Consider the following 57,427-nt stretch of genomic DNA (forward strand, 5'->3'; position numbering starts at 1 on the left):
TCGAGCACTCTCTCAACGCGCCGCTGTTCGTACGCACGAGCCGCCATGTCGAACTCACTGCAGTCGGGGAACTGCTGCTCGACGGCAGCAAGCGGCTACTCAGTGAAGCGGAACGATTGGCCTGGCAGATTCAAGATGCGGGCCGCCACGGATCTCACCGTCCCCTTGTGGTCGGCTTCCAGGCCAACGCCGCCGCAGAGCTGACCCCCAAGATTCTCAACGCCTTTCACGACCTCCATCCCGACATCGAGGTCGACATGCGTTCCCACGACTTCACCGATCCCTCTGTGGGACTGGCCGACGGTTCAGTGGACGTCGCGTTTCTACGCCCGCCCGTGCTCGTGCAGGATTGGCTGGGCATCGAGACGCTGTTCATCGAGCCACGCGTCCTCGTCGTTTCGGCGACGTCACCGTTGGCCGACGTCGCCGAGATCAGCGTCGAGCAGGTATTGGACCAACCTTTCATCGCACGCAAGTCGCCCGACGCGTGGCGCACTTTCTGGCTCGCCGCCGACAGTCGTCATGGGACGCCTGTTCAGCTCGGCGCCGAGGTTTCCACCGTCGACGAATGTTTCGAGGCCATTCTCGCCGAGCGCGGGATGGCTTTTTCCCAGGCCTCCACCCAGCGTTTTTATGACCGCCCGGGCTTGGCGTTCATCCCCGTCACAGATATCCCTCCGACGATCCTGACGATCGCCTGGCGCACCGACGTCGACTCCCCCGTCGTGGGTGATTTCGTGGAAACGGCGAAAGCTGTCGCATCGCTGAGCCCGATTCCCAACTCCTGGATCCCCAACCAGCCTTCGGAAGTCCAGGTGCCGCCGGCCAAAACCGATACGTGGCCGGAAGTTTCACGTTTGCGACGGGTGCAGTAACAACACCCGCGCTCCGACGTGTCGGCTCAATCCCGGGTGGCCGCCCCCGAATCGACATCCACGTCGACGTCCTCGGTCCCGTTGGCGGTACGGATGTCGAACGAGTAGCGCTGCCTGTCGTCGTCGAACTCCAACGACCACGACGCCACCGAGCCGGGCACCAGATCGGTCGCCCGCGCCGCGGCATCCATGGGTGTCAGCCGCCGGGGGTCAACGGCCACGGGGTTGTCGGACTCCCGGTCCCGGTCGTCGCGGATCACCTGCGCGGACTGGGCGTCGATCCTCAGCTCCCGCTGCTCGGTGCCCACCTGGGTGTCGATCTTGTACACCCAGGTGTTGTCCGAGCGCTCGTATTCCAGCTCGATCTTGGTGACGGTGCCGCCGGGCACCGTCTGGTCGGCCACGGCCAGCGCTCGGTCGAGATCCACCGGGAACGTGGTGGTCGCCAGATCCGCGTCGGGACCCGGGCCGGCGACAGCGGCGGTCGACGGCGCACTCCGCGTGGTCTCCGAGGTCACGGGGGCAGCCGGGGAGGACGTCGGCGGTTCGGTGGACCCACCATCGCCGTTCGATGAACACCCCGCCACCAGCAGGGCTGCGATCACAGCGGTGGATGCACCGACCGTCACACCTGAGCACCTCATGGCTTGTCGTAGACGCTGGCGTCCACCGGTTCGCCGGTCACCATGGTGACCGCCTGGAAGATGAACTCGTCGGGTGTCATGTCGGATTCGGCGGCCACCTGTTCGAGGGTGTCGTTGATCAGAGGGAATCCGGCGGCCAGGTCGAACGTCCAGCCGGCCCCGGTGCGGGCGAATTCCCAGTCCACGCCGCTGGGCACCGAGTCGACGATCATCTCGGCGTATCCGCGATCCCCCTCGACGCGCACCTCGCCGAGGCTGTTGGTCTCCACCGAGGACGCGTCGATCATCCCGTTGTCCACGCCGTAGGCCAGTAGGCCCGGGCCATCCATGGCGCCCAGTTCCTCGGGCGTCATCGTCACCCGCAACCGCGCCACCATCAACCGGTCCATCATCCCGGCCGCGGCGATCTCTTCTGGCCCACCGGTCTGCGCCAGGCGCACCACCTCGTCGTAGTGCGAGATGGTCGACGGACTGACGATCGCGGGCACCGCCGCGCCGTTGCCGGCCAGCACCTCGGCGCGGTAACGCTCGAAGACGTCCTCGATTGCTGCAACGTCGGCACCGGCATCGGCGGCGGGTTCGGCGGCCGACGGGCCTGTCTCGGCGGCCGAGGTGGGCGCGCCGGCCACCTCACCCCCGCAGCCGGCCACCAGGGTGGCCATCACGAACAGTCCCGCCGCCAGCTGTGCCCGCACAAAAACCTCCAGGTCGACCGTTGCTCTCGCAAACACTACCGGTGTAAACGAACGAAAGTGCAGGCCACCCCACCCGGCGCAAGGACTCCGTAAAGACAACACCCGCTGGTGTCAAGAAACCGTCAAGGCCCGTCAAGACGCCCGACGACGGGCGTTCACTCCTGTGTGAGCCCGCCCGATGCGGGCCACGAAACGGAGTCGGATGTCATGTCTGTAGTTGTCTACGTCGTGCTGACCGTCGCGGTCTTCGCGATGCTCGGCGGCGCAGTGAGGTTGCTCGAGCGATGAACCTTGCCAACAGCGTCGGCGTGGTGTTGGCCGTCGCCATCGCGTTGTTCCTGATCGCCACCCTGCTGTTTCCGGAGAAGTTCTGATGAGCTCCACAACAGCGGGAGTGCTGTTTCTTCTCGCCCTGATCGTCGCGCTGGCGGCCGTGCACGTGCCACTGGGCGACTACATGTACCGCGTCTACACCACCACCAAGGACTGGCGTATCGAGCGCGGGATCTACCGAGCAATCGGCGCCGACCCGAAAGCCGGGCAGACCTGGGGCGCGTATGCCCGCAGCGTGCTCGCCTTCTCCGCGGTGTCCCTGCTGTTCCTGTTTGTCTTCCAACTGCTGCAGGGGCGCCTGCCCTTGCACCTGAACGACCCAGCCACGGAAGTGACGCCGGCGCTGGCCTGGAACACCGCGGTCAGCTTTGTCACCAACACCAACTGGCAGGCCTACTCCGGTGAGTCGACCTACGGCCATCTGGTGCAGATGGCCGGGTTGGCGGTGCAGAACTTCGTGTCCGCAGCCGTGGGTATGGCCGTGGCAATTGCCCTGGTGCGTGGATTCGCGCGCACAAAATCCACTGACCTCGGCAACTTCTGGGTGGACCTCGTCCGTGGCACCTTGAGGATTCTGCTGCCGATCTCGTTTGTCGCGGCCATCATCCTGGTCGCCGGCGGGGCAATTCAGAATTTCAACACCCACACCCAGATCGTCGACACCGTGACCGGAGGATCGCAGACCATCCCCGGTGGACCGGTTGCCAGCCAAGAGGCGATCAAGAATCTGGGCACCAACGGTGGTGGGTTCTTCAACGTCAACGCCGCACACCCGTTCGAGAACCCAACTGCCTGGACGAATTACGTCATCATCTTCCTGCTACTGGTCATTGCCTTTTCGCTGCCGCGCACCTTCGGCAAGATGGTCGGCAGTCCCAAGCAGGGACTGGCGATCGTCGCCGTTCAGGGCACCCTGGCTCTGATCAGCTGGACGCTGACCCTGTTTTTCCAGCTACAGGCACACGGCACTGTGCCGACGGCGGTGGGGTCGGCAATGGAGGGCGTGGAAACCCGTTTCGGCGTGGCCGATTCAGCTGTGTTCGCCGCCAGCACCACCTTGACGTCGACCGGTTCGGTCAACTCGTTCCATGACTCCTATACCAGCCTGGGTGGGTTGATGCTCCTGTTCAACATGCAGCTCGGCGAGGTCGCACCGGGCGGTGTCGGCGCCGGCCTCTACGGCATGTTGGTCCTGGCGGTCATCACGGTGTTTGTCGCCGGGCTGATGGTGGGCCGCACCCCGGAGTATCTGGGCAAGAAGATCACCCCGCGGGAGATCAAGCTGGCGGCAAGCTATTTCCTGGTGACACCGCTGCTGGTGCTGACGGGCACCGCGATCGCGATGGCGATGCCCGGCCAACGCGCCGGCATGCTGAACACCGGACCGCACGGTCTTTCGGAATTGCTGTACGCCTTCACCTCTGCGTCGAACAACAACGGCTCGGCGTTTGCAGGCATCAGCGTGAACACCGAGTGGTACAACACGGCGCTGGGGCTAGCCATGATGTTCGGTCGGTTTCTGCCCATCATTCTGGTGCTCGCATTGGCCGGATCACTGGCCCGACAAGGACATACCCCCGCGTCGGTGGGCACCCTGCCCACTCACCGGCCACAGTTCGTCGGGTTGGTGTCCGGCGTGACGCTGATCCTGGTTGCTCTGACCTTCCTGCCCATGCTCGCCCTGGGCCCGCTCGCTGAAGGAATACACGTATGACCGTCACCGCGGTGACGGCGGCGACTGCCGCCGCCAAACACAAGACCAGCCAGGGATCCGTCAAGGGCGGACTGCTGGACCCGAAGATGCTTCTCCGGTCACTCCCGGACGCCGTCCGCAAACTGGACCCGCGCACCTTGTGGCGCAATCCGGTGATGTTCATCGTCGAGATCGGCGCGGCGTGGTCGACCGTCCTGGCGATCATCGAGCCGTCGTGGTTCTCCTGGCTGGTCGTATTCTGGCTCTGGCTGACCGTCATCTTCGCCAACCTCGCCGAAGCCGTGGCCGAGGGCCGCGGCAAAGCGCAGGCCGACAGCTTGCGGAAAGCGAAGTCCGACACCGTTGCCCGCAAGCTCAACCCCGACGGCACCGAGGAGAGCGTGCCCGCCCCGATGCTCAAGCAGGGCGACTACGTGGTGGTCGAAGCCGGCCAGGTGATTCCCGGCGACGGCGACGTCGTGGAAGGCATTGCGTCGGTGGATGAGTCGGCCATCACCGGCGAATCCGCACCCGTCATCCGGGAATCCGGCGGCGACCGGTCGGCCGTCACGGGCGGAACCACCGTCCTGTCCGATCGGATCGTCGTCAAGGTCACCCAGAAACCGGGCGAGAGCTTCGTCGACCGGATGATCGCTCTGGTCGAAGGCGCCAACCGCCAGAAGACGCCGAACGAGATCGCGCTGAACATCCTGCTCAGCGCCTTGACGATCATCTTCGTCTTCGCCGTCGCCACCCTGCAGCCGCTGGCCATCTACTCCAAGGCCAACAACCCCGGCGTCCCGGACAGCCTGGCGCTGGATGGCAACGGGGTCACCGGAATCGTGATGGTGGCGCTGCTGGTCTGCCTGATCCCCACCACCATCGGGGCGCTGTTGAGCGCCATCGGCATCGCAGGTATGGACCGCCTGGTGCAACGCAACGTCCTCGCGATGTCCGGCCGCGCGGTCGAAGCCGCCGGTGACGTCAACACTCTGCTGCTGGACAAGACCGGGACGATCACCCTGGGCAACCGCCAGGCCAGCGATTTCCTGCCGGTCGACGGTGTCACCGCCGAGGCGCTCGCGGATGCGGCGCAGCTGTCCAGCCTGGCCGACGAAACTCCTGAGGGCCGCTCCATCGTGGTGTACGCCAAGGAAGCTCACGGTCTGCGGGCGCGGCACCCGGGCGAGCTCGACGGCGCTCAGTGGATCGAGTTCACCGCCACCACCCGGATGTCCGGAGTGGATCTCGACGACGGCCAGTCCCTGCGAAAGGGTGCCGCCGGATCTGTGGCCGAGTGGGTCCGGAGCCTCGGGGGCACGGTGTCGACGCAGTTGACCGGCATCGTCAATGACGTCTCCAACTCCGGTGGCACGCCGCTGGTGGTGGGGCGAGCACACCACGGCACCGCTGAGGTGCTCGGGGTCATCCACCTCAAAGACGTGGTGAAGCACGGCATGCGAGAACGCTTCGACGAGATGCGCCGCATGGGCATCCGGACGGTGATGATCACCGGCGACAACCCCATGACCGCCAAGGCCATCGCCGACGAAGCCGGGGTGGACGACTTCCTCGCCGAGGCGACGCCCGAGGACAAGCTGGCCCTGATCAAGAAGGAACAGGACGGCGGCAGGCTGGTCGCGATGACCGGCGACGGCACCAACGACGCTCCCGCGCTGGCGCAGGCTGATGTGGGGGTGGCGATGAACACCGGGACGTCGGCAGCCAAAGAGGCCGGCAACATGGTGGATCTGGATTCCGACCCCACCAAGCTGATCGAGATCGTCGAGATCGGCAAGCAGCTGCTGATCACCCGTGGGGCACTCACCACGTTCTCCATCGCCAATGACATCGCGAAGTATTTCGCCATCATCCCGGCGCTGTTCGTGACGCTGTTCCCCGGCTTGGATCTGCTCAACGTCATGCGGCTGCACAGCCCACAGTCCGCGATCCTGTCCGCGGTGATCTTCAACGCGATCGTCATCGTGTTCCTGATCCCACTGGCCCTCAAGGGTGTCCGATACACCCCTGCCAGTGCATCAAAACTGTTGAGCCGCAACCTCTTGGTGTACGGCCTCGGGGGAATTGTGGCGCCGTTCATCGGCATCAAGATCATCGACCTGGTAATTCAACTCTTCCCTGGGATGTCCTGACATGAAGTTCTCTGCTCTGGTCCGCCAACACTGGGCTGCGCTGCGGATGCTGCTGCTGCTCACCGTCATCACCGGCCTGGTCTATCCGCTCCTGGTGTGGGCGGTGGCGCAGATACCCGGCCTGCAGGCCAGAGCCGACGGCTCGATCGTCGAGGTCGACGGAAAACCAGTGGGTTCCAGCCTGATCGGGCAACTGTTCACCGACGCCGACGGCAATCCCCTGCCGCAGTACTTCCAGTCGCGGCCTTCGGCGGCCGGCGACGGGTATGACCCGATGTCCACCAGCGCCTCCAACCTGGGACCGGAAGACATCGTCGACACCGCCGACCGCACCAGCCTGCTGACCCAGGTGTGTACCCGCAGCCTGGAAGTCGGGGCCGCCGACGGCGTGGACGGCACCCGACCCTTCTGCACCGTCGACGGGGTGGGCGCGGTGTTGTCGGTCTTGAGCCCGACAGACGTGGTGAGCGTCAATCAGGCCTGCCCGGCGGTGCCGTTTGTGACCAGCTACAGCGGCGCCCCCGTCCGATGCAACGACGGCAGCGACCTCTCAGCGGGTCGACTCGTCGCGGTCGAAGGCTCCGCCCGCGCGGTCGTCCCCGCCGATGCCGTCACCGCCAGCGGCAGTGGGCTGGATCCCGACATCTCCCCCGCCTATGCACAGTTGCAGGTGGAGCGGGTGGCCCGGGCCCGCGGCATCAGCGCCGAGCAGGTGCGCCAGATCGTCGACGAGCACACTGAGGGGCGTGCGCTGGGATTCATGGGTGAGCCTGCGGTGAACGTCCTGGAAGTCAACCTGGCTCTCGACCAGTTGGGGGGATGATGGTCAGGTGAGCACGACCAAACGGGGTGAGCTGCGCATCTACCTCGGCGCGGCCCCCGGCGTCGGCAAGACCTTCGCCATGCTCGGTGAAGCACACCGACGGCTGGAGCGGGGTACCGACCTGGTGGCAGCGGTGGTCGAGACCCACGGCCGCCGTAAGACCGCCGAACTCCTGGACGGTATCGAGATCGTGCCGCCGCGGTACATCGACTACCGCGGCGGCACCTTCCCCGAACTCGACGTGCCCGCCGTGATCGCGCGCGCACCCGAGGTGGTGCTGGTCGACGAATTGGCACACACCAACACCCCCGGCAGCAAGAATCCCAAACGCTGGCAGGACATCGGGGAGATCCTGGATGCCGGTATCACCGTCATCTCGACGGTGAACGTGCAACATCTCGAAAGTCTGAACGATGTGGTGGCACAGATCACCGGCATCGAGCAGAAAGAGACCGTGCCGGATGCGGTGGTGCGCAGCGCTGATCAGATCGAGCTGGTGGACATCACTCCGGAAGCGCTGCGCCGCAGACTTTCTCACGGCAACGTCTATCAGCCCGATCGCATCGACGCCGCCCTGAGCAATTACTTCCGCCGGGGCAATCTGACCGCGCTGCGCGAACTCGCGCTGCTGTGGCTGGCCGACCAGGTGGACGCCGCTCTGGCCAAGTACCGCGCCGATCACCAGATCAGCGCCACCTGGGAGGCGCGCGAACGCGTCGTGGTCGCGGTGACCGGCGGCCCAGAATCCGAAACGCTGGTGCGGCGCGCGTCGCGCATCGCGTCGAAGTCCAGCGCCGAGCTGATGGTGGTGCACGTGGTACGCGGTGACGGCCTGTCCGGGGTATCGGCACCGCAGATGGGCAAGATCCGCGAGCTGGCCACCAGCGTGAGCGCCACCTTGCACACCGTCGTCGGCGACGACGTGCCCAGTGCCCTGTTGGATTTCGCGCGGGAACGCAATGCCACCCAGTTGGTGCTGGGAACGTCGCGGCGATCGCGGTGGGCGCGGATCTTCGACGAGGGCATCGGGGCCAGGACGGTGCAGCAGTCCGGCAAGATCGACGTCCACATGGTCACCCACGAAGAAACCAAGCCCGGCTGGAATCTCGCGTCACTCTCCCCCCGCAGTCGGTATCTGACGTCGTGGCTCGCCGCGGCGGTGGTGCCGACCTTGATCTGCGCCATCACAGTCCTGCTGCTCGATCCCCTGCTGGGGGTCGCCGGCGAGAGTGCCCTGTTCTTCATCGGAGTGCTGGTGGTTGCGTTGCTCGGCGGCGTGGCGCCGGCGGCGCTGTCGGCGGTGCTGTCGGGATTCCTGCTCAACTATTTCCTGGTGGATCCGCGGTACACCTTCACCATCGCGGCCCCGGACAGCGCCGTCACCGTTGTTGTGTTGCTGGCGGTGGCCGTCGCGGTTGCCGCACTGGTCGACAGCGCCGCCAAGCGCGCGCGCGAAGCTCGGTGGGCGTCTCGCGAAGCCGAGCTGCTGGCCTTGTTCGCCGGGTCGGTGTTGCGCGGCGCCGACCTGACCGCGCTACTGGAGCGCGTCCGTGAGACCTACCTGCAGAAGTCGGTGTCGTTGCTGCGGGAAGGCAGCGGTGTGGTGGCCTGCGTCGGTGAGAACCCCTGCGCAGACGTGGAATCCGCGGACACCGCGATCGAGGTGGGCGATGACGAGTTCTGGTTGTTGATGACCGGACGCCGGCTGCCCGCGCGGGACCGACGGGTACTGGGGGCCGTGGCGACCCAAGCGGCCGGTCTGGTACGGCAACGCGAACTCACCGAGGAGGCCAGCCGTGCCGAGGCGATCGCCAAGGCCGACGATCTGCGCCGCTCGCTGCTGTCTGCTGTCAGCCACGACCTGCGCACCCCGCTGGCTGCCGCCAAGGCCGCGGTGTCCAGTCTGCGCAGCGACGACGTGGCCTTCTCCCCCGAGGACACCGCCGAACTGCTTGCCACCGTGGAGGAGTCGATCGACGGACTCACCACCCTGGTCGGCAATCTGCTGGACTCCTCGCGGCTGGCCGCCGGAGTGGTGAAACCGAGTGTGAACCGGGTGTATGTGGAAGAGGCCGTACAGCGGGCGCTGTTGGCGATCAGCCGCGGCAGCACCGCGGCCGGACGGGCCGCCCTGGATCGGGTCAAGGTCGAGGTCGGCGACGCCGTGGTGTCGGCCGACCCCGGACTGCTGGAACGCGTGCTGGTGAATCTCATCGACAATGCGCTGCGCTACTCCGCGGGTGGGTGGGTGCGGGTCAATGCCGGACAGGTGGGCGAGCGCGTACTGATCAACGTCGTCGACGAGGGACCGGGGGTGGCGCGCGGTACCGAAGAGTCGATGTTCGCACCGTTCCAGCGACTCGGGGACTCCGACAACACCACCGGCGTCGGACTCGGCTTGTCCGTCGCCCGCGGTTTCGCTCAGGCCATGGGCGGCTCCATCTCGGTGACCGACACCCCCGGCGGCGGATTGACAGTGGTTGTTGAACTGCCTGCAGGAGGACCGCGATGAGCAAGACACGCGTGCTGGTGATCGACGACGAGCCGCAGATCCTGCGCGCGCTGCGCATCAATCTGTCGGTCCGGGGCTATGAGGTGTACACCGCCGCCACCGGAGCCGACGCGCTGCGTATCGCCGCAGAACATCGGCCGGACGTGGTGATCCTGGACCTGGGCCTGCCGGACATGTCGGGCATCGACGTGCTGGGCGGGCTGCGGGGATGGCTGACGGCGCCGGTGATCGTGCTCTCGGCGCGCACGGATTCCTCGGACAAAGTGGAAGCCCTGGACGCCGGCGCGGACGACTACGTGACCAAACCGTTCGGCATGGACGAATTCCTGGCGCGTCTGCGGGCCGCCGTGCGCCGCGGTGCCGCCACGTCGGAGGGTGATCAACCCGTCATCGAAACATCCTCATTCACAGTCGATCTCGCAGCCAAGAAGGTGACCCGCAACGGCAACGAAGTCCACCTGACCCCCACCGAGTGGGGCATGCTGGAGATGCTGGTGCGCAATCGGGGCAAGCTGGTGGGCCGCGAGGAACTGCTCAAGGAGGTGTGGGGACCGGCGTACGCCAAGGAGACCCACTACCTGCGGGTGTACCTGGCACAGCTGCGGCGCAAGCTGGAAGCGGATCCGCCCAACCCCAAGCACCTGCTCACCGAATCGGGTATGGGGTACCGCTTCCAGGAGTAGGCCGACGTCAGTCGGGGCGGTCCACGTAGAGCAGACGGTCCCCTACCCGCAGCTCGGTGGCCGCCGCTCCCGACCGCAGCAAGCGGCCCTGGCGGACAACGGCCACCACAGCGTCCTCGAGCTGCCCCGGCACTCGCCCTGCCTCGTCCTGGGTGACCGCACGTTCCGAAATGGACAGCCCTGTGTGGGGGGTGAGCAGGTCTTTCGTGACGTCGACCAGACCGTCGTTGCGGGTTGCCATCCCGAGCAGGCGTCCGGCGGTCTCTGATGAGACCACCGTCGAGTCCGCCCCGGATCGGCGCAGGAGATGCTCGGTTTCCGATTCCCGCGCCGCAGCGATGATGGTGGCGTCGGGCGCAAGCTGGCGGGCAGTCAGGGTCACCAGAACGGCGGCGGCATCGTTGTCGGGCGCCACGACGATCGAGCGGGCCCGGGGCGTCCCGGCGAGCCGGAGGATGTCTGAGTGCGAGGCATCTCCACGCACCGTTGTCAGCCCTGCGCTGCGCGCCCGTTCCAGGGCCGCCTCGCTGGGGTCCACGACCACGATGTCGGCGGGCGGAACTCCATTTCCGATCATCGCGGCGACGGCGGCGCGCCCCTTGGTGCCGTAGCCGATCACCACGGTGTGCATGCGTACTGCGCTGCGCCACCGCTGGATTCGCAACACCTGCCTGGACTGGGCCGTCAACGCCTCGACGGTGGTGCCGATGAGGATGATCAAGAAGATCACCCGCAACGGAGTCACGACAACGACGTTGACCAGCCGAGCGGTAGGGGTGACGGGTGCGATGTCGCCGTAGCCGGTGGTCGACAGCGACACAGTCGCGTAGTAGATGCAGTCGAGAAACGACACTCTGCCATCGCGTGAATCCGTGTACCCGTCGCGATCCAGCCAGACCACCAGAACCACCGCCGCCAAGGCCGTGAGGGCGTAGAAAACGCGGCGAGCGATCCGTCGACCCGGGCTGACGAAAGGCTGCGGGATCCGCAGCACTTCGCCGAGCGCGGAGTCCGGACGCCTGGTCAGGTTCTCGTCGAACACGGCCTCATTACGGCGTGCGCGTCTACCGGAGATGATGCACCGGGCCGGTGAGCATGCCTGTTCCTCCCTGTCGCAGCGTCGATCGACGCCGACCAGGCTTCCCGGCACACCAGGAAGCGAAGTTATCACCGGCCGCCGGGGCATCTGGGCATATGCGACGAGCTTTACGGTTTCTTTACGGCCCTTCGGATCGGGCGGCAAAACCTTTGCACTGCAGGGACTTCGGCCACTGACTGCCTCTCACCAGGGCAAACAGCTTGGAAACGACCGCCACCTTCGGGTAAGGTAGCCGATCAGGAGAGCCGGGAAGCCTGGTCGGCCGCATGCGCAGCGAACGCGCACGTGCCGTCGACGACCAGGAAGAGTTTTCAATGTCTGCCCTCATGCGTCCGGTGAAGCGTGTCTTCACCCGGGGATCCTGGGCTGAAACGTCCCGGATCACCGATATTCTGCGCCGCGAAACCATCGGTGGCGCTTTACTTCTCGTGGCGGCGTTGGCCGCACTGGTCTGGGCGAATTCGCCGTGGTCAGACAGCTACCACGCGTTACGCGGATTCTCCGTCGGCACCGACGCCCTGGGCCTGCATCTGAACCTGTCCCTGGGTGCGTGGGCCGCGGACGGTCTTCTGGCGGTGTTCTTTTTCGTCGTCGGCCTGGAACTCAAGCGCGAGTTCGTGGCGGGCGACCTACGCGACCCCGCCCGGGCGGCTCTGCCGGTAGCCGCGGCGGTGGGCGGCATGATCGTGCCTGCGGGGATCTACCTACTGGTGATCAACGCGGCCGACGCGGACGCGACCAACGGTTGGGCCATCCCCACCGCCACCGACATCGCCTTCGCCGTCGCGGTGCTCGCGGTGATCGCCACCCACCTTCCGGCTGCGCTGCGGACGTTTCTGCTGACCGTTGCGGTGGTCGACGACCTGCTGGCGATCACCGTGATCGCGGTGTTCTACACCGATCAGATCCAATGGTGGGCGCTGGCCGGGGCGGCAGTACCGCTTGCCCTTTTCACCCTCTGTGTGCAACGTCGCCTCACCCACTGGTGGTTGCTGCTGCCGCTGGCAGCGGCGACGTGGGTGCTGATGCACGAGTCGGGAGTGCACGCCACGGTGGCCGGCGTACTTTTGGGCTTCGCGGTGCCGGTGCTGCGTGGCACCGACGAGCGGCAATGCCTGTCGGATCGGTTCGAACATCTGGTGCGCCCCATCTCGGCGGGTTTCGCCGTCCCGGTCTTCGCGTTCTTCGCCGCGGGGGTCACCGTCGGCGGGTTTGCGGGGTTCACCTCCGCCATCTCCGATCCCGTCACGGTGGGAATCATCGCCGGACTCGTCATCGGCAAGGGCATCGGCATCTTCGGCAGCGCACGGCTGCTCACCGCGTTCACGCGGGCCCGACTCGACGACGATTTGGCCTGGATCGACGTGTTCGGGGTCGCCCTGTTGGGTGGTATCGGGTTCACCGTGTCGCTGCTGATCGGTGAACTGGCATTCGACGCCGGAACGGACCTGGAGGGACAGGTCAAGATCGGTGTTCTGGTCGGCTCGGTCCTGGCCGCCACCATTGCGGCGGTCATTCTCAGGGCGCGCAACCGCCACTACAGACGGGTCCGCGCCGTCGAGACGGTGGACGCCGACGACGACGGTGTGCCCGACGTGTACGAGGAGTCCTCGCGCCGGTTGAGATAGCGGATGGTCAGCAGGACCAGCGCCGGCACCGAGAGCAACATCAGCAGTTCGAACAGGTCTTTCATGACTCTGTGTCTACCGGCCCGGTACCAGGTTCGGCCGCTGTCTTGACGAGCTCTTGACGCCGCTGGGGCGGATCTTGACGCCACCTGCCGGCTTGGCCGTTCTACCGCCCGGAACCGAAAGGACCCGGTGCGATTAACCCCACATCAGCCGGGGTATGCGGTCCCTGCGAATGCGTCAATTCAGGTGAAGGGGGCGGCGATGACCACTCAGCAGCCGCGCGTGCGCCGTCGTCCCCAAATCGGCCTGCTGGCCGTACAGGGCGCTGCCATCCTGGTGGGGTCGGTGCTGTTGATCACCGGAGTGCTCGGTTTCGTGCCAGGGATCACCAGCAACCTGGACCAGATGCAGCTCGCGGGCCCGCAGTCCGAAGCGTTGCTGTTCGGGGTCTTCGAAACCTCCATCCTGCACAACCTCGTGCACGTCATCGTGGGTCTGCTAGGGCTCGCGATGGCGTCCACGTTCTGGCGCTCGCGGGCCTATCTGCTGACCGGTGGCGCGGTGTTCCTGGGCTTCTGGGTGTACGGGCTGCTGATCGACCACAACTCGCAGATCAACGTGCTGCCCCTGAACAGCGCCGACACCTGGCTGTACCTCGGCCTGGGCGCGGTGATGGTGGTTCTCGGGCTGACGCTGGCCGGCTGCAAGGTGCCCACGGGTGCGCGCGGTGAGGTGCTGGTCGACCCCGACGATCAGCACTGACCCTGCAGCCACGACTTCACATAACCGGCACTGTGGTAGGCGTACAACCACGCCCAGCCGGCGACGCTCAGACGCGCGGGTGTCCCGATCATGATCAACTCGCCGTCGAAACACTTGCCGATGATGTAGCGCGCCCGGGATACATGCGGTGTCGAGGTGACGACGATGACGCTCCGCCAACCGTTTTCGGCCTCGAGCCGGCGTAACTGGCGACCCTCCCCCAGCGTCGTGCGGGGCTCGGGGGCAAAACACACCACCGCAAACCCCGGCTGCTGCCGTGCGCAGAGCGCGTCGAGCACCGGGTCCCGTGGGCGGTACGGGTTGGACAGCACGAGGGTGGGCGCCAGACCGTCGGCAGCCAGCTCGAGCCCGGTGAGATAGCGCTGCGCCGAGGCCGTCCCACCCAGCACCAGGATGGCGTCGGCGGGACGCGGCTGGTCGGTCTGCGGGCGGACATACACGGGATATCCGGCGGCCACAGCAGTCAGAACCACGACGAGGAGTACGGCGAGCGTGCGCAGAACCGCCTTCCTGGCGGCGTTTCGGGCCGGGGACACGCACGCTCGCGGTTCAGGTGAGGATTGACGCAGCGATGCCGTCGAGGATGTCGTGCTCGCTGACCGTCAGCGCGGCGATCCCAGCCCGTTCACCGAGCACGGCAGCCAGTTCCTGCACCACGATCGCGCCGCCGCCGATCACGTCCACCCGCCCCTCGTGCATCGGTCCCAGAGCAGCGCGCTGCTGGCGCGTCATGGTGATCAGCTGCTCGCACACCGGCAGCAGCCGGTCGAATGGCACCGTGGACAGGTGGATGGCCGCGGGGTCGTAGATGGTCAGATTCTGCGCCAGCGCGGCGATGGTGGTGAAGGTGCCGGCCACCCCCACCCAGGTGTGGGCCTGCCGCACCGGCACCACCTGGAGCGCCTCGGCGAGCTTGTCGCGCACCACTTCACGGGCGGCGGCCACCTCGGCGTCGGTGGGTGGGTCCGACGGCAGGCAGCGTTCGGTCAATCGCACACAACCGATGTCAGTGGAGTAGCCGGCCCGCACGCCGTCCCCGTCGCCCAGCACCACCTCCGTGGAGCCGCCGCCCAGATCCACCACCACAAAAGGCGCTGCGGCCGAATCCAATTCGGCGACCGCCCCGGTGAACGACAGGCGCGCCTCCTCATCGCCGGTGATCACCTCCGCGTGCGCCCCCGGCACCACCGAGCCCAGGATCTCCGCCGTCATGGAGAAGAACTCGTCGCGGTTGCGCACGTCCCGGGCCGCCGAGGTGGCCACCATCCGCACCGCAGATACGTCGTGGGTGCGCATCACCTCGGCGTACTCAGCCAGCGCCGCGCGGGTACGGGCCAGTGCGTCCGGGGCGAATTCGCCTGTCGCGTCCACGCCTTGGCCCAGCCGGACGATGCGCATGTCGCGGTGCAGATCGTGGTGCCCGTCGGTGATCAGCAGCCGGATGGAGTTGGTGCCGCAGTCGACGGCGGCCACTCGGTTCACAGCCAGTACTCCTTGTCCAGAATCCCCGCCATCGCGGGCTCGACCGCCAGGATGGCCAGCGCCTCGTCACCAAACGGGTTGACGCCCTTACCCTTGGCCAGGGAATGCGCGATCACGACGTGCAGGCATTTCACCCGGTCCGGCATGCCGCCGCCGGAGAAGGTGGTGCCCAGCGGTTCGATGGCATCACGCTCGGCCAAGAACTGTTCGTGCGCACGGCGGTACGCGGTGGCCAACTCCGGGTCCGATTCCAGACGGTCGGTCATGTCTTTCATCAACCCCGAGGACTCCAGCCGGCTGGCCGCAGCCGTCAGCACCGGGTGCGTCAGGTAGTACAGCGTCGGAAACGGTGTTCCGTCAGGCAGTTTCGGGGCGGTCTTCACCACCGCTGGTTCCCCATTGGGACAGCGGTAGGCGATCTCCAGGACGCCCCGCGGCTCCCGTCCCAGTTGGGCCGCCACGACCTCCAGATCAGCTGCATCAACCACCGGCAGGCCCCGGCGGTGGTGGCGGCGGTGGAACGGGTACCGGCACCGGAGCGGGCGCCACGGGCGGACCGTGCGGATCGTCGGCGATGGTTTTCCACAGCGCGCTGTACCAGGGTGCACCAGAGGGCTCCGAGGTTCCCGGAATCGCCTCGGGCACTTCCGGATTGACCGCCCCGGGCGGCAACTGCACCTGGTAGGGGATGTCACCGGGCATCACGAAGCCCAGCCGCTCCCTGGCCTGGGCGGCGATATAGGCCGGGTCGGCCAACTTCACCTTCTGCTGCTCGAGATCGGCGATCTGCTCACGCAGGGCGGCCTCCGATGCCTTCAACTGGTTCATCTCGGTGCGTTGGGCGAAGTAGGTGCGCACCGGCCCGGCGATGGTCAGGGTCAACACGCACACCACCGCCGCCAGGATGGCCGCCCGCCGCGCGGTGAACCCCATCCGCTGTTCGGATTGCCGCTCCGCCGAGATGATGATGGACTGGCGGACCGGCTCGGCCAGCGCCGCCTGTTCGTCCTTGTCGCCGTCGGCGGAACGCGACTGCTCCCGCCGGACCAGTGACGACGACTTGGCCACCGGCTTCTTGGGCCGGCCCGTCTTGGCCTCCCCGGAGCGCCCCGGACCGGAGGCCGGGGACCTCCGTTTCCCGTCGGGGCGCTTCGCTTCGGCCATGGTGGTTAGAGCCTACCGAGCCCGTGCGGGCCCGCCGGTTATTTGCCTTCCACCGACAGTCGCGGGAACGCCAGGTCACCGGCGTAGCGGGCGGCGTCACCGAGGGCCTCTTCGATGCGCAGCAGCTGGTTGTACTTGGCGACGCGCTCGCTGCGGGCCGGAGCGCCGGTCTTGATCTGCCCGCTGCCCACCGCAACGGCCAGGTCGGCGATGGTGGTGTCCTCGGTCTCACCGGAGCGGTGGCTCATCATCGTGCGGTAGCCGTTGTTGTGGGCCAGCGACACCGCGTCGAGGGTCTCGGTGAGGGTGCCGATCTGGTTCACCTTGACCAGCAGCGCGTTGGCGGCGCCGCGCTCGATGCCGTCTTCGAGGCGCTCGGGGTTGGTGACGAACAGGTCGTCGCCCACCAGCTGCACGCGGTCACCGATCGCGGTGGTCAGCGACACCCACCCGTCCCAGTCGTCCTCCGACAGCGGATCCTCGATGGACACCAACGGGTAGGCGTCCAGCAGGCTCGCGTAGAAGTCGGCCATCTGCTCGGCGGTGCGGGTTTCCTTCTCGAACGCGTAACCCGTTCCGTCGGTGTAGAACTCGGTGGCGGCCACGTCGAGTGCCAGCGCCACATCGGTGCCCAGCTTCAGGCCGGTGCTCTCGATGGCGGTGCCGATCAGATCCAGCGCGGCCCTGGTGCCCGCCAGGTCGGGGGCAAAGCCGCCCTCGTCACCCAGGCCGGTGGCCAGACCCTGCTTCTTCAGGACGGACTTCAGCGCGTGGTACACCTCCGCACCCCAGCGCAGCGCCTCTTTGAAGCTCGGGGCGCCGATGGGGGCGATCATGAACTCCTGGACGTCGACGCCGGTGTCGGCGTGGGCGCCACCGTTGATGATGTTCATCATCGGCACCGGCAGGATGTGAGCGTTGGGTCCGCCGAGGTAGCGGAACAGCGGCAGCGCTGCACTGTCGGCGGCTGCCTTGGCCACGGCCAGCGACACGCCCAGGATGGCGTTGGCGCCCAGGCGCGACTTGTCCGGGGTGCCGTCGAGATCCAGCAGGGCCTGGTCGACCAGGCGCTGATCGTCGGCGGACAGGCCGATGACGGCCGGGGCGATCTCGTCGAGAACACCTTCGACGGCCTTCTGCACGCCCTTGCCCAGGTAACGGTCGCCGCCGTCGCGCAGCTCGACGGCCTCGTGCTCACCGGTGGACGCACCCGAGGGCACGGCGGCGCGGGCGAAGGTGCCGTCGGTCAGGGCGATCTCGACCTCGACGGTGGGGTTGCCGCGCGAATCGAGGATCTCTCGGGCGCCGACCTGCTCGATGATGGGCACGGGACGTCTCCTTGTGTCGTTCTGGCGAATCGATGCGCACTCAGCCTAGAGGTTGGGCGTTGCCGCCGCCCAGATGGCCTTTGCGCGGGGTTTGTGGAGTTTCAGCGGCGTGGCGCGCCGCTGAAACTCCACACGTCACAGGGCGCGACCACTCGCGTACGCCCCCCTGGTCCGCGACCACGCAGCGGGTCGGGTTTTACAGAGCGCGACCACTCGCGTAGGCCGTTGCCCAATCCCGCACCGTCCGCGCGTACTGCTCGGAGTTGTTGTAGGCCTTCAACGCGGCCATCCAGCCGCGCGGGGTGGCCAGATCTCCACCCCGGAAGCACAGGTAGCCGGCCGCCGACAACGCGGCGTCGTCCATGTTGTCCGGGCTGATCACGCCGTCGTTGTTGGCGTCCACGCCGTAGAGCTTCCAGGTGTCCGGGATGAACTGCATGGGCCCCATGGCCCGGTCGAGGTGCGGATCGCCGTCGAGCAGCCCGCCGTCGGTGTCGGGAATGTGCATGTTGCCTGCGGTGCCGTCGAGGCGGACGCCGCGGATCGGGGGCGTGATCTCGCCGTCGGTGGCGATCAGGGCGTTGCGGTAGGTGCCATGGTGACTCTCGACCATGCCGATGCCGGCCAGCGTGGTCCAGGACAGGTGGCAGTCCGGGTTCTCCACCTCGGCCACCCGCGCGGCGTAAGCGTAGGCCTCCAGGGCGGTCACCGGGATGTTCAGGGCCGGGGCCCGCTCCAGCGCCCATTCGTGCAGTTGATCGGCGCCGCGGCCGGTGCCGTAGGTGTCCACGGCGGGTACCGGATCCCCTGGCGGCGGGGGAACGCCCTCCGGGATCGGCGTGCCGATCTGCCACGAGCAGCTGGACGCCAGGAGTAGCGCGGCCGCACCCATTGCCGCGGCAGCTTGTAGCCAGCGCATCGCCACACGACTCCCTCAACCCACTGTGGTTGTGACCATGGTCCCATGCGTTTCCGGTGAATGGGCCTTGCGTTGGGGTGCGGGCAAAGGTGTAACGTCCGTCAAGGCTCGCGGTTAGGTGAGCCACACCTGACTCGCCGACTGGGCCGGTCCGGGTGTGTTGTGCGGGTACGAGGAACTGTGACAATGACTGCGCTGGCCGAATCATCCCTGTCGGTACTCGCTGCAGCTCCGAGTGTGTCTTCACAGCTACTTGGCAGCTTACTCATAGGTTTGCGGGAGGGCCTGGAAGCGGCCATCGTGGTGAGCATCCTGCTGGCCTTCCTGGTCAAGAGCGAGCGCCGCGACGCCCTCAAATGGGTGTGGCTCGGTGTCGCCGCAGCAATCTTGATGACCGTTGGCGTGTTCCTCGGAATCCAGTTCGGAGAGAACACCATCAGCGGCCTGGCCGCCGAGGCCGTCGCCGGAGCCGCCTCGCTGATCGCGGTCGTGATCGTCACCACCATGGTGCTCTGGATGAAGAAGGCCGCCGCCGGGCTCTCCGGTGAGCTGCGGGGTGAGATGTCGCGCGCGCTGGAGACCGGCGGCTGGGCCGTCGCCCTCCTGGCGTTCCTGGCTGTCGGCCGCGAAGGTGTGGAAACCGCACTGTTCATGGTGGGCTACGCCGAAGCCGAGACCCTGTGGCCACTGACCGGGCTGATCATCGGCGTGGTGATCGCCGCGGTGCTCGCCTACGGCATCTACGCCGGGGCCGTGCGGATCAACCTCGCCAAGTTCTTCAAGTACACCGGCGTGCTGCTCATCGTCGTCGCCGCCGGCATCCTGTCCTACGGCATCGGAGCCCTGCAGACGGTGGGCTGGCTGCCCGGCCTGTCGACCAGGGCGTTCGACATCAGCGGCTGGATGGACTGGTCGGCCTGGTACGGCGAAGTCATCCAGGGCGTCTTCAACGTGACACCCACCCCGACGGTGCTGCAACTGGCGTGCTGGCTGGCCTACCTGCTGATCGTGCTGGCGCTCTTCCTGCGCCCCGACCGTCGTCTCAGTACCTCCCCCACCACTGGCTCCCCTACCCCCGAGAGGTCCAACACGTGAACCGTTTCCCTTTCCTCGCCGTCACGGCGGCGGTGCTCGCTGGTGTGTCGTTGACCAGCTGCACGCCGAAGGAGAACACGCCCGCCGCTGACGAGTCGACGTCGGGCAGCGCGTCGTCGGCGGCGGCGCCCGCGGAGATCACCGTGGAGGCCACCGACACCGAGTGCACGTTGTCCGGCACCGAGAACACCACCGGTGCCAACACCTTCGTCATCACCAACAACGGTTCCAAGGTCACCGAGTTCTACGTCTACGGCGAGGGCGACCGGGTGATGGGCGAGGTGGAGAACGTCTCGCCCGGTCTGCAGCGCAAGCTGATCGTGCAGCTCACCCAGCCGGGCACCTACCAGACGGCCTGCAAGCCCGGCATGATCGGCGACGGCATCCGCGGCGACTACACCGTCACCGGCGACGAGGTGCAGGTCGACACCGAGGGCAAGTTCAAGGAGGCCTCGGACAACTACAAGCGTTATGTGGTGTCGCAGACCGAGGCCCTGGTCCCCGCGGTGGAATCGTTCGCCAACGCCATCAAGGCCGGCGACGTGGAAGGCGCCAAAGCTCAGTTCGGGCCCACCCGCGTGTACTACGAGCGCATCGAACCGGTCGCCGAGTCCTTCCCCGACGACCTCGATCCCCGCATCGACCTGCGTGAGGCCGACCTCGAAGAGGGCCAGAAGTGGACCGGCTTCCACGCCCTGGAAAAGCAGCTGTGGGATACCGGCCTGCAGCCCGACGCGAACGCGCTGGCCGATCAGCTGGTGGCCGACGTCAAGGAACTGGCCGACGGCGTGAAGGCACCCGACTACAGCATCGACTCCACCCAGATCGCCGGTGGCGCACAGGGTCTGCTCGACGAGATCGCCATCAGCAAGATCACCGGCGAAGAGGACATCTTCAGCCACACCGACCTGTGGGACTTCAACGCCAACCTGCAGGGCTCGCAGACCGCGGTGGCCTCGGTGCGCCCGATCCTCGACGAGCGCAACCCGGATCTGGGCAAGCGGGTGGATCAGCGGTTCCAGGAGACCGAAGCCCTGCTGCTGCAGTACCGCGACGGCGACGGCTTCGTCTCCTACGAGACCGTGACCGAGCCGCAACGCCAGGAGCTCTCGCGTTCCATCGACGCGCTGAGCAAGGAAGTCAGCCAGGTGCAAGGTGTCATCGCTCCCCAATAGTCCTGAGCCCAAGGGCTTCTCCCGACGCCGGCTGATCGGTGCCGCCGGCGTAGGGGCCGCCGTGGTGGGCGCGGCCGGCGCGGGAGCACTGGCCGGACGGTCCACCGTGTCCCCCGCCGACGCCGCAGCCACCGACCATCTGCAGGTGGCGGTTCCCTTCTACGGCGAGCACCAGGCCGGGATCGTGACCGCCCAGCAGGACCGCATGACCTTCGGCGTTTTCGACGTCACCACCGACTCGCGCGACGACCTGGTGGCGATGCTGCAGGAATGGACAGTGATGGCGGCCCGGATGTGCGCCGGGGAAGAAACCGTCGACGACGGCGCCGTGGGCATGAATCCCTATGCGCCGCCGGCTGACACGGGCGAGGCGCTGGGACTGCCCGCCTCCCAGCTCACCTTGACCATCGGTTTCGGGCCGTCACTGTTCAGCAAGGACGGCGTCGACCGGTTCGGCATCGCTGATCAGAAGCCCGAGCAGCTGGCCAACCTGCCGAAGTTCCCGAACGAGACCCTGGACCCGGCGCGCTCCTACGGCGACATCTGCGTGCAGGCCTGCGCCAACGACCCGCAGGTCGCGTTCCACGCGATCCGCAACCTGGCCCGGGTAGGCTTCGGGACCGTGGCGATGCGCTACGCCCAATTGGGTTTCGGGCGCACGTCGTCCACCACCAAGGACCAGGAAACTCCGCGAAACCTGTTCGGGTTCAAAGACGGCACCGCCAACATCAAGGCCGAGGAAACCCACAAGATCAACGACTTCGTCTGGGTGGCCGACGGGGACGGCCCCGATTGGTTGACCGGCGGCAGCTATCTGGTGACGCGGCGCATTCGGATGCGGATCGAGAACTGGGACCGCACCACCTTGCTGGAGCAGGAACGGGTGATCGGCCGCCAGAAGGGCACCGGCGCCCCCAACGGCCTGACCCAGGAGTTCGAGGAACTCAACCTCGACCTGACCGACGACAAGGACACCCCGCTGATCGATGCCGCCGCCCACGTGAGACTGGTGTCGCCGCAGAACCTGGGCGGCATCGAGATCCTGCGCCGCGGTTACAACTTCACCGACGGCACCGACGGGCTGGGACACATGGACGCCGGCCTGTTCTTCATCGCCTTCGTGCGCGATCCGGTGAAGCAGTTCATCCCGATGCAGACCGAGATGTCGCGCCGGGATGCCATGAACGAGTACATCACCCACACCGGCACCGCGCTGTTCGCCTGCCCGCCGGGAGTGGCGGAGGACGACCCGACGGCGTTCTGGGGTTCGTCGCTGTTCACCTGACCGGCCGAGCGCGCGCGTTTGTACGGTTGCACCCGGCGTGTCATGTACAGACACGCACGCTCGGCGTCAATGGTCGGGGGTGTCTGCCTCCACCGGGATCAGTTCGTTCTCGGCCACGTCGTCGGCCACCTCGGCGGGCCAGGCAGCGCGCCACTCGTCGTCGCTGATCGGTCCCATCTGCGGGTCTACCGCGGACACCCCGCGCGCCGCGGCCACTGCCTTCTCGGCGCTTCGCAGGTCATCCATGAACGCGAGAACCGCTGTGCGCAGGGCATTCTCGGCGTCGACGTCCGGGGTCAGGGTCACTGCCAGCATTCCCGAGGGCAGCAGTTCGGCAGGCACGCCGGCTTGCTGGGCACGTGAGATCACCTTCTGCGCCAGCGCCAATGCGGGCTGACCGGTGGGCAGATCGGCGACCACCGAGTCCCGTGAGCTCTTCTCCCGCGCCTTGCGTTCCTCCCACTGGGCCAGCTGCTCCTCGAGTGTCACCGTCTCACCGGCCAGCACGGCGGGAACCCGGTGATGCAGTTTGCGTACCAGGGCATCCGCCACATCGTCGATGGAGAAGGGCTCGGCGGCGTCCTCAGCGATACGGGCGTGAAACAGCACCTGCAGCAACACATCTCCGAGCTCGTCGCGCAGATCGTCGGTGTTGCCGCTGTGCACGGCGTCGAACAGCTCGTAGGTCTCCTCGAGCAGATAGCGCCGCAGCGAGTCGTGGGTCTGCTCGCTCTCCCACGGCCCTTTGGTGCGCAGGGTGTCCATCACCGACACCGCGTCCAGCAGTCGTTCGCCGGGCGCCGGCGGCGGCGCCGCGATCACCCGCTCGCCTGCCCGGATCCGTTCGCGCACCGCAGGATGGTGCGCATCGGAGGACAGCAGCACCTCGGCCGGGTCGCCGGCGGACACCGGTCGTGCGTTGTGCAGCGACCAGAGCACCTTGACCGGCATCTCCTCGGTGTACTGCACCCCGCCGGCCAACAGTTCGACAGCCTCGACGGGGATCAGCGTCGGGCGCCGGGGATCGACGAGTATCACTGTCACGGGGCCACCTCCGCCCCGAGTTTCGTGATGTCGACCTCACCCTTCGGTTTCCCGTCCAGCGCGAGGATCAGGTCGGCCACCATCTGCGCCAGTTCGAGATCCCGGATGCGCGGGGCGGCGATACCACTGCCCGCCCGCGGGATCGGCACCTGGATGGTGGAGGTAGTGGCCCGGTAGTTGGCACCGGGATACATGCGCTTGAGGCGCAGCTGTCCGGAATCCATCAGCGTCAACGGGGAAATCCGCAGCGTGGACGGCTGCCCCGCCGAGCCGGTGGCCGACACCTCGGTGATGCCGTAGCTGCGGCACAGCAGCCGCAGCCGCGCCACCGCGACCAGCCGCAGCGCCTCCTCGGGCAGCGGGCCGTAGCGGTCGGTGAGCTCCTCGACCACCGAGGCCACGTCGGCGTCGCTGGTGGCCGCGGCCAGCCGCCGGTAGCCCTCCAGGCGCAGCCGGTCACTGTCGATGTACTCCGGCGGCAGGTTGGCGTCGATCGGCAGGTCGATCCTGACCTCTTTGGGTTCCTCTGTGCCCGAGACGGTTTCACCGTCGGCGGCCGCGCGGTAGGCCTCCACCGCCTCGCCCACCAGCCGCACGTAGAGATCGAACCCGACACCGGCGACGTGACCGGACTGCTCGGCACCCAGCACGTTGCCCGCACCGCGGATCTCCAGGTCCTTCATCGCCACGGCCATGCCGGCACCCAGTTCGTTGTTCTGGGCGATGGTGGCCAGGCGGTCGTAGGCCGTCTCGGTCAGCGGCTTGTCCGGCGAGTACAGGAAGTAGGCGTAGCCACGCTCGCGGGAGCGTCCCACCCGACCGCGCAACTGATGCAGCTGCGACAGTCCGAAGGTGTCGGCGCGCTCCACGATCAGGGTGTTGGCGTTGCTGATGTCCAGGCCGGTCTCCACGATGGTGGTGCAGACCAGGATGTCGTACTCGCGGTTCCAGAAGCCCTCGACGGTCTTCTCCAGCTGCTCTTCCGGCATCTGGCCGTGGGCCACAACAACTCTGGCTTCGGGTACCAGGGCGCGCACCTTGGCCGCCGCGGAGTCGATGGAGCTGACCCGGTTGTGGATGTAGAACACCTGCCCGTCGCGCAGCAGCTCCCGGCGCAGCGCCGCTGTCACCTGCTTGTCGTCGTGGGGTCCCACATAGGTCAGCACCGGATAGCGTTCCTCCGGCGGAGTCAGGATGGTCGACATCTCGCGGATGCCGGCCAGGCTCATCTCCAGCGTGCGCGGAATCGGGGTGGCGCTCATGGTCAGCACGTCGACGTGGGAGCGCAGGCTCTTGATGTGCTCCTTGTGCTCGACGCCGAACCGCTGCTCCTCGTCGACGATCACCAGGCCGAGGTCCTTCCATCGCACCGCGGTCTGCAGCAGCCGGTGGGTGCCGATCACGACATCGACCGAGCCGTCGGCCATACCGTCGACCACCTTGCGCGACTCCCCCGGGTCGGTGAAGCGCGACAACCCCTTGACGGTCACCGGGAAACCGGCCATCCGGTTGGTGAAGGTTTGCAGGTGCTGATCGGCCAGCAGCGTCGTGGGCACCAACACTGCGACCTGCTTGCCGGCCTGCACCGCTTTGAACGCAGCGCGCACGGCGATCTCGGTCTTGCCGTACCCCACGTCGCCACAGATCACGCGGTCCATCGGGACCGGACGCTCCATGTCGGCCTTCACCTCGGTGATGGCCGTCATCTGGTCGACGGTCTCGGTGAAGCCGAACGCATCTTCCATCTCGTTCTGCCACGGGGTGTCCGGCGGGAAGGCGAAACCCGGTGCCGCCTGCCGCTTGGCGTACAGCGCCACCAACTCGGTGGCGATCTCGCGAACGGCCCTGCGCGCCTTGGTCTTCGTGTTCGTCCAGTCGCTACCCCCGAGCTTGCTCAGTGTGGGGGCGGTGCCACCGACGTACCGCGACAGCTGATCGAGCGAATCCATGGGGACATACAGCCGGTCGGAACCTCCGCCGCGCTTGGCGCTGGCGTACTCCAGCACCAGATACTCGCGCCGCGCTCCGCCGACCACCCGCTCGGTCATCTCGACGAACTTGCCGATGCCGTGCTGGTCGTGCACCACCAGGTCACCGGCCGTCAGCGCCAGCGGATCGACGGTGTTACGGCGTTTGGCCGCAAGGCGTTTGCCCTCCGAGGCGGCGACCCGGTTCCCGGTCAGGTCGGTCTCGGTGATGACCACCAGATTGGCGCCGGGCAGGATCACGCCGGTGTGCAGCGGGCCCTTGAGCACGCCCACCACACCGGGTTTGGGCGTGGCGCCGGCGTCCAGCAGGGCGGCCGGGGTGTCGGCGTCGGCCAGCTGCTCACACACCCGGTTGGCCGTGCCGGTGCCGGGGGTGACGACGGCGGCCGACCCACCGGTGGCGCAGTGCGCGCGCAACATCGCAAAGATCTCTTCGGCGTTCGCCTGGCTGCCGCGGGCCGACGGCGCGGACCGGACATCGAGTTCGATCGCGGATTCGTCGGGCAACTGGCTCAGGGTCCACCAGGGGTGGCCGGCCTTGCGGGCGGCGGCCCGGGCTTCGCCGAGCTCCCGGAATCCCGAGCCGCCCAACTGCTCGACGTCGATGGGCGCGTCGCCGCCAACCGCGGCCACCGACCAGGTGGCTTCGAGGAACTCACGGCCGGTCTTGATCAGATCGGCCGCCCGGGTGCGGACCTTCTCGGGGTCGCACACGAGCACCGGCGTCCCAGGGGCCAGCTGATCGGTCAACAGCACCAGATCGTCGCGGCGCAGCACGGGCAGCAGGGCCTCCATGCCGTCCACCGGGATGCCGTCGGCCAGCTTGGCCAACATCTCGCCCACTGTTCCGCTGACATGGTTGTCGCTGACCGGATGTTCGGTGACCAGTTCAGCCGCGCGTCGGCGCACCTCCTCGGTGAGCAGCAGCTCACGGCACGCCACGGCGACCAGCGTGTCCACCGGGATCTCGGGGATGGATCGCTGGTCGGCCACCGAGAACATTCGCATCTCGGTGATCTCGTCGCCCCAGAACTCGACACGCACCGGGTGTTCGGCGGTGGGCGCGAACACGTCCAGAATGCCGCCACGAACGGCGAATTCGCCGCGCTTGCCCACCATGTCCACACGGGTATAGGCCAGCTCGGCGAGTTTGGTGATGACCTGCTCGAAGTCCAACTCGGCACCCACCGCCAACGTGACGGGCTCGACCTTGGCCGCATCCGGCGTCATCGGCTGCAGCAGTGAACGCGCCGTGGTGACCACGACTCGCAACGGCGGTCCGAGACGGGCGTCGTCAGGGTGGCTGAGTCGGCGCAGAAGCATCAGGCGGGCACCCACGGTGTCCACACCCGGCGAGAGGCGCTCGTGCGGCAGCGTCTCCCAGGAGGGGAAGAGTGCCGCGGCGTCACCGAAGACACCCTTGAGCTCGGCGGTCAGGTCGTCGGCCTCTCGGCCGGTGGCGGTGACCACCAGCAGCGGCCCCTGCTGCGCCAGCGCGGACGCGACGAACACCTGGGCGCTGCTGGGGCCGACGAGCGCGAGCTCATCGGGACGCTGCTCGGCGCGGTCGACCAGCTCGGCGAAGGTGGGCGCAGTCAGCGCCAGATCGACAAGACCCGCGATCGGGGTCTGGACAGAAGGGTGCCCCGGTGCGGTCATGATGTGTCCATTCTAGGCGCGTCGGCTGGCGTGCTGACCGGGCACCGCAGCGACATTGCAGAGCACACTTGCATGCAATTGCTGTACAGGTAACTGACGCGCCTGCTAGTTTGTTCTCGATCGCAGAACTTGACCTTGAACTGGTCTTTTCCAGTTGTGCCAGGTTTGCCTCCAGGGCTGGCCTGCCTACTCCGACGAGTTCTCGAGCAAAGACTTCAGCTTTTCTACTTTCGGGCGAAGGGTGATGATGGGGCGTTCTGCTGTCGGACGGGTCGGGGTTCTGGCAACAGTGGTGGGGGTGGGATTGGTATCGCCGTTGGTGGCGAGCGCAGCGGTACCGACACTGCCGACCCCGGGGAATCTCTCGATCTCTGTGAACGGGCAGCTCAAGCACCAGGAAGGCACCGCCCGCTCCAGCACCGACGGCGTCGACACTTTTGCCGTGGCCGCGGGCGACGGCGCCGTCGCCGATGTTCTGACGGGCGCCGCACGCGCCGGAGCTGTGGGTGACTATTCCGTGGCCCAGGTGACAGGTGCGCAGAGCTACGGCCTGGCGTTCGGATCCGGCACGAAGGTGTTCGTCTACGGCGCCGACAATGGAGCCGAAAATGTCGGCGACACCAGCTTCCTGTCCATCCACGGGAAAGGCAATGTCGCCGACCTCAACGGCTTCGCCAACTCGATCGCCATCGTTGGTAACCGCAACGTGGCCGTCGTGGACCATCGCGACTTCCAGCGTTACGCAATCAACGGCGACGATCGAAGTTTCTGCCGGGGCGACTCCTGCGCGCACATCAGCGGCGCGCGTCTGCTCGGGATCGCATCCGTAGGAAACACGTTCGGTGCCGGGCCTCTGTTCGGGTTGTTCGGCAACGGTGCTGATGCCGCGGCGGACTGCACAGGGTCAGCATGCAACGGTGGCCGCGGCGGGCTCATCTGGGGCAACGGCGGGGCGGGCGCCAACGGCGGAACCGGCGGCGCGGCAGGACTGTTCGGCAACGGCGGAGCCGGGGCAGCCGCCACCGCCACTTCCGCGGCAGGTAACGGCGGCCGCGGCGGGCTGCTGTTCGGCAACGGCGGCATCGGTGGTGCGGCCAGCGAGCAGTTCACCGACGCCGGTGACGGCGGCGACGCCGGCTGGCTGGGCAACGGCGGCCGTGGCGGCAACTCCAGCACGGCCAACGGCACCGGCGGCAACGGCGGCTGGGGCGGCAAACTGCTGGGCACCGGCGGCGACGGCGGTGACGCCACCGGTGATGACGGCCAAGGCGGCGACGGTGGCCACGCCATCTCCGTCGGCAACGGCGGGCGCGGCGGCGAGGGCGGCTCGGCCACCGCAGGCAGCGCCACCGGCGGCGACGGCGGCAACGGCGGCAGCCTGCTCGGCGACGGTGGTCGCGGCGGCGACGCCATCGCCGACGTCACCGCGGTGGCCGGCTCGGGCGGCAATGCCTACGGAATCGGCAACGGCGGCAACGGCGGACACGCCTTGGCCGATCAAGACGGCGTCGGCGTGGCCGTCGGCGGCGACGGCGGCGACGGCGGCCAGTACGGCGACGGCGGCAACGGCGGCAGCGGCACCGGCATGTACGCCGGCGTCGGCGGTGACGGTGGCAACGGCGGCAACCGGGACGGCAACGGGGGCCGCGGCGGACTCGGCACCGGCGACGATGAATACGGCATCGGCAATGGCGGGGACGGCGGCGACGCCGGCACCATCGGCACCGGCAACGGCGGCAAGGGCGGAAACGGCACCGGCTGGTCGGGATCCGGCGGGCTCGGCGGCAACGGCGGCGGGAAATCCGGCAACGGCGGCGACGGCGGCTTCGGCACCGACACCGGTGGCGACGGCGGTAACGCCGGACGCAACGGCAATGGCGGCAACGGCGGAAACACGAACTCCGACGGCACGCCCGGCACCGGCGGTCAAGGCGGCAGCCAGTCCGGCAACAACGGCAGAGACGGCCAGACCACCGCCGGCTGAAGACCGCGATGAACCACCACACTCGAGAGGCCACGATGAAACGAATCCCGTTCAGCCGCACAGCAGTGGCTTCAGCCGCCGTGGTCGTGGGTCTCAGCACACCGCTGGTTGCCGGCGCAGCGCCCACCATCACCAGACCGACACCGGGCAACCTGTCGATCGTTGCGGACGGCGAGGTCAAACATCAACAGGGCAGCGCGTCAGCTCAGGCCGTCGGACGCGACTCCCAGGCCATCGCGCTCGGGGCGGGGGCCAGTGCCATCGCCAACGGCGCAGAAGCAAAGGCGGAGTCGCTGGGTGACAGCAGTTTCACCATCTCCAACGGAGACGGTAACGCAGCGCGTGCCAGCGGCTTCGGGGCGCAGGCCTCACTCGAGGGCGGCACGTTCAACTCCGCTTCGGTGACCGGGGACGGCGAGTACCTGCGCGTGGTCGGCAACATGAACCGGATCGAGATGACCGGCAACTCATCGATTCTCACTGTCACCGGCAACGCCAACAACGTCTCGATCGTCAACGTGGACAACAAGATCTATAGCGTCACCGGCGACCATCAGGAGTTCTGCCGCGGCTCCTACTGCCCGTACGCCCCGGGCGGTGGGCTGCGGATGAGGGCGCCCGAGTTGGTGTTCAGCGAAGGGCCGTTCCTCGGACTCTTCGGCAACGGTGTGGACGCGGCCGCCGACTGTACTGGCGATGCCTGCAACGGCGGTGCCGGCGGATTGCTCTGGGGCAACGGCGGAGCCGGTGCCAACGGCGGAAACGGCGGCGCTGCAGGACTGTTCGGCAACGGCGGTGTAGGAGCAGTGGCCACGGCCACCACCGCAGCGGGCACTGGCGGCCGCGGCGGCGTGCTGTTCGGCAACGGCGGTGACGGCGGCAGCGCGAACGCCACCTTCACCACCGCCGGTGACGGCGGCAACGCCGGCCTGCTGGGCAACGGCGGCCGCGGTGGCACAGCGGACGTGGCCTACGGGACCGGCGGCGATGGTGGCCGGGGTGGGCAACTCGCCGGCAACGGTGGAGCCGGTGGAAATGCCACCAGCGCCAACGGAACCGGTGGTGACGGCGGCAACGCGGTGACCCTGGGCAATGGTGGGCGCGGCGGAAGCGGCGGGTCGGCCAACGGCGATGCTGGGTACGGCGGCGACGGCGGAAACGGCGGCTCGCTGGCGGGCAACGGTGGCAACGGTGGAACCGCCAGCGGCACCTCATGGGCGATCGGTGGTTGGGGCGGCGACGCCGCCGGCATCGGCAACGGCGGACACGGCGGAGAAGCCACCTCCAGCGATCCAGACGACGGAGCATCCCTGGGCGGCGACGGTGGAGATGCCGGGCAGTTCGGCGACGGCGGCGACGGCGGTGCGGCCACCGGCACCTATGCCGGCGTCGGCGGAGATGGCGGCACGGGCGGAACGCGGGCGGGCCACGGTGGCAACGGCGGTATGGGCACCGGCAGTGACCTCTACGGCATCGGCAACGGTGGCGACGGGGGCGATGCGGGCGCTCTGGGCGACGGCGGCAAGGGCGGCCAAGGCCTCGGCTGGTCGGGCTCCGGCGGCCTGGGCGGCAACGGCGGCAGCACCGCAGGCAATGGCGGCGACGGTGGATTCGGTGATGAAACCGGTGGCGACGGCGGCGACGCCGGACGTGACGGCAACGGCGGCGACGGGGGCAACACCGGACCCGACGGGACCCCCGGCACCGGCGGCCACGGCGGGTCCGACCGCGGTAGCGACGGCAAGGACGGCACCAGCACCGTCGGCTGACAGACCGTCAAGAATCGACCGGAAGCTGTCAGAACCTCGTAAACGCCTGTGGCCGTTGCCAGTCGATGGGCGCACCGTGGATCCATGACACTTCTGGACATCCTGCCGTCACTGCGCCATGCGGTGAAGCCTCGGATCGATCCGACGCTGTGGCCATACACCACCCACGTCGACGAAGCCGCACGGCTGACCGTCGGCGGGCTCGCACTGACCGACGTGGCCGACGAGGCCGGCACCCCCGTCACCGTCTTCGACGAGGCTGATTTCCGGTACCGCGCGAAGCGCTACCGCAAGGACCTGCCCCGCACCAAGGTGATCTACGCAGCCAAGGCCCTGCTGACCACCGGGATCGCGCGGATGGCGGCCGAGGAGCATCTGGGCGTCGACGTCGGCTCGGCCGCCGAGCTGATGACCGCCACCGCCGGCGGCGTCGACCCCGCCCGCATCGTCTACCACGGCCCCACCGACGACCTGTCCGCCGCGGCAGGCGTGGGACGCGTGGTGATCGATTCGGTGCTCGACATCGCCTGCTTGGCGCGGGTGCTGACCGCACCGCAGAACGTGCTGATCAGCGCGGCGGATCCGGAATTGGTCCGGTGTGTGCTCCGTGAGCCGCTGCTGCATCCCGTCGGCCTGCACTGTCACCTGGGCACCCAGCTCAGCGACGCCCAGGTCTACGGCGACGCCGTGGGCCGGCTCCTGCGCGCCATGGCCGACGTCCGCAAGCGCCACGGCGTGGTGCTCAGCGAGCTGAACATCGGCGGCGGTCACGCGGTGCCCTACTGCAGCGGCGACCCGGTGCTGGATGTCCGGGCGCTGTCGCTGGCCATCGATGACGCCCTGGACGCGGCCTGCGCCGCCGAGCGGTTCCCGCGGCCGACCATCGTCGTCGAGCCGGGCCGGGCGCTGGTCGCCCGGGCCGCAGTGACCGTCCACCGGGTGGCTGCGGTCACCCGCGGCCGGGTGATCGTCGACGGCACCACCCCCTTCGGGGCCCGCTGCACCGTGACAGTGGCCAACCGGCATGCACTGGGGCCAGCGGAGGCCAAGTCGGTCGTGGGGCGCAACGGCGTCGAGATCGTCGGCGATGCCGACCTGCCCTGCGACATCCACCCCGGGGACCTGATCGCCGTCGCCGGCACAGGGGCCTATCACCGCTGCAGCGGGGCTCTGGTGGCCCAGCCGCCGCTGGTCTCGGTGTGCAACGGTCGGCTGCGCACCCTGGTGCGGCGCGAAACCGTCACCGACCTGATGGCCCGCGACCGCGGCTGACCTGCGATTCGGGCGCGCTCGCAACCGCTGAGCGGTTGCGAGCGCGCCGAAATCGCTATTCGTCGGCCAGGTGCGGGTCGGCCTCGAGATGGGTCAGGCCGTTCCACATCAGGTTCACCAGATGCGCGGCCACCACTTCCTTCTTGGGCTCACGGGTGTCCAGCCACCACTGCGCCGTCATCGACACCGAACCCACCAGCGCCTGTGCGTACAGCGGCGCGAGTTCCGGGTCGAGACCGCGGCGGGAGAAGTCGCCGGCCAGGATCGAGGCCACCTGGGACACGGCGTCGTTGAGCAGCGACGAGTACGTCCCCGAACTGATGGACGCCGGCGAGTCGCGGATCATGATCCGGAAGCCGTCGGTGCGCTCCTCGACGTAGGTCAGCAGCGCCAGCGTCACCATCTCCACCCGCACCCGGGAACGGTTGTTGGTCAGCGACGAGCTGATGCCGTCGAGCAACGCCGACATCTCCCGATCCACCACCACGGCGTACAGCCCTTCCTTGCCGCCGAAGTGCTCGTAGACCACGGGTTTCGAGACGTTGGCCCGCTGCGCGATCTCCTCGATGGAGGTGGCGTCATATCCGCGCTCGGCGAACAGCGTGCGTGCAATGTCGATCAACTGATGCCGTCGCTCGCTGCCCGTCATCCGGGCCCGCGGGGCGCGCACCTCTTTGTCAGGGGCTGCCACGAGCATCAGCGTATAGACTCCGTGCCGCAATAGTCCGTCGTGGTGTAATCGGCAGCACCTCTGATTTTGGTTCAGATAGTTCAGGTTCGAGTCCTGGCGACGGAGCTTCATGACAACTCAAGCCGAAACCGCTGTGATCGTGCTGGCCGCCGGTGCGGGCACGCGCATGCGTTCAGATATCCCGAAGGTGCTGCACCCCCTTGCCGGCCGCAGCATGCTCGAGCACGCCATTCGCGCTGGCGCCGGGGTATCCCCAGAGCATCTGGTGACGATTCTGGGTAAAAGCCGCGAAGTCATCGCTCCGGCGGTGACGGAGCTGGCGGACACATTAAGCCGTCAGATCGACGTCGCCGTGCAGGACCAACAGCTGGGCACCGGGCACGCCGTGCTGTGCGGGCTCACCGCACTGCCGGACAGCTTCGACGGCACCGTTGTGGTGACCTCCGGGGACGTGCCCCTGCTCGATGCCGAGACCCTGACCGCACTGATCGAGACGCACACCGCGGCGACGTCGGCGGCGACCATCCTGACCACCACCCAGTCCGACCCGACGGGCTACGGCCGGGTGCTGCGCACGCAGGACAACGAGGTGATCGCGATCGTCGAGCAGGCCGACGCGACGCCGAGCCAGCAGGCCATCTGCGAGGTGAACGCCGGGGTGTACGCCTTCGATGCGGGAGCGCTGCGCTCAGCGCTGCAGCGGCTGCGCTCGGACAACGCCCAGGGCGAGCTGTACCTCACCGACGTCATTTCCATCCTGCGCGGCGACGGCCAGGTGGTCCTCGCCGAACACGTCGACGACACCATGCTGGTCGCCGGGGTCAACGACCGGGTGCAGCTGGCCGCCCTGGGCGCCGAACTGAACCGACGCATCGTGGCCACCCACCAGCGCGCCGGGGTCACCGTCGTCGACCCGGCCAGCACCTGGATCGACATCGAGGTCACCATCGGCCAGGACACCGTGGTGGCGCCCGGGACCCAACTGCTGGGGTCGACGGCCATCGGCAGACACTGCGCAATCGGGCCGGACACCACCCTCGCCGACGTCACCGTCGGCGACCGGGCATCGGTCGTGCGCACCCACGGCAGCGCGTCGTCCATCGGTGCGGGGGCCACCGTCGGGCCGTTCACCTATCTGCGGCCGGGCAGCCACCTGGGCGCCGACGGGAAGCTGGGCGCGTTCGTCGAGACCAAGAACGCCACCATCGGCACCGGCACCAAGGTCCCGCACCTGACCTACGTCGGCGACGCCGACATCGGCGAGCACAGCAACATCGGCGCCTCCAGCGTCTTCGTCAACTACGACGGCCAGACCAAACGGCGCACCACCATCGGCTCCCACGTGCGTACCGGGTCGGACACCATGTTCGTCGCCCCGGTGACGGTCGGCGACGGCGCCTATACCGGCGCGGGCACCGTCCTGCGCGAGGACGTCCCGCCCGGCGCGCTGGCCGTGTCGGCGGGTCCGCAGCGCAACATCGAGGGCTGGGTACAGCGCAAGCGGCCGGAGTCCGCGTCGGCCGAGGCGGCCCGCAAGGCCACCGAAGAAGACCGTCAGGACTGACCGGCGAGCGCCTGCTCGACGCGCAGAGCCAGCCGTTCGAGGTCCTGACGGTCGGTCGCATCGAAGTCCTGCTGAGCCACCGACGCGCGGGTCCGGCTCAGTTGGCGCGCCACGCCCGCGCGGTGCGCGGGCACCGACGTCCGCCAGGCCACGTCGTGCAGCAACCGCAGCACCGCGGCCTGCAGCGCGGTCTCGGCGGCGCCATAGCGGCGGGGCTGACCGATCGCCAGGTCGAGCAGGAGGTCGAAACCGGGTCGCGCGAGGATGACACGGACCACACCGTCGCCGTCGCAGCGCACCACGTCATCGAGGTCCCGGTCCACCAGGTCGCAGAGCACCGCCGACAGATGCCCCAAGGTGTACACCCCGGTGGTGGGGTCATTGATGCTCGGCGACAGCGCCTTGACAGCGACATCGGTGAGTTGACGTACGCCGTATCTGACGTCCTGTACCGAGGTTCTCTCGAAGCCGATGGTCGTCGCCTCCTTCAGGCATCGGTGCACCGACTCTCGGGCATCGTCGGTGAGGGGACGGTGGTGCCTCGACCACACGCGGCCCAACGGGGTTCCCTCGACCAGCCAGTTTCCCGGATATTCGCTGATTTCGATCACGACGTCCTGGGCCGTGGCGGCGGCGAGAAGCGCGTCGGCATCGCTGGAACCCAGAAACCCGGTCGAGGGAGCCGTCAGGGCCAGCGCCGACGCCGGTGCCACAGGTGCCGGTACCTCGTCGCGTTCGGCGATGCCCGTCGCGGCCCGGATCGACTGGCGGGCGTCGCCGGCCACCGTGTCCAGCAGCGTCTCCACCCGAATCTGACGAACCAGGTGCCCGAGGAAGAGAACGAGGCCGACCACGCTCACCACGGCCATGAGGTAGGCCACGGTCACAGCGATCTTGGGGACGAACTGAGCCTGACCGTCGTCGGTGCTGTCGCGGACCGTCCGCAGGACCGTCAGCGCGTAGACGAAGGTGGACAAGAACACCGCAAGCGTCAGCTGAACGAACCGGTCGCGAGCGAATGTCCGCAAGAGCCGCGGAGAAAACTGCTGGCTGGCCAGCTGCAACGTCACCACCGTCAGCGAGAACGTCAGCGATGTCACGGTGATCAGCGACGAGGCCACCGCACTCAGAACATCCCGGGCGGCGTCAGAACCTCCCCCGAACAGGTATGCCGAGACGGAGACCGGCAACCGGTCGTCGAAGGCCTCGTCGAGCTCCGGGATGGCCACCCCTGCGCAGACCGCCGCCAGCACCGCCATCGCCGGGACGGGCCACAATCGGGTGCGCACGCCGTCGAGCAACTGCGATCGGCGCTGTTGGATTCGGGTCAACACACCCACGATTGCCACCTCCATTCGTTCGGGTCAGCTAGTGCCAGCATGTCTGCTGTTGTTTCCAATCTGGTAACCCGGCACCGCAGACGCAGAACCGCTACGTACGATTGGCGCGTATTGATCCCCGACCGGCGAGGGCAACAGTGAGCCACGACTGGACCGACAACCGCAAAAGCCTGATGCTCTTCTCGGGCCGAGCGCACCCCGAGCTTGCTGACCAGGTCGCCAAGGAACTCGACGTTCCCGTCACCGCGATGACGGCCCGCGACTTCGCCAACGGCGAGATCTTCGTCCGCTTCGACGAATCCGTACGAGGCAGCGACGCATTCGTGCTGCAGTCCAATCCGGCGCCGCTGAACTCGTGGCTGATGGAACAGCTGCTGATGATCGACGCCCTCAAGCGCGGCAGCGCGAAGCGGATCACCGCGATCGTGCCGTTCTATCCCTACGCCCGCCAGGACAAGAAACACCGCGGCCGCGAACCCATCTCGGCGCGACTGGTCGCCGACCTGCTCAAGACCGCGGGCGCCGACCGCATCGTCACGGTGGACCTGCACACCGATCAGATCCAGGGGTTCTTCGACGGCCCGGTGGACCACATGCGCGCGCAGAAGCTGCTCATCGGGTACATCGCCGACAAGTACGCCGGTAGCGACCTCGTGGTGGTGTCCCCCGACTCCGGCCGGGTGCGCGTCGCCGAGAAGTGGGCCGACTCGCTCGGTGGCGTGCCGCTGGCCTTCATCCACAAGACCCGCGACCCGCTGGTGCCCAACCAGGTGAAGTCCAACCGGGTGGTCGGTGACGTGCGCGGCAAGACGTGCATCCTGACCGACGACATGATCGACACCGGCGGCACCATCGCCGGCGCGGTCAAGCTGCTGCGTGAGGACGGCGCCACCGATGTCATCATCGCCGCCACCCACGGCGTGTTGTCCGACCCGGCACCACAGCGCCTGGCCGACTGCGGCGCCCGCGAGGTGATCGTCACCAACACCCTGCCCATCGGCGAGGACAAGCAGTTCCCCGCGCTGACCGTGCTGTCCATCGCCCCGCTGCTGGCCGACACCATCCGCCAGGTGTTCGACAACGGGTCGGTGACCAGTCTCTTCGACGGCTCGGCCTAGATGAGCACGATCTACCACAACCCGCGCTGCACGACCTCGCGCAAGACGCTGGAGTTGCTGCGCGAGTCCGGCGTCGAGCCCACGGTGGTGCAGTACCTCAAGACCCCACCCTCGCGTGCCGAGCTGGCCCGGCTGATCGCCGACGCCGGGATCGAGGTGCGGGCGGCGGTCCGCAAGCGGGAAGCGCTGTACGCCGAACTGAACCTGGCCGACGCTTCCGACGATGAACTGCTGGACGCCATGGCGGCGCACCCCGTCCTGATCGAGCGGCCGTTCGTCGTCACCGACAAGGGCACCCGGCTGGCCCGCCCGGTCGATGCGGTGCGCGACATCCTGTGAGAGCCGGCGTCGCCGCCCTTGCCGCAGCACTGCTGGTCAGCGCCTGCGGGGCGGAAACGCCTGACTACCAGTCGATCTGGACCGACAGTCCCACCGTGGCCACCCCGACGCCGGAGACCTCCACGGAACAACCGGTGCCGTTCTACGAGTACCTCGAGACGCTGGGGGTCACCGGCGAGCCGCGGCCCCTCGACGCGCTGGACGATGTGACGGTGACGCTGCCGGTGCCCGCCGGGTGGGCCGTCGTGGACGACCCGGAGTTGCGCGACGTACGGCTGATCCGGCCTGCCGGGGCGGCAGACCACTACCCCAACGTCATGGTGATGGCCTTCAGACTGTGGGGCAATTTCGACGTGGGCGAGGCGATCACCCGCGCCAACGCCGATGCCACGATGGCGAAGAACTTCACCAAGCTCGGGGAGTCCTTCGACGACTTCGACGGTTTCCCGTCGGCGATGATCGAGGGCAGCTACGACGCCCCCGACGGCACGCGGGTACACACCTACAACCGGGTGGTGATCCCGGTGACCGCCGGCTTCGACCGGTACCTCATCCAGTTCACCGCCAGCACCCTGGCCAATCAGGCCGTCGCGCAATCGGATCCGATCGAGGAGACCATCAAAGGCTTCGGCGTGACAGTTGCTCGCTAATCTGTCAGGCATGACCCACTGGACAGCCGCAGACCTCCCGTCCTTCGCCGGCCGCACCGTCATCGTCACCGGCGCCAACAGCGGCCTCGGTGAAGTCACCGCCCGAGAACTGGCCCGCGTCGGCGCCCGGGTCATCCTCGCGGTGCGCAACACCGCCAAAGGGGACGCCGCCGCAGCCGGCATGACCGGCGACGTCGAGGTCCGGCCGCTGGATCTGCAGTCACTGGCGTCGGTGCGCGCCTTCGCCGAGAGCATCGACGCGGCGGACGTCCTGATCAACAACGCGGGCATCATGGCGGTGCCCTACGCCGAGACCGCCGACGGCTTCGAGAGCCAGATCGGCACCAATCACCTGGGTCACTTCGCGCTGACCAACCTGCTGCTGCCCAAGCTCACCGACCGGGTGGTCACGGTGTCCTCGCTGATGCACCTGTTCGGCCGGGTGAAGGTCGACGACCTCAACTATCGGGCCCGCCCCTACTTCGCCTGGCCCGCGTACTGCCAGTCCAAGCTGGCCAACCTGCTGTTCACCACCGAGTTGCAGCGCCGCCTCGAGGCAGCCGGATCTACGCTGATCGCGGTGGCCGCCCACCCCGGTTACTCGGCGACCAACCTGCAGGGCCAGACCGGCAACAAGTTCGGCACCCCGATCTGGCGTGCCGGCAACAAGCTGCTGGCCACCGACGCCGCCTTCGGCGCCCGTCAGACGTTGTTCGCCGCCTCGCAACCGGTCGCCGGCGACAGCTTCATCGGTCCCCGCTTCCTGAGCAACGGCCCCACCCAGACGGTCGGGCGCAGTCCGCTGGCCCGTGACCGGAAGACGGCCGCCGCGCTGTGGAGCCTGTCCGAGACGCTCACCGACGTGCAGTTTTCGTTGTGACGATTTCATTTCTCCTGTGACGGTGCGTTACCCTTGCGGGCGATCACGGCGAGGGTGGCCAGGCCACCGTTATCGACGGGACCTCCGCGCTACCGCGCGTGACCCTGGCCGTGCGATGACAGCACAGGTACAGGAGAACATCACATGGCCAAGGCCCAGGCGCACGCCGCCAACAATCTGACCGTCGAGGTCCGCACCAAGACCGGTAAGGGTGCGTCTCGTCAGGCCCGCCGCGAAGGCAAGGTGCCCGCCGTTCTCTACGGCCACGGCACCGATCCGCAGCATCTCAACCTGCCGGGCCGTGAGCTGGCAGCCGTGCTGCGTAACTTCGGCACCAACGCTGTGCTGACCCTCGACGTGGACGGCACCGAGGCGCTGGCGCTGCCCAAGCAGATCGAGATCCACCCCATCAAGCGCAGCATCCAGCACGTCGACCTCATCATCGTGCGCCGCGGCGAGAAGGTCACCGTCGAGGTGCCCGTCACCGTCGAGGGCGACGCCGCCCCCGGCACCCTGGTGACCCAGGAGACCACCACCCTCGAGGTCGAAGCCGAGGCGATGTCCATCCCCGAGGGCTTCACCGTGTCGGTCGAGGATGCCGAGGCCGGCACCCAGATCACCGCCGCCCAGGTCGAGCTGCCCGAGGGCACCACGCTGGTGTCGGATCCCGAACTGCTGGTGGTCAACGTCGTGACTGCACCCACCGAGGAAGAGCTCGAGGCCGAGGGCGGCGGCGAGCCCGTCGAAGAGCAGCTCGAGGAGCAGGCCGAGGCCGACGCCGAGGGCGACGCCGAGAAGTCCGAGTAGCCCCACCTCGACATGGCCGAACCGATGCTGGTGGTCGGCCTGGGAAACCCCGGGCCGAACTACGCCAAGACCCGGCACAACATCGGGTTCATGGTCGTCGACGTCCTGGCCGAGCGGCTGGGCGAGAAGTTCAAAGTGCACAAGCGCTCTGGCGCCGAGGTGGCCACCGGCCGCCTCGGCGGCCGAGCCGTGATCCTCGCCAAGCCGCGGGTCTACATGAACGAGTCCGGCCGTCAGGTCGGTCCCTTGGCGAACTTCTATTCGGTGGCCCCCGCCGACGTGGTGATCGTCCACGACGAACTCGACATCGACTTCGGCCGTATCCGGCTGAAGTTCGGCGGCGGGGTCGCCGGCCACAACGGCCTGCGCTCCGTCGGTTCGGCGCTGGGCACCAACGACTTTCATCGTGTGCGGGTGGGCATCGGGCGCCCGCCCGGCAGTAAGTCGGGTGCGGCGTTCGTGCTGGAGCAGTTCAACTCCCGCGAGCGCCCGGAGCTCGGCGTGATCTGCGAGCAGGCCGCCGACGCTGCCGAGCTGCTGGTGCAGCTGGGTATCGAACCCGCGCAGAACCAGGTCCACGCCTGGACCTAGCGTCATCTGTCCAGACCCCCACGCCGAGCGTGCGTGTTTGTACGTCTGCAAGCGGCGTGGCGTGCGCGGACACGCGCGCTCGGCGTCAGGAAAGCCCGCGGATTCCGCTGTCGACGACCTTGACGGGCTTGTGCGGATACCGCTTCTCCGCATGCGCCTTGGCGGCCGAGTCGGGTAACACGTACAACGTCTCGACCTTCTCCTGCAGCGGTTTGAGCACCAGATCCATGAAGCCCTTGCGGTCGTCGAGGTAGGGCTCGATCACCTCCTCGCCGGCCGGGCAGACCGCCAGGCAGTAGGCTGCCTTGTAGTTCGCCTTGAACGACAGGCTCTGCCACATCGAGGCATTCTCCGAATCCGTGACCCGCGAGCGGAAATCCTGCGCATCCGTGCTGTCGGCGACGGTCTGCACCCAATCGGTGAAGCCACCCATGAACTCGCGGTAGTTGTGCACCGAGCACGCCACGAAATCGAACTCGCCGTCCTTGCCGATGGCGCCCACAGGACACGCCGCCACGCACAACTTGCACTCCAGGCACGGCGAATAATCCAGCGGCGCACTGTAATCACTGATCTCGGCATCCACCATGACGGTGGCCAGCAGGATGAAGTTACCGAACCGCGGGTGGATGACATTGCGGTGGATGCCCATCACGCCCATTCCCGCGGCCACGGCGACGGGTTTGTGTGCCACCACCCAGATGCGCCCGGGGTACCGGTCCATCTCCATGGGAAAGGTGGCCGACGGGTTCAGGGCGCGGTAGCCGGCGTCCTGCAGGGTGCGGGTGATGCGGTGGGCAGCTTCGTTGATGATCTCACCGGTGCGGTGGAACTCCTGGTTGGCCACGCTGCGGGCCGTCGAGCGCACATTGTCGCGGTTCATCTTGACCACCAGCGACAGGTAGCTCCTGGCCCCTGGCTGCGCGGCTTCCACGTGTTCGGCCTCGGACACCAACGCCGGGTTGGCGACACTGGCGAAGCCCACGTCGTCGGCGCCGGCCTCCAGACATACCTGCCGCAGCCAGCCCGCATCGATGACCCCCGGCTTCGGGCTGCTGCGCGCCAGCACTGTGCGCACCGTCGGATGGTCAGCGATTCGGGGTGAGATCCTGCCTGCCATCATCTGAGTATATCTACCAATACTCAGCTGTCCAGCGTCCAGCTCGAGCTGCCCGGATATGGAATTCCTATGCAGTCCGGCTTCCCGGGCCCCGGCGCCGATAGCGTTGTTGTCACTTGGCCACCACCTACGTGAGGACCACCCATGACACACCTGCAGTCCGTCGGTACACCCGCTGATTCAGCACGAGAAGCCCTGTGCCGATTCACTTTCCCTGTGGACGGCGGCAGTATCAGCATCGAAACGGCTGAGCCGCTGCCCGCACGCATCACCGCGGAGGTGGCCGACCTGGCCCGCCGGCACCAGCACAGCTTCTCCAGGTCTGAGCCTGAATCACTGGTGGACACCATGGCCCGCCGCCACGGCGGCACTTTCCACTTCCCCACCGAGTCGCACCGGCTGTTCGGCCTCTTCGATGCCGTCGCCGCAGCGACCGGGGCACCGTCGTGGGTCTTCGAGGTCGACCGCAGCGGCACCACGCTGAGCACGTCGGGCGCACTGACTGTCGACGTCGGCGCCACCGGGACCGGCCACCTGGTCGACCTGGTCACCGAGCTGCTGCACCGTCGCGGCGCCGACGATTTTGTGGTCGGTACGGCGGACGGGCTGCGGCACAGCGGTTGCGTACCGCTACCGATCGCACTGCGCCACCCCGGCGACCCGACCCTGGCGGTGGGCGTCGCCACCGTCACCGATCAGGCACTGTGCACCACGGCGGCAACGTCCGACGGCCCGGTGTCCGCCACCTGGGTGGTGGCAGCAGAAGCCGCCACCGCCAACGCCCTTGGCGCCAAATTGTTCTCCACCACGCCGGCACGGCTGGCCAAGTACTTCCGCTTCAGCTACATCAGGCTGTTCCACGACGGCCACGCGGAAATCTCGCGCACCTTCCCCGGAGCGCTGTTCACAAAGTAGTCACACCCGCGAGCGAATGGTCTGCACACCGTCCGTTCTCACAACCACAAGGAGTACACCATGAAGCGCTACCTCTTCGCCACCTTGGCCGCCGCGGCGGTCGCCCCGACCGCAATTGCACTAGCCGGCAACGCAACTGCGGCGCCGTCGGGCACGTCAGCGACCTCCACCGTCCAGCAGCTGCGCAGCCAGGGCTACAACGTCCAGATCAACGGTTCCCGCAACGCTCCCCTGACCAACTGCACCGTCAACGCGGTTCGGCCGATGGCCAACGATCCGCTGCGGACCGTGTTCGTCGACCTGAACTGCCCCGCCGAATACATCGACGACTGAGGGGTCAGTCCGAGGTCCGCTTGGCGTACGCCCGCAGGGCGAACGGTGCCACCACCGCCGTGATGGCCAGCGACCACAACACCGTCGCCAGAACCGGATGGTGCAGTGGCAGCTGGGCATCGGCCGGTGCGGGCGGGCCATTGCCCCACAGTTCACGCATGGCCTGCGCCAGCGAGGACACCGGGTTCCACTCGGCGATCACCCGCAGCCAGTGCGGCATGGGTTCGGTGGGCACAAAGGTGTTGGCCAGGAACGTGATCGGGAACAGCACGGTGAACATCACGCCGTTGACCGCCTCCACCGACCGCAGCAGCGAGCCGACCAGGATGCCGAACCAGATCATCCCGAAGCCGAACACGAGCACCAGCGCGAAGGCCAGCACCGCCTCGGCGACACTGTTGCGGATGCGCCAGCCGATGGCCAGACCCGTCAGGGCCATCACCACGATGCCGATGGAGGAATGGATCAGGCTGGCCACGCTGCGGCCGATGAGCACCGACGACCGGGAGATGGGCAGCGAGCGGAAGCGGTCGATGATGCCCTTCTCCACGTCGGCGGTGATGCCGGATGCCACCACGAATGCCGAGAACACGATGGTCTGCGCCTGGATCCCGGGCAGTAGGAACTCGCGGTAGGAGGCTCCCCCGGTGCCGGTGATGGAGGCGCCGAACACAAACGCGAACAGGAGCACGAACATGATCGGCTGCGCCGTCACGTCGGAGAGCATCTCGGGCATCCGCTTGGTGTGGATCAGGTTGCGCTTCACCATGACCCAGGACTGATAGGCCAGCGACGTCGCCCTGATCTGCGGGCGGGTGGTCATACGCTCACCTCCTCGGCCGTACTGGTGCGCCCGGTCAACGACAGGAACACGTCATCCAGGCTGGGGCGGGTGAGCCCGATGTCGTCGACCTCGATGGCGCTCTCCTGCAGCCAGCCGGCCACCCGGGTCATGGCCTCCAGTCCTTCCGCCGAGGCGGTGAGCCGGCGCGCGCCGACATCGACGTGGACCTCGGCTCCGGTTCTGGCGATCAGCGACCGCACGGTCTCCAGATCTGCGGCGTGCGAGACGGTGACCACCAGGCTGGCGTTACCCGCCTGCTGTTTGAGCTGCAACGGGGTGCCCTGGGCGATGATGCGGCCGCGATCGACGACCACGATCTCGTCGGCCAACTGGTCGGCTTCCTCCAGGTACTGCGTGGTGAGCAGCAAGGTGGTGCCATCGGCGACCAGCTGACGCAGCACCTCCCACAGCTCGCTGCGCGACCGCGGGTCCAGGCCGGTGGTGGGCTCGTCGAGGAAAAGCACCGGCGGCGCCGCGATGAGGCTGACCGCCAGGTCGAGGCGGCGGCGCATACCGCCCGAATAGCCCTTGACCACCCGGTCGGCGGCGTCCGCGATGGAGAACTGCTGTAGCAGCCGGTCCCCCAGCAGCTCCAGTTCGCGGCGGCGCAACCCGTAGAGGCTGCCGATCATCCGGATGTTCTCCCGCCCGGTCAGCAGCTCGTCGACGGTGGCGGCCTGCCCGGTGAGTCCCATGTTGCGGCGGACCTGTTCGGGTTCGCGGAGGACGTCGAAGCCGGCCACCCGGGCCGTGCCCGACGTGGGCTCGGTCAGGGTGGTCATCATCCGTACGGTGGTGGTCTTGCCCGCACCGTTGGGGCCGAGCAGCCCCAGCACGGTGCCCTGGGGGACGGTGAAGCTGATTCCGTCGACGGCTGTGAAGTCAGCGAACTTCTTGACCAGATCGATGGCTTCGATGGCGGCGTCGGGCATGGCTCGACGGTAGCCGGTCCCACCGACAGGCCTCCAGGAGTTTTCGCCCCGCCGGGCTCACCGCAGTTGGGCCGCCAGCCAGTCGGCGGTCCGCTGCCGGTGCCACGGCGCGACGTTGGCGCACCCGTGGTTGCCTTCCTCCAACATGAGCAGCTCCACGGGGCCGGATACCGCGTCGCGCAGCTTCACCGCCTGCTGCCAGGGAATGAGGCGGTCCTTGCGGCCGAACACGATGAGCAGCGGTGCCACCACGTCGGCGGCGACCTCGTCCATGCCCAGAGTCAGGGCGACGTCACGGGCCTCGGCGTCGGTGGTCGTGCCCGCACGCACCCGGAAGGTGTCGCGGGTCAGCTGCGGCAGCCCCGCCCAGACCGAGCCGAAGTTGAACGGGCCACCCAGTGCCACACAGGCCGACACCCGGTTACCGAGCGCCGCGGCGACCCGGGGCGCGTAGTACCCGCCCAGGCTGACACCCCACACCCCCAACCGGGACTCGTCGAGCTCCGGCGCGTCCGACACCGTGCGCCAGATCAACTCCGCGACCGCCGACCAGTCGCCGCGAATGGGGAAGTCGTACTCCGACTCCCCCTGCCCGGGGCCGTCGAGTGCCAGCGTGGCCATGCCGCGGTCCAGGAAGCCCTGCTCGGTGGAGCGCAGTTCTTCCTTGGCCGAGTCCAGCCCAGGCAGCATCACCACCACCGGGTGTGGGCCCGGCCCGTCCGGAACCCGCAGGATGCCGACCAGCCGGCTGTGCTCGAAGGGCAGCTCGAGCCGGCGCCCCGGTGGATTGAGGTACGGCAACGCGGCGTCCAGGCAGTCGACCGCCCGCTGATGTGCGGCCTTCATCTCGTCGACGTCGACGACGAACACGAACTTCGCGAAGTGGTGGTAAACCGCGGCCTGGGCCAGGTGCTCACCCGCCGAGGTCAGTCGGCCCTCCGCGAGGGCGGTGCGTCCGAGCTCCTCGTGCTCGGTGCCCGCGGCCACCCAGGACGCACACCACTGCGGCCAGGTCTGCACCCGCGCGGTCACCCGCTCGAAATCGGCGACGGTGACGCCGTTGACGGTGAACCGCGGACCCCAGTGCGCGATCGCCGAGGCGACCAGTTGATCCTGGGTCATCTTTGTTCATCTCCTCTATTACATTGCACAACAACATGATTGACCGCATGTAGCGGAATGCACTACGTTCCGATGATGACCGCAGCGCACCCACTCGACGTCCTGTCCGGCACCGGCCGGCCCACCTTTTCCGCCGCCGAGATGAGCCGTCGCACCGCAGTTCTGGATGCCGCCCTGGCGGCGGCGGGTGTGCGCCACTGCGTGCTGTACGGCGCCAACCGCTCCGGCAGTGCGGTGCAGTGGTTGACGGGCTGGCCGGTCACCCGGGAAGCGGTGGTGGTGCACACCATCGGCGAACCCGACACGCTGCTGGTGCATTTCTTCAATCACGTACCCCAGGCCCGCGCTCTGGCGCCGGCCGCCGACGTGCGCTGGGCCGGGTCCACCACCGCGTCGCTGCTCGACGAGCTGCGCCGCCGCGGCGCCTCCGACAGCGGCGTGGCGGTGGTGGGCGCCGTGCCGTTCGGGATGCACACCGCTTTGCGCGAGAACCTGGGCGCCATCGCCGATCTCAACGGCGCCTACACCAGGATCCGCCTGCACAAGTCGGCCGAGGAGCTGGCGTGGCTGCGCGCGGCGGCGCACCTCACCGATCTGTCCTGCGCCGCGCTGCGGGACGGAACCCGGCCGGGCAGCACCGAATACGAGCTCGGCGCGCTGGTCGAGGGCAGCTATCTCGCCCACGGTGGCACCAACTACATTCACTACTTCGCGCTCACGGCGATGGCCGAGCCCGCGCAGTGTGTGCCGTCGCAATGGCCCAACGGGCGGGTGGTCCACCGCGGTGACGTGCTGGCCTGCGAGCTGAGCACCGCGGTGGGTGTGGACTACCCGGGACAGCTGTTGCGTACCTTCACCGTCGCCGAGCCGCCCACACCCGTGGTCACCGAACTGCACCAGGTGGCCGATGCGGCGTTGAGCCGGATCGAGGCACTGCTGGCACCGGGCGTGCTGCCCGAGCAGATCGTGGCGGCTGCCGAGGTGATCGAGGACGCCGGATTCACCACCGTCGACGACCTGGTGCACGGTCTGGGCGGCGGGTACCTGCCGCCGGTGTTCGGTTCGCGCAGCCGCACGCTGGAAGCGCCGCCGACGCTGCCGCTGGCCGAGGGCATGACGATCGTGGTGCAGCCGAACGTCACCACCACCGATGGCCGGATCGGGGTGCAGACCGGCGAGCTCTTCGAGATCACCGCAACCGGATGCGCTCGGCTGCACCAGTTTCCGCGCGGGTTGGGCCTGATCGACGGCTGACCGCACTATTCGGCGGTGCGGACGATCCACGGCGCCAGCCGGGTCTCGACGCTCTTGAGCGCCGTGTAGAGAACGAAGCCGGTGATCATCAGGATCACCACCGGGACCAGGGACTCGGCCATGTTGAACCGCCGGGAGTTCACCAGGATCAGGAAGCCCAGACCGGTCACCGCCGTCGAGAATTCAGCCACCACCACCGCGATCAGAGAACGTCCGACCGCCAGCCGGATGCCGGTGACGATGAAGGGCAGCGCCCCCGGGATCAGGATGTCGCGCCACGCCTGCAGCTCGGTCGAGCAGAAGGAACGGGCCAGTTCGTCGAGGTCGCGGGGCACGCCCCGGACACCGGCCGCGGTGTTGATGGTCACCGGGAAGAACGCAAACATGGCGACGATCACCACCTTCGCGAAGAATCCAAAGCCCAACGCCACCACCAGGATCGGGATGACGGCCACCAGTGGCGTCGCGAACAGCGCCGAGATGTAGGGATCCAGCATGACGTCCATCGACCGGAACCGGCCCACCAGGATGCCGACCAATAGCCCGAGCGCGGTACCCATGGCCATCCCGACCACGAACACCGATGCGCTCTGCCAGATGGCGGTGGTGAGCTCGCCGTCGCGGGCCATCTCGACACCCGCTTCGAGCACGGCCAGGGGTCCCACGATCAGGGGGCTGTCCGCGAACGCGGCGTAGAGTTCCCACGCGACGGGCACGATCAGCAGACCCAGGAACCAGATCAGCCGTTGGGGGCTCACCCGGGCGGACCGGCGCACTTTCGGCGCTGGGGGCGCGGGGGTGGGTGTGGGCAGTGCGGCGCCTACGGTGTGGGTCATGACGCTCCTTGCCACGGTGAGAGTCGGCGCTGCGCGCCTTTGAGCAGGGTGGCGATCAGGGTTCCGGTGGCCGCGAGCACCAGCACCGGTCCCAGCGCACCGGCGATGTCGAAGCGGTTGGAGTACAGGATGATCAGGTAGCCGAAGCCGCTGGCGCCCGCGTAGAAGTCGGCCAGGACCGCGCCCACCAGTGCATGGATCAGCCCGATCCGCAGGCCGGTCATGATGGCGGGTAGTGCGCCGGGGATCAGGACGTCGCGCCACACCGTCCATTCGGGTGCGCAGAACGATCGTGTGAGCTCCAGCAGGTCGGGGTCGACGGTGCGCACCCCGGACGCAGTGTTGATGATCACCGGCAGGACGGTGAACAGGAAGACGATCAGGATTTTCGAGGTGTTGTTGAAGCCGAGAATCACCAGGATGAACGGGATCAGCGCGACCAGCGGGGTGGTGTAGAAGATGTTGATGGGCGCTTCGGTCAGCCAGTAGAGCCACCGGACCCGGCCGATGAGCAGGCCAACAGGCACACCGAGTCCCACTCCGAGGGCGGCACCGACGGCGATGATGTACGCCGTCGGCTGCGCGTACTGCAGGAACTCGCCGTCCAGGAACGACTGCCACAGCCGCTGGGCGATGACGTGCGGTTCGGCCAGGAACAGATCACCGGTGGTGATCGCGACGACGTACCACAGGGCCAGGACGAAGATGGCAAAACCGATGCGCAGCTGCCAGATTCGGCTTCTGCTCAACGTTCCGTCAGTCACCACTGACTCCGTGCACAGAACCGGCCTTCAGCTCTTCCTGACGTAGCAGCGACCACATCCGGGCCCGCAGTTCGGCGAACACCGGGTCCACCCGGATGGCAGCTGCATTGCGCGGGCGCTCGAAGGGGATGGTGATGTCCTCGACGATCCGGCCTGGATTGGCCTGCATCACCACCACCCGGTCGGACAGCACGATCGCCTCGTCGATGGAGTGGGTGACGAAGATGACCGTCTTGCGGTCCGCTGACCAGATCCGGAGCAGTTCCTCCTGCATGAGCTCGCGGGTCTGTGCGTCGAGCGCTCCGAACGGCTCGTCCATCAACAGGATCTCGGGCCGGATGGCCAGGGCGCGGGCCAGGCCCACACGTTGCTGCATGCCGCCGGAGAGTTGGTAGGGGTACTTCTTCTCGCGCCCCTGCAGACCCACCATGTCGACATACTGCTGCGCTGCTTCCCGTGCCTTCGACTTGCTGTGGCCGCGCAGCCGCAGGCCGTAGCCGACATTGTCCTGGACCGTGCGCCACGGCAGCAGCCGAAAGTTCTGGAACACCAACGTCATGTCAGGGCGTGGCTTGGAGTTCTGCTCACCGCTGATGAAGACAGCGCCACCGGTGGCCTGCTCGATGCCGGCCACGATGCGCAGCAGCGTGGTCTTGCCGCAGCCGCTGGGCCCCAGGATGGAGACGAATTCGTATTCGTCGACGTGCAGGTTGATGTTGTCGAAGACACTCAGCGGCCCGAAGTGCTTCGAGAGGTCCTTGATGTCGACATTCGCCACAACGGCGCCTTTCGATGTTCGGTGATGGTGCGGCGCCGGTGACGGCCGTGATCTGTTGGCCGCCACCGGCGCCGTGAGGCGAAGGTCAGGACTTCTCTTCGTAGAGCGCCAGCGCGTCGTCGTAGATCGTGGTGTCGACCAGCTGCTCGTAGGTCGGCTTGATGTCCTCGGTGATGTTGCCCAGTTCCACCTGCTGGTCGGCGGTGAAGTCCACCATCTCCTGGGGATAGCCGTTGTCGTCGGGGAACAGCTCGTCTTCGATGAAGGTGTCGTAGGTCTGCGAGAGGATCTCACGGTCCAGACCGGTGACCTCCTCAGCGGTGTCGAGGACGGCCTCCTTGTTCGCGGTGTCGGTCATGAACCGGTTGGCGGCGATGTTCGCGGCGGTGAACGCCACGATGGCGTCGCGGCGTTCCTGCAAAATCGACTCCGGTGCGGCGAAGCCGGCGTAATGCCAGTCGGGCACCACGTCCCACAGATTCACCACGGATTTCAGACCGGCATCCGGGAACTGCTCCATGACGCCCTGGGCCTCGTCGATGTGCAGCACGCCGGAGGCCGACTGGCCCTGCGCCATGGCTTGGCCTTCGGCGCCGGGGAAGTTGCCGTACGTGACGTCTTCCTGCGTCAACCCACACGAGGTGTAGTACATCTTGGTCAGCACCTCGGCGAAGCCGCCCACCTCGTCCACACCGACGACCTTGCCTCGCAGGTCCTCACACCCGTTGACGTCCGCTGTGGTGACCATCTGTACGTCGAGTTTGTCGGAATAGGTGTAGAAGGCCTTCGCCGAGCCGCCTTGCGCGACGGCATTGATCAGCGTGGGGGTGGGTACCGCCGCGATGTCGGCGGAGCCGGCCTCCGCGCCGCGCAGTGCGGTCACGCCGGTGTCGAGGCTCACGAGTTCGACATCAACCCCGAATTTGTCGTAGAAGCCCTGGTCCTGGGCGACCCAGGGCATGACGTGCACGAAGTTGGGGGGGATGACGGGCATGGAGACGATCAGTTTCTCCCGCTCACCACCGCCGCCGCCCTCGCTGGACGGGCCGGCGGCGTCGCCGCCTCCACCCCCGCCACATGCCGCGGTGAACAGCAGCGCGCCGCATGCGGCCGCCACCGTCACTGCCCGGCGCACACCCACCTTCCGATCCGTCCATGCTGAAGTCACGAGAAATCCTCCGCCCGTGCACAATTGCGCGCCGCGCCCCGCTGCGCAGGTCGTCACAATCGATTGCAAACCTAGCTAAGCAATCAGGCTGTATCCGTGTCAACGATTTCTGCGAATTTCCTGTGATGAGAATCACGAGTCCCTATTGTCGCAGCTAGAAGCGGTGGGTTTCCGCCGATCAGAGCCTCGACGAGGAGTCTCCATGTCAGATCGACCTGTGCAATCGACTGCAACCAGGCATCGGCGATCTGCTGTCGGCCCGCCGGGGCGGCACGCGTGCTGCGGCGCGGATCTAGGCTGACATCCGTGTCGACCCCGACCTTGCGTGACGTGGCTGTGGCGGCGGGAGTGCATGCCGCCACGGCATCCCGGGCGCTGAACCCGGCAACGCGCGGCCTGGTCAACACCGAGACGGCGCGCCGGGTGATCCGGGCCGCCGAATCGCTGGGTTACCGACCCAATCCCATCGCGCGCGGACTCAAGACCGCCAAGTCGGGCACCATCGGGGTGCTGATCCCCGACCTCACCAACCCCCTGTTCCCGCCCATCCTGAGGGGCATCGAACGGACGCTGGAGGCGGCCGGCTACAGCGCGCTCGTGGTCAACACCGACAACGATCAGATCCGCGAACAGGGCCTGGTGGATTCGTTGCTGTCCCGGCAGGTGGAAGGCTTGATCGTCGCCACCGCGCGGATCGACCATCCGCTGCTGGTCCAGTTACACCAGCAGGGCGTCGTGATGGTGATGGTCAACCGCCGCCCCGATGGGGTGGACGCCCCTGCGGTTGCACCCGACGACCCGGCCGGGGTGTATCTGGCCGTCCAGCACCTGACCGCGCTGGGCCATCGCCGAATCGCACACCTGGGCGGGCCCGAGACCACCTCGACGGGTGTGGCACGTGCCCGCGCCTTCCGGGCCGCCATCCGTGACCACGGCGCCGACGAGGACCCGGCGCTGACAGCCACCTGTGCCAGCTGGAGCGAGGAGGCCGGTGCCGACGCCCTGCGCGGGCTCCTGGATGCGGGCACCGACTTCACCGCGATCGTCGCGGGCAACGACCTGATCGCCCTGGGCTGCTACGACGTATTCGCCGAGCGTGACATCGCCTGTCCCGAACGGATGAGCGTGGTCGGGTTCAATGACATGCCGTTCCTGGACAAGCTGCGTCCCCCGCTGACCACCGTCGGGATACCGAACCAGGACATCGGGGCCGAGGCGGCCCGCATGCTGCTCGAACTCCTGGCCCAACCGCACCGGCCCCCACTCTCGGTGCAGTTCCCGCTGAAGCTGGTGGTGCGGGGATCAACGGCACCCCCGCCGGCCTGATTCGGGTCACGCCGCGTTGTCTGCACCCGGAGCGTCGGCGTAGCGCCCGGGTGACATCCACGAGGCGATGGCACCCAGCACCATCATCACCGCGGCGGCGGCGAACACCACCACCAGTCCACTGTGGAAGGGCTCGGTGATCAGTTCGGGGAAGAAGGTCTTGCCCGTCAGCACATCGGCGTTGACGCCGGGCTGCTGCAGCGCGTGGGAGGGCTCGAGCAGTTCGGCGATCGGGTTGTACCCCAGGAATGCTGCGAACAGACTGCCCACCGGGGGCAGGTTGCCGACGTCCTGTGCGACACCGGCCGAGACGCCCTGGGCCTGCAGCCCGGTGGTCAGCGCCGACGGCAGGGTGTTCGCCAGGCCCGCGATCATCAGCGAGAAGAAGATGCCGATGGACAGCGAGGAGCCGGCGTTGAAGAACGTGGCGCGCACTCCGGAAGCCGAACCACGTTGCGCTGCAGGAACACTCGACATGATCGCCGCAGTATTGGGGGCGGTGAAGATACCGCCGCCCAGGCCGTTGAGGAACACGATCAGCGCGAACACCCAATAATCGAAGTTCACCGGGATCAGCAGCAGGGCCACGAACGTCACCGCCATCAACAGCATGCCGCCGACGGTGAAGGGACGCGCACCGAAGCGGTCGGACAGCGAGCCCGCGATGGGCCCGGCCACCAGGAAGCCCACCGTGATCGGCAGCAGATAGATACCGGCCCACAGTGGCGTGGATTCGAAGCTGTAGCCGTGCAACGGAAGCCAGATGCCCTGCAGCCAGATGATCAGCATGAACTGCAGGCCGCCGCGACCGACCGACGACAGCAGTCCGGCCAGATTGCCCATCCCGAACGACGCCGAGCGGAACAGCCGCAGGTCGACCATCGGTGCGGCCACCTTGAGCTCGACGACGCAGAACACCGCCAGCAGCACCAGACCCGCCGCGATGGCGCCGAGCACCATCGGGTTGGCCCACCCGGTGCTCGCATCACCGTAGGGCTGGATGCCGTAGGTGATGCCGATCAGGAGCACCGTCAGGCCGATGCCGAAGGTCAGGGTGCCGGCCCAGTCCAACTTGCCCGGGGTGCGCGAGCCCAGTTCTTTGAGCGATCGCAGGCTCCAGACGGTGCCGGCCAGACCGATCGGCACACCGACCCAGAAGATGGCCTGCCAGTGCCATTCGGACAGGAAACCGCCGATGAGCAGGCCGAGGAACGAGCCGGCCACCGCCGAGACCATGTTCACACCGAGCGCCATCCCGCGCTGGTTGGCCGGGAACGCGTCGGTGAGGATGGCCGACGACGAGGACATCAGCATGGCGCCGCCCACACCCTGGACCACCCGCCAGGCGATCAGCCAGACCGCGCCGCCGCCCATCTGGAAAGGATCGAAGGACAGGGCCACGGCGGCGACGGTGAACACCACGAAGCCGAGGTTGTAGATGCGGACCCGGCCCAGCATGTCCCCCAGACGCCCGAACGGCACCACCAAAACGGCGGTCACCACCAGGTAGCCCATCAGCATCCACAGCAGGTAGCTGACATTTCCCGGGGCCAGCGGATTGAGTCCGATGCCGCGGAAGATGGCGGGCAGCGAGATCAACACGATGGACGCGTTGATGGTGGCCAGCAGGGTACCCAACGTGGTGTTGGACAGCACGATCCACTTGTAGTGGGGATGGTCGTGATCCATCCGGACCCGGCGGCGCGCGGTGTCATCGAGACGGGCGTCAGTGGTGAGTTCGGCAGTCATCGTCTTTTCGTTTCGTGTCTCGGATCGGCCTGACAGCTCACCACGGCGTGCGCTGCAACTTACATATATTAGCTATGCAAACCAGTGGGAGGCAATTCCTGTTCCCCGGCGCTGCGCTAAGTTGGGCCGGTAACCGGAAAACCACCACGCGGGAGCGCACGCCGAGTGCGCTGAGAGGACGGCTGGGGCCGTCGACCGTACGAACCTGACCGGGTAATACCGGCGTAGGGAGTGCTGTGAACTACTTGCCGTTGCCCCCGAGCGGGCAGACACCTCACCGCGTCATGACCATCGCCGGCTCCGATTCCGGCGGCGGCGCCGGAATCCAGGCCGACCTGCGCACCTTCGCCCTGCTCGGGGTGCACGGATGTGTGGCGATGAGTGCCGTGACAGTGCAGAACTCGGTGGGCGTCAAAGCTTTTCACGAGATCCCGCTGGAGATCGTGGCCGGCCAGATCAGCGCCGTGGCCTCTGACATCGGTATCCAGGCCGCCAAGACCGGGATGCTGGCGTCCTCGGAGATCATCGGCTGCGTGGCTCAGACCTGGCAGGCCGAGTGCGCCGGCACTCCCCTGGTGGTGGACCCGGTGTGCGCATCGATGCACGGCGATCCGCTGCTGCACCCGTCCGCGCTGTCGGCGCTGCGCGACCAGTTGTTCCCGCTGGCCACCCTGGTGACACCGAACCTCGACGAGGTGCGCCTGCTGGTGGACATCGACGTCGTCGACGACAGGTCCCAGCGGGAGGCGGCGCGCGCCCTGCACGCGCTGGGGCCGCAGTGGGCCCTGGTCAAGGGCGGGCACCTGAAATCCTCGGACGCCAGCCCCGATCTGCTCTTCGACGGCACCGAGTTTCAGGAGTTCCACGCCCCGCGGGTGGCCACCGGGCATGACCACGGCGCCGGTGACACCTTGGCCGCTGCCACCACCTGCGCTCTGGCGCACGGCTTTTCGGTTCCCGACGCCGTGGCGTTCGCCAAGACCTGGGTGACCGAGTGCATTCGGGCCGCCTACCCGCTGGGCCACGGCCACGGCCCGGTCAACGCGATGTTCAGGCTGCAAGCGTGAACCTCGAGGCCATCGCAGGGGTGGCCCATGAACCGGACGGCGCGCCGACTGGCGTGGTGCTGTTGACCCACGGCGCCGGCGGCAGCCGGGAGGCCCCGCTGCTGGGCCGGATCTGCGACGAGTGGGCCCGGCGCGGCTGGCTGGCCATCCGCTACAACCTGCCCTACCGGCGTCGGCGACCCAAGGGCCCGCCCTCCGGGTCTGCCGCTGCCGATCAGGCCGGCATCATCGAGGCCATCGAGCTGGCGCACACCCTGTCCGACGGGCCGGTGCTGGTTGGTGGGCACTCGTACGGCGGCCGGATGACGTCGATGGTCGCCGCGCAGGGCGCCGACCTGGCCGGGTTGACGCTGTTCTCCTATCCCCTGCACCCGCCGGGCAAGCCGGAGCGCGCCCGCACCGAACACCTGCCGCAGATCACCGTGCCGACGGTGTTCACCCACGGCACTGCCGACCCGTTCGGCTCGATCGAGGAGTTGACGCAGGCCGCCGCGCTGCTGGGTGGGACATCCGAGATCGTCGAGATCACCGGCGCCCGCCACGACCTGGCGTCGAAGACGCTCGTTGTGCCCGCGCTGGCGGTCGACGCTGCGCTACGGGTCTGTGGGCTTGGCTAGGTCCTCACCGACAGTCAGCTCCAGCAAGGTGTCGACCAGGGCGTCGGCGTCGGCGTAGGCGGTTCCGGTGCTGAGCAGCCCGCTGGCCTCCAGGCCCGCCGCACCATGGGTGCCGGTGAGGAACAGCGCCTCGTAACGCAGCGCCTCCATGTCGCCGAACACCGCGGCAACCACCGCGTGGAACTCGTCGCAGAACCGCTGGGCGGCGCGGCCCACCTCAGACAGGTCATCGGCGGGCGCGGCGAACATCAGCCGATACATGTGCGGATGCTCCCGGCTGGTGGTGATCATGCAGCTCAGTGCGGCCCGCAAGGTCTGGATGGGGGTGGTCGCTGGATCCGCGCGCAGCGCATGGACGGCATCAGCCAGACGTTGCCATCCCTCGGTGGCGACTGCGGTGAGCAACGCTTCCTTGTCGGGGAAGTGTCCGTAGGGAGCGCCACGGGTGACCCCCGCGCGGGCCCCGACCTCGCGCAAGGTCACGGCCGCGGGTCCACCGCTGTCCAACAGGGCCGCAGCATGATCCAGCAGGGCTCGGCGAGTGGCGGCGGCCGAATCAGCACGACTCATGGTCCACGCATTCTAGATGACGTTGTCACGTGAAGTCTGCTAACGTCATTTCACATGACAGCGTCATACGAAACCGTCCACGCCCACGCTGCGGTCGCACCCGGCGCAGAACTCACCCCGCACGAGTACCGGCCTGGTGGGCTCGCTCCGCTGGAGGTGGAGATCACCGTGACGCACTGCGGCGTCTGCGCCACCGACCTGCGGGTGATCGACGCGGACCGCACTGTCGGCACACCCGTCGTGCCCGGGCACGAGGTGGCCGGAACGGTGTCGGCCGTTGGCGACCTGGTGGACCCCGACCGGGTGTGGGTGGGACAGCGGGTGGTCGCCGGAGGCGTCTCGGGCACCTGCATGGCCTGCGAGTTCTGCCTGTCGGGCCGCACCCACCTCTGCCCGCGACGCGAGAGCATGGCCCACCGCGGCGACCGCGGCGGTTTCGCCTCCTCGGTGCGGGTCAGCGACTGGCGGTTCGTGTATCCGCTGCCCGACGCCATCGACCTCGCGCACGCCGGTCCGTTCCTGTGTGCGGGCGCCACGGTGTTCGCCCCCTTCCTGCGCCATGGCATCACCGCCTCCCATCACGTGGCGGTAGCGGGTGTCGGCGGCCTGGGCCACCTGGCCATCCAGTTCGCCCGCGCCTGGGGGTGTGAGGTCACCGCCATCTCGTCATCGGCGGACAAAGCCGAGCAAGCCCGCCGGCTGGGTGCCCACCACTTCGTGGAGAGCCGTGAGATTGCCACCACGACAAACAGATTCGATGCCATTCTCAGCACCGCCTCCGGGGATCTGCCGTGGGACGACTACATCGCGGCACTACGCCCCCAGGGCGTGCTCGTCCTGGTCGGTGCGCCGGAGCAGGCCATGTGCATAGACGGCAATGCACTGCTACACCAGGAGAAGCGGATTTCCGGCGGCGTGGCCGCAGCTCGTCAGGAAGTGATCGCGATGCTCGATTTCGCCGCCAGGACCGGCGTACGGCCCGTCATCGAGACCTTCCCGGCCTCCGACATCAACGGCGCCATCGCCCGGGTGCGCTCCAACGCAGTGCGCTTTCGGGCCGTGGTGGCCATGTGACGTCCGGATCGGGGACCAAAGGCCCCAACTTACCGACGGGTAAGTTGGGGTAACCTCGTCGCATGACAACGGAGCACACCGACGTCGTCATCGTCGGGGCCGGCTTCGCCGGCATCGGTGCGGCGATCCAGCTCAAGCGACTCGGGTTCGACGATTTGGTCCTGCTCGACCGCGAGGACGACCTGGGCGGCACGTGGTACGTCAACCACTACCCCGGCCTGGCCGTCGACGTCCCCACCACCACGTATTCGTACTTCTTCGAGCCCAACCCCAACTGGTCGCGGCTGTTCTCCACCGGCACCGAGATCAAGAAGTACGCCGACGACGTGGCGACCAAGTACGACGTACGCCGCCATATCCGCTACAACGCCGATGTCCAGAGCGCCCGCTGGGACGAAGAGACGGCGCGCTGGCAGGTCAGCCTGGCCGACGGGCAGACCCTGAGCTGCCGCTACCTGATCACCGCCACCGGGTTCCTGTCCCAGCCGAAGCTGCCGGACATCCCCGGCATCACCGACTTTGCCGGCAAGCTGGTGCACACCACCGACTGGGACGACGCCTACGACCCCACCGGTGACCGGATCGCGGTGATCGGCACCGGGGCGACTGCGGTGCAGTTGATCCCCGAGCTGGCCAAGACCGCCGCCGAGCTGACGGTGTACCAACGCACCCCCATCTGGGTGGCACCCAAACTGGACTTCGCCATCTCCGAACGCGCCAAGCGACTGTTCGCCCGAATGCCATGGACGCAGAGGCTGATTCGAGCCATCACCGACACCATCTACGAGACCATGATCAATGTCGGCGTGGTGAACTACCGCGTGCCGTTGTTCCGCCGGCTCAACATCTCGGCGATGGACCTGTGCAAGATCAACCAGTTCATCCAGGTC

The 57,427-nt window shown here is 67.7% G+C and carries 53 protein-coding genes, 1 tRNA gene and 1 riboswitch (2 of these 55 running past the window's edge); of the genes, 31 read left to right on the forward strand and 23 right to left on the reverse strand.

What is annotated here, in order from left to right; all coding sequences use genetic code 11:
- A protein-coding gene (locus G6N58_RS03295; protein WP_115279730.1) for a LysR family transcriptional regulator crosses the window boundary here: on the forward strand, positions 1-875 show its 3' portion. The gene continues 115 nt to the left of window position 1, outside the view; only the last 875 of its 990 coding nucleotides appear in the window; its start codon lies off the left edge, out of view; it ends in the stop codon at positions 873-875.
- Positions 876-901: 26 nt separating this feature from the next.
- Here the strand turns inward: G6N58_RS03295 and G6N58_RS03300 are convergent, their stop codons facing one another.
- Both G6N58_RS03300 and G6N58_RS03305 read right to left on the reverse strand, forming a co-directional pair.
- Positions 902-1,504 carry a PepSY domain-containing protein gene (locus tag G6N58_RS03300; RefSeq protein ID WP_163907871.1) on the reverse strand — a complete coding sequence of 201 codons (603 nt, stop codon included), beginning with the start codon at positions 1,502-1,504 and terminating at the stop codon, positions 902-904.
- 11 nt (positions 1,505-1,515) lie between these two features.
- Positions 1,516-2,214, reverse strand: coding sequence for a hypothetical protein (locus G6N58_RS03305; protein WP_115279728.1), 699 nt, complete (start codon positions 2,212-2,214; stop codon positions 1,516-1,518).
- A 284-nt stretch (positions 2,215-2,498) separates the two neighbouring features.
- Between G6N58_RS03305 and G6N58_RS03310 the strand changes: the two genes are divergently transcribed.
- The 6 genes from G6N58_RS03310 to G6N58_RS03335 are packed head-to-tail and all read left to right on the forward strand — an operon-like array spanning position 2,499 to position 10,411.
- Positions 2,499-2,588 (forward strand): potassium-transporting ATPase subunit F, encoded by a 90-nt coding sequence (locus G6N58_RS03310; RefSeq protein ID WP_115279727.1) that lies wholly within the window; start codon positions 2,499-2,501, stop codon positions 2,586-2,588.
- On the forward strand, positions 2,588-4,261 hold the full coding sequence (gene kdpA / locus G6N58_RS03315) for a potassium-transporting ATPase subunit KdpA (RefSeq protein WP_115279726.1): 1,674 nt from the start codon (positions 2,588-2,590) through the stop codon (positions 4,259-4,261). The genes G6N58_RS03310 and kdpA overlap by 1 nt, the downstream gene beginning before the upstream one ends.
- The gene (kdpB, locus tag G6N58_RS03320) at positions 4,258-6,393 is read left to right on the forward strand and encodes a potassium-transporting ATPase subunit KdpB (protein ID WP_115279725.1); all 2,136 of its coding nucleotides are present in this window, start codon (positions 4,258-4,260) and stop codon (positions 6,391-6,393) included. The genes kdpA and kdpB overlap by 4 nt, the downstream gene beginning before the upstream one ends.
- Position 6,394: 1 nt before the next feature.
- A complete protein-coding gene (locus G6N58_RS03325; RefSeq protein WP_115279724.1) occupies positions 6,395-7,216 on the forward strand; it encodes a potassium-transporting ATPase subunit C in 822 nt (273 codons plus the stop codon).
- 7 nt (positions 7,217-7,223) lie between these two features.
- Complete coding sequence (locus tag G6N58_RS03330; RefSeq protein ID WP_115279723.1) at positions 7,224-9,728, forward strand: DUF4118 domain-containing protein; 2,505 nt, start codon at positions 7,224-7,226, stop codon at positions 9,726-9,728.
- Positions 9,725-10,411, forward strand: a complete 687-nt coding sequence (locus G6N58_RS03335) for a response regulator (RefSeq protein ID WP_115279722.1) — start codon at positions 9,725-9,727, stop codon at positions 10,409-10,411. Before G6N58_RS03330 ends, G6N58_RS03335 begins: the two co-directional genes overlap by 4 nt.
- A gap of 7 nt (positions 10,412-10,418) precedes the next feature.
- On the opposite strand, the gene G6N58_RS03340 is transcribed toward G6N58_RS03335, so the two are convergent.
- A complete protein-coding gene (locus G6N58_RS03340) occupies positions 10,419-11,453 on the reverse strand; it encodes a potassium channel family protein (protein ID WP_232067714.1) in 1,035 nt (344 codons plus the stop codon).
- 371 nt (positions 11,454-11,824) lie between these two features.
- On the opposite strand from G6N58_RS03340, the gene nhaA reads away from it, so the two are divergent.
- Positions 11,825-13,138 carry a Na+/H+ antiporter NhaA gene (gene nhaA / locus G6N58_RS03345; protein ID WP_115281844.1) on the forward strand — a complete coding sequence of 438 codons (1,314 nt, stop codon included), beginning with the start codon at positions 11,825-11,827 and terminating at the stop codon, positions 13,136-13,138.
- 264 nt (positions 13,139-13,402) lie between these two features.
- Positions 13,403-13,903 carry a DUF4383 domain-containing protein gene (locus G6N58_RS03350; RefSeq protein ID WP_115279720.1) on the forward strand — a complete coding sequence of 167 codons (501 nt, stop codon included), beginning with the start codon at positions 13,403-13,405 and terminating at the stop codon, positions 13,901-13,903.
- Here the strand turns inward: G6N58_RS03350 and G6N58_RS03355 are convergent.
- The 6 genes from G6N58_RS03355 to G6N58_RS03380 all read right to left on the reverse strand — a co-directional run bounded on the left by G6N58_RS03355 (position 13,894) and on the right by G6N58_RS03380 (position 18,817).
- On the reverse strand, positions 13,894-14,397 hold the full coding sequence (locus tag G6N58_RS03355) for a YdcF family protein (RefSeq protein ID WP_163907873.1): 504 nt from the start codon (positions 14,395-14,397) through the stop codon (positions 13,894-13,896). The two genes, G6N58_RS03350 and G6N58_RS03355, sit on opposite strands and share 10 nt — an antisense overlap.
- A 76-nt stretch (positions 14,398-14,473) precedes the next feature.
- A complete protein-coding gene (locus tag G6N58_RS03360; RefSeq protein WP_272866086.1) occupies positions 14,474-15,406 on the reverse strand; it encodes a Ppx/GppA phosphatase family protein in 933 nt (310 codons plus the stop codon).
- A complete protein-coding gene (locus tag G6N58_RS03365) occupies positions 15,403-15,894 on the reverse strand; it encodes a DUF501 domain-containing protein (protein WP_115279718.1) in 492 nt (163 codons plus the stop codon). The genes G6N58_RS03360 and G6N58_RS03365 overlap by 4 nt, the downstream gene beginning before the upstream one ends.
- Positions 15,887-16,570, reverse strand: a complete 684-nt coding sequence (locus G6N58_RS03370; RefSeq protein ID WP_115279717.1) for an FtsB family cell division protein — start codon at positions 16,568-16,570, stop codon at positions 15,887-15,889. The genes G6N58_RS03365 and G6N58_RS03370 overlap by 8 nt, the downstream gene beginning before the upstream one ends.
- 38 nt (positions 16,571-16,608) lie before the next feature.
- Entirely contained in the window at positions 16,609-17,898 is a 1,290-nt protein-coding gene (gene eno / locus G6N58_RS03375; RefSeq protein WP_115279716.1) for a phosphopyruvate hydratase, read from the reverse strand.
- Positions 17,899-18,094: 196 nt separating this feature from the next.
- Positions 18,095-18,817: a lytic transglycosylase domain-containing protein gene (locus G6N58_RS03380; protein WP_163908589.1), complete on the reverse strand. Its 723-nt coding sequence runs from the start codon at positions 18,815-18,817 to the stop codon at positions 18,095-18,097.
- 186 nt (positions 18,818-19,003) lie between these two features.
- Here G6N58_RS03380 and efeU point away from each other — a divergent pair, with 186 nt between their 5' ends.
- From efeU to efeB, 3 genes are read left to right on the forward strand one after another with little or no spacing between them, the layout of a single operon-like run.
- Positions 19,004-19,912, forward strand: coding sequence for an iron uptake transporter permease EfeU (gene efeU / locus G6N58_RS03385; protein ID WP_115279715.1), 909 nt, complete (start codon positions 19,004-19,006; stop codon positions 19,910-19,912).
- Entirely contained in the window at positions 19,909-21,087 is a 1,179-nt protein-coding gene (gene efeO, locus G6N58_RS03390) for an iron uptake system protein EfeO (RefSeq protein WP_115279714.1), read from the forward strand. Before efeU ends, efeO begins: the two co-directional genes overlap by 4 nt.
- Positions 21,068-22,372: an iron uptake transporter deferrochelatase/peroxidase subunit gene (gene efeB / locus G6N58_RS03395; RefSeq protein WP_115279713.1), complete on the forward strand. Its 1,305-nt coding sequence runs from the start codon at positions 21,068-21,070 to the stop codon at positions 22,370-22,372. Before efeO ends, efeB begins: the two co-directional genes overlap by 20 nt.
- Positions 22,373-22,438: 66 nt before the next feature.
- Here the strand turns inward: efeB and G6N58_RS03400 are convergent, their stop codons facing one another.
- Positions 22,439-23,416: a nucleoside triphosphate pyrophosphohydrolase gene (locus G6N58_RS03400; RefSeq protein ID WP_115279712.1), complete on the reverse strand. Its 978-nt coding sequence runs from the start codon at positions 23,414-23,416 to the stop codon at positions 22,439-22,441.
- Positions 23,413-27,063, reverse strand: a complete 3,651-nt coding sequence (gene mfd, locus G6N58_RS03405) for a transcription-repair coupling factor (protein WP_163907875.1) — start codon at positions 27,061-27,063, stop codon at positions 23,413-23,415. Before mfd ends, G6N58_RS03400 begins: the two co-directional genes overlap by 4 nt.
- A 298-nt stretch (positions 27,064-27,361) precedes the next feature.
- On the opposite strand from mfd, the gene G6N58_RS31020 reads away from it, so the two are divergent.
- From G6N58_RS31020 to G6N58_RS03420, 3 genes are all read left to right on the forward strand, one after another.
- Positions 27,362-29,047, forward strand: coding sequence for a PGRS repeat-containing protein (locus tag G6N58_RS31020; protein WP_179968209.1), 1,686 nt, complete (start codon positions 27,362-27,364; stop codon positions 29,045-29,047).
- A 65-nt stretch (positions 29,048-29,112) separates the two neighbouring features.
- Positions 29,113-30,816: a PGRS repeat-containing protein gene (locus tag G6N58_RS03415; RefSeq protein WP_178057581.1), complete on the forward strand. Its 1,704-nt coding sequence runs from the start codon at positions 29,113-29,115 to the stop codon at positions 30,814-30,816.
- A gap of 84 nt (positions 30,817-30,900) precedes the next feature.
- Positions 30,901-32,088 (forward strand): diaminopimelate decarboxylase family protein, encoded by a 1,188-nt coding sequence (locus tag G6N58_RS03420; RefSeq protein ID WP_115279711.1) that lies wholly within the window; start codon positions 30,901-30,903, stop codon positions 32,086-32,088.
- Between the two features lie 55 nt (positions 32,089-32,143).
- Here the strand turns inward: G6N58_RS03420 and G6N58_RS03425 are convergent, their stop codons facing one another.
- The gene (locus tag G6N58_RS03425; protein ID WP_115279710.1) at positions 32,144-32,785 is read right to left on the reverse strand and encodes a TetR/AcrR family transcriptional regulator; all 642 of its coding nucleotides are present in this window, start codon (positions 32,783-32,785) and stop codon (positions 32,144-32,146) included.
- Positions 32,786-32,812: 27 nt separating this feature from the next.
- Between G6N58_RS03425 and G6N58_RS03430 the strand changes: the two genes are divergently transcribed.
- Positions 32,813-32,884: transfer RNA gene (locus G6N58_RS03430), tRNA-Gln, on the forward strand.
- A gap of 4 nt (positions 32,885-32,888) precedes the next feature.
- Positions 32,889-34,343, forward strand: coding sequence for a bifunctional UDP-N-acetylglucosamine diphosphorylase/glucosamine-1-phosphate N-acetyltransferase GlmU (gene glmU, locus G6N58_RS03435; RefSeq protein ID WP_115279709.1), 1,455 nt, complete (start codon positions 32,889-32,891; stop codon positions 34,341-34,343).
- On the opposite strand, the gene G6N58_RS03440 is transcribed toward glmU, so the two are convergent.
- The gene (locus tag G6N58_RS03440) at positions 34,334-35,683 is read right to left on the reverse strand and encodes a DUF2254 domain-containing protein (RefSeq protein ID WP_232067716.1); all 1,350 of its coding nucleotides are present in this window, start codon (positions 35,681-35,683) and stop codon (positions 34,334-34,336) included. The two genes, glmU and G6N58_RS03440, sit on opposite strands and share 10 nt — an antisense overlap.
- A gap of 137 nt (positions 35,684-35,820) precedes the next feature.
- Between G6N58_RS03440 and G6N58_RS03445 the strand changes: the two genes are divergently transcribed.
- The 6 genes from G6N58_RS03445 (at position 35,821) to pth (ending at position 40,068) form a co-directional block, all read left to right on the forward strand.
- Complete coding sequence (locus G6N58_RS03445; RefSeq protein WP_068918583.1) at positions 35,821-36,801, forward strand: ribose-phosphate diphosphokinase; 981 nt, start codon at positions 35,821-35,823, stop codon at positions 36,799-36,801.
- On the forward strand, positions 36,802-37,140 hold the full coding sequence (gene arsC / locus G6N58_RS03450) for an arsenate reductase (glutaredoxin) (RefSeq protein WP_115279708.1): 339 nt from the start codon (positions 36,802-36,804) through the stop codon (positions 37,138-37,140).
- Positions 37,137-37,790: an LpqN/LpqT family lipoprotein gene (locus G6N58_RS03455; RefSeq protein ID WP_115279707.1), complete on the forward strand. Its 654-nt coding sequence runs from the start codon at positions 37,137-37,139 to the stop codon at positions 37,788-37,790. Before arsC ends, G6N58_RS03455 begins: the two co-directional genes overlap by 4 nt.
- Positions 37,791-37,800: 10 nt before the next feature.
- The gene (locus tag G6N58_RS03460) at positions 37,801-38,670 is read left to right on the forward strand and encodes an oxidoreductase (protein WP_115279706.1); all 870 of its coding nucleotides are present in this window, start codon (positions 37,801-37,803) and stop codon (positions 38,668-38,670) included.
- Positions 38,671-38,814: 144 nt separating this feature from the next.
- Positions 38,815-39,477, forward strand: coding sequence for a 50S ribosomal protein L25/general stress protein Ctc (locus G6N58_RS03465; RefSeq protein ID WP_115279705.1), 663 nt, complete (start codon positions 38,815-38,817; stop codon positions 39,475-39,477).
- Between the two features lie 12 nt (positions 39,478-39,489).
- Positions 39,490-40,068 carry an aminoacyl-tRNA hydrolase gene (gene pth, locus G6N58_RS03470; protein WP_115279704.1) on the forward strand — a complete coding sequence of 193 codons (579 nt, stop codon included), beginning with the start codon at positions 39,490-39,492 and terminating at the stop codon, positions 40,066-40,068.
- A gap of 85 nt (positions 40,069-40,153) precedes the next feature.
- Here the strand turns inward: pth and G6N58_RS03475 are convergent, their stop codons facing one another.
- Positions 40,154-41,188: a 4Fe-4S binding protein gene (locus G6N58_RS03475; protein WP_115281841.1), complete on the reverse strand. Its 1,035-nt coding sequence runs from the start codon at positions 41,186-41,188 to the stop codon at positions 40,154-40,156.
- A gap of 216 nt (positions 41,189-41,404) precedes the next feature.
- On the opposite strand from G6N58_RS03475, the gene G6N58_RS03480 reads away from it, so the two are divergent.
- Positions 41,405-42,103, forward strand: a complete 699-nt coding sequence (locus G6N58_RS03480; RefSeq protein WP_163907880.1) for an FAD:protein FMN transferase — start codon at positions 41,405-41,407, stop codon at positions 42,101-42,103.
- Positions 42,104-42,163: 60 nt separating this feature from the next.
- Complete coding sequence (locus G6N58_RS03485; protein WP_115279702.1) at positions 42,164-42,436, forward strand: hypothetical protein; 273 nt, start codon at positions 42,164-42,166, stop codon at positions 42,434-42,436.
- A 4-nt stretch (positions 42,437-42,440) separates the two neighbouring features.
- Here G6N58_RS03485 and G6N58_RS03490 read toward each other — a convergent pair whose 3' ends face one another.
- The 3 genes from G6N58_RS03490 to G6N58_RS03500 are packed head-to-tail and all read right to left on the reverse strand — an operon-like array spanning position 42,441 to position 45,334.
- The gene (locus G6N58_RS03490) at positions 42,441-43,259 is read right to left on the reverse strand and encodes an ABC transporter permease (protein ID WP_115279701.1); all 819 of its coding nucleotides are present in this window, start codon (positions 43,257-43,259) and stop codon (positions 42,441-42,443) included.
- A complete protein-coding gene (locus tag G6N58_RS03495; protein ID WP_115279700.1) occupies positions 43,256-44,212 on the reverse strand; it encodes an efflux ABC transporter ATPase subunit, DrrA-related in 957 nt (318 codons plus the stop codon). The genes G6N58_RS03490 and G6N58_RS03495 overlap by 4 nt, the downstream gene beginning before the upstream one ends.
- A 57-nt stretch (positions 44,213-44,269) precedes the next feature.
- Entirely contained in the window at positions 44,270-45,334 is a 1,065-nt protein-coding gene (locus tag G6N58_RS03500) for an alpha/beta hydrolase family protein (RefSeq protein ID WP_115279699.1), read from the reverse strand.
- A gap of 75 nt (positions 45,335-45,409) precedes the next feature.
- On the opposite strand from G6N58_RS03500, the gene G6N58_RS03505 reads away from it, so the two are divergent.
- Positions 45,410-46,588 carry a M24 family metallopeptidase gene (locus G6N58_RS03505; protein WP_163907882.1) on the forward strand — a complete coding sequence of 393 codons (1,179 nt, stop codon included), beginning with the start codon at positions 45,410-45,412 and terminating at the stop codon, positions 46,586-46,588.
- Positions 46,589-46,593: 5 nt separating this feature from the next.
- On the opposite strand, the gene G6N58_RS03510 is transcribed toward G6N58_RS03505, so the two are convergent.
- The 4 genes from G6N58_RS03510 to G6N58_RS03525 form a co-directional block, all read right to left on the reverse strand.
- Entirely contained in the window at positions 46,594-47,424 is an 831-nt protein-coding gene (locus G6N58_RS03510) for an ABC transporter permease (protein WP_115279697.1), read from the reverse strand.
- Positions 47,421-48,188 carry an ABC transporter permease gene (locus tag G6N58_RS03515; protein ID WP_163907884.1) on the reverse strand — a complete coding sequence of 256 codons (768 nt, stop codon included), beginning with the start codon at positions 48,186-48,188 and terminating at the stop codon, positions 47,421-47,423. Before G6N58_RS03515 ends, G6N58_RS03510 begins: the two co-directional genes overlap by 4 nt.
- A complete protein-coding gene (locus tag G6N58_RS03520; RefSeq protein WP_115281840.1) occupies positions 48,181-48,966 on the reverse strand; it encodes an ABC transporter ATP-binding protein in 786 nt (261 codons plus the stop codon). Before G6N58_RS03520 ends, G6N58_RS03515 begins: the two co-directional genes overlap by 8 nt.
- An 85-nt stretch (positions 48,967-49,051) precedes the next feature.
- Positions 49,052-50,134, reverse strand: a complete 1,083-nt coding sequence (locus tag G6N58_RS03525) for an ABC transporter substrate-binding protein (RefSeq protein WP_147289370.1) — start codon at positions 50,132-50,134, stop codon at positions 49,052-49,054.
- A gap of 306 nt (positions 50,135-50,440) precedes the next feature.
- Between G6N58_RS03525 and G6N58_RS03530 the strand changes: the two genes are divergently transcribed.
- Positions 50,441-51,460, forward strand: a complete 1,020-nt coding sequence (locus tag G6N58_RS03530; RefSeq protein WP_115279694.1) for a LacI family DNA-binding transcriptional regulator — start codon at positions 50,441-50,443, stop codon at positions 51,458-51,460.
- A gap of 6 nt (positions 51,461-51,466) precedes the next feature.
- Here G6N58_RS03530 and G6N58_RS03535 read toward each other — a convergent pair whose 3' ends face one another.
- A complete protein-coding gene (locus G6N58_RS03535) occupies positions 51,467-53,209 on the reverse strand; it encodes an MFS transporter (protein ID WP_115279693.1) in 1,743 nt (580 codons plus the stop codon).
- A gap of 138 nt (positions 53,210-53,347) precedes the next feature.
- A riboswitch (TPP riboswitch) is annotated at positions 53,348-53,457 on the forward strand.
- Here G6N58_RS03535 and thiD point away from each other — a divergent pair.
- Both thiD and G6N58_RS03545 read left to right on the forward strand, forming a co-directional pair.
- A complete protein-coding gene (gene thiD / locus G6N58_RS03540; RefSeq protein ID WP_115281839.1) occupies positions 53,446-54,276 on the forward strand; it encodes a bifunctional hydroxymethylpyrimidine kinase/phosphomethylpyrimidine kinase in 831 nt (276 codons plus the stop codon). It overlaps the preceding riboswitch by 12 nt.
- On the forward strand, positions 54,273-54,893 hold the full coding sequence (locus G6N58_RS03545; RefSeq protein WP_115279692.1) for an alpha/beta hydrolase family protein: 621 nt from the start codon (positions 54,273-54,275) through the stop codon (positions 54,891-54,893). Before thiD ends, G6N58_RS03545 begins: the two co-directional genes overlap by 4 nt.
- Here G6N58_RS03545 and G6N58_RS03550 read toward each other — a convergent pair.
- Positions 54,870-55,463 (reverse strand): TetR/AcrR family transcriptional regulator, encoded by a 594-nt coding sequence (locus tag G6N58_RS03550; RefSeq protein WP_115279691.1) that lies wholly within the window; start codon positions 55,461-55,463, stop codon positions 54,870-54,872. The genes G6N58_RS03545 and G6N58_RS03550 overlap by 24 nt on opposite strands.
- Before the next feature lie 54 nt (positions 55,464-55,517).
- Here G6N58_RS03550 and G6N58_RS03555 point away from each other — a divergent pair, with 54 nt between their 5' ends.
- A complete protein-coding gene (locus G6N58_RS03555) occupies positions 55,518-56,537 on the forward strand; it encodes an NAD(P)-dependent alcohol dehydrogenase (protein WP_115279690.1) in 1,020 nt (339 codons plus the stop codon).
- A 62-nt stretch (positions 56,538-56,599) separates the two neighbouring features.
- Positions 56,600-57,427, forward strand: partial view of a flavin-containing monooxygenase gene (locus G6N58_RS03560; RefSeq protein WP_115279689.1) — the 5' portion only. 663 nt of this gene lie beyond the right edge of the window; the window shows 828 of its 1,491 coding nt (coding positions 1-828); the start codon lies at positions 56,600-56,602; the stop codon falls past the right edge of the window.

It is taken from the genome of Mycolicibacterium tokaiense (assembly GCF_010725885.1).
GTDB classification, from domain to species: Bacteria; Actinomycetota; Actinomycetes; order Mycobacteriales; family Mycobacteriaceae; genus Mycobacterium; species Mycobacterium tokaiense.

Excerpts from the sequence above, each read along its gene's own strand:
- glmU (WP_115279709.1), top strand. The coding sequence starts at position 32,889 with ATGACAACTCAAGCCGAAACCGCTGTGATCGTGCTGGCCGCCGGTGCG.
- G6N58_RS03555 (WP_115279690.1), top strand. The coding sequence starts at position 55,518 with ATGACAGCGTCATACGAAACCGTCCACGCCCACGCTGCGGTCGCACCC.
- pth (WP_115279704.1), top strand. The coding sequence starts at position 39,490 with ATGGCCGAACCGATGCTGGTGGTCGGCCTGGGAAACCCCGGGCCGAAC.
- G6N58_RS03510 (WP_115279697.1), bottom strand. The coding sequence starts at position 47,424 with ATGACCCACACCGTAGGCGCCGCACTGCCCACACCCACCCCCGCGCCC.
- G6N58_RS03460 (WP_115279706.1), top strand. The coding sequence starts at position 37,801 with ATGACCCACTGGACAGCCGCAGACCTCCCGTCCTTCGCCGGCCGCACC.
- efeU (WP_115279715.1), top strand. The coding sequence starts at position 19,004 with ATGACTGCGCTGGCCGAATCATCCCTGTCGGTACTCGCTGCAGCTCCG.
- G6N58_RS03350 (WP_115279720.1), top strand. The coding sequence starts at position 13,403 with ATGACCACTCAGCAGCCGCGCGTGCGCCGTCGTCCCCAAATCGGCCTG.
- G6N58_RS03490 (WP_115279701.1), bottom strand. The coding sequence starts at position 43,259 with ATGACCACCCGCCCGCAGATCAGGGCGACGTCGCTGGCCTATCAGTCC.
- kdpA (WP_115279726.1), top strand. The coding sequence starts at position 2,588 with ATGAGCTCCACAACAGCGGGAGTGCTGTTTCTTCTCGCCCTGATCGTC.
- G6N58_RS03475 (WP_115281841.1), bottom strand. The coding sequence starts at position 41,188 with ATGGCAGGCAGGATCTCACCCCGAATCGCTGACCATCCGACGGTGCGC.
- G6N58_RS03335 (WP_115279722.1), top strand. The coding sequence starts at position 9,725 with ATGAGCAAGACACGCGTGCTGGTGATCGACGACGAGCCGCAGATCCTG.
- G6N58_RS03495 (WP_115279700.1), bottom strand. The coding sequence starts at position 44,212 with ATGCCCGACGCCGCCATCGAAGCCATCGATCTGGTCAAGAAGTTCGCT.
- mfd (WP_163907875.1), bottom strand. The coding sequence starts at position 27,063 with ATGACCGCACCGGGGCACCCTTCTGTCCAGACCCCGATCGCGGGTCTT.
- G6N58_RS03485 (WP_115279702.1), top strand. The coding sequence starts at position 42,164 with ATGAAGCGCTACCTCTTCGCCACCTTGGCCGCCGCGGCGGTCGCCCCG.
- nhaA (WP_115281844.1), top strand. The coding sequence starts at position 11,825 with ATGTCTGCCCTCATGCGTCCGGTGAAGCGTGTCTTCACCCGGGGATCC.
- G6N58_RS03500 (WP_115279699.1), bottom strand. The coding sequence starts at position 45,334 with ATGACCCAGGATCAACTGGTCGCCTCGGCGATCGCGCACTGGGGTCCG.
- G6N58_RS03325 (WP_115279724.1), top strand. The coding sequence starts at position 6,395 with ATGAAGTTCTCTGCTCTGGTCCGCCAACACTGGGCTGCGCTGCGGATG.
- G6N58_RS03535 (WP_115279693.1), bottom strand. The coding sequence starts at position 53,209 with ATGACTGCCGAACTCACCACTGACGCCCGTCTCGATGACACCGCGCGC.
- G6N58_RS03425 (WP_115279710.1), bottom strand. The coding sequence starts at position 32,785 with ATGCTCGTGGCAGCCCCTGACAAAGAGGTGCGCGCCCCGCGGGCCCGG.
- G6N58_RS03550 (WP_115279691.1), bottom strand. The coding sequence starts at position 55,463 with ATGAGTCGTGCTGATTCGGCCGCCGCCACTCGCCGAGCCCTGCTGGAT.
- G6N58_RS03380 (WP_163908589.1), bottom strand. The coding sequence starts at position 18,817 with ATGCGCTGGCTACAAGCTGCCGCGGCAATGGGTGCGGCCGCGCTACTC.
- G6N58_RS03420 (WP_115279711.1), top strand. The coding sequence starts at position 30,901 with ATGACACTTCTGGACATCCTGCCGTCACTGCGCCATGCGGTGAAGCCT.
- arsC (WP_115279708.1), top strand. The coding sequence starts at position 36,802 with ATGAGCACGATCTACCACAACCCGCGCTGCACGACCTCGCGCAAGACG.
- G6N58_RS03505 (WP_163907882.1), top strand. The coding sequence starts at position 45,410 with ATGACCGCAGCGCACCCACTCGACGTCCTGTCCGGCACCGGCCGGCCC.
- G6N58_RS03370 (WP_115279717.1), bottom strand. The coding sequence starts at position 16,570 with ATGGCCGAAGCGAAGCGCCCCGACGGGAAACGGAGGTCCCCGGCCTCC.
- G6N58_RS03310 (WP_115279727.1), top strand. The coding sequence starts at position 2,499 with ATGAACCTTGCCAACAGCGTCGGCGTGGTGTTGGCCGTCGCCATCGCG.
- kdpB (WP_115279725.1), top strand. The coding sequence starts at position 4,258 with ATGACCGTCACCGCGGTGACGGCGGCGACTGCCGCCGCCAAACACAAG.
- G6N58_RS03465 (WP_115279705.1), top strand. The coding sequence starts at position 38,815 with ATGGCCAAGGCCCAGGCGCACGCCGCCAACAATCTGACCGTCGAGGTC.